This window comes from Halomonas sabkhae (assembly GCF_030409265.1).
Taxonomy (GTDB): Bacteria; Pseudomonadota; Gammaproteobacteria; order Pseudomonadales; family Halomonadaceae; genus Halomonas; species Halomonas halmophila.
The window spans coordinates 284457-341085 of sequence record NZ_JAUFPM010000017.1; the positions used below are offsets into that span (position 1 = coordinate 284457).

Here is a 56629-nt window from a genome sequence, read left to right on the forward strand (position 1 = left end):
CGGGCCGCCACCACGCCATGAGGCGCACATTGTCTATTTCGATGAGCCGCCGACGGCCCCGACGCCCGGTGCGACCTAGGCCTAATGGTCGCGAGGCCGTCGTGACCCTAAGCTCGGGGCACCACCTATCCGCCAAGGAGTCTGCATGACGCCCTATACGCCGCCACTGCGTGACCATCGATTCATGCTGCAAGAGGTGCTGGAGCACCAGGTGTTGTCGCTACCCGGCTTCGAGGAAGTCGACGCCGACCTGGTCGAGTCCGTGCTCGAGGAAGCCGGGCGCCTGGCAAGCGATGTCTGGGCGCCGCTCAATGCCCCGGGCGACCACCAGGGTTGTCGGCGGGATGCGGATGGCAGGGTGAGCGTGCCTGAGGGGTTCGCCGAGGCGTATCGGGCCTATGCCGAGGGTGGCTGGAACGGCATCGGTGTCGACCCGGCCCATGACGGCCAGGGCCTGCCCGAGGTCGTGGCCAGCGCCGTCCAGGAGATGCTGCATGGCGCCAACATGGCCCTGGCGCTGTGCCCGATGCTGACCGCCGGCGCCATCGAGGCGCTGATCCAGCATGGCGATGACGCGCTGTGTGCCCGCTACCTCCCGCCCCTGGTCGAGGGCCGCTGGACCGGCACCATGAACCTGACCGAACCCCAGGCCGGCTCGGACCTGTCACAGGTGCGTACCCGTGCCGTACCGGGGGATGTGGCAGGCGAGTATCGGCTCACCGGCCAGAAGATCTATATCACCTGGGGCGAGCACGAGCTGGCCGAGAATATCCTCCATCTGGTGCTGGCGCGTCTGCCCGACGCGCCCCGGGGCAACAAGGGCATTTCGCTGTTTCTGGTCCCTCGACGGCTGGTCGACGAGCAGGGCAACCCCGGCGAGCTCAATGATGTCACCTGTACCGGGCTGGAGCACAAGATGGGCATCCATGGTTCACCGACCTGTTCGCTCAGCTTCGGCGACCACGGCGGTGCCATCGGCTATCTGGTGGGCGAGCCGGGACGTGGCCTGAACCAGATGTTCACCATGATGAATGCGGCACGCCACAAGGTCGGCATCCAGGGCATCGGCGTGGCCGAGCGGGCCTGCCAGCAAGCGTTGGCGCATGCCGCGGAGCGTCGTCAGGGGCGCCGCGGCAGCCAGGAGTGCGCGATTGCCGAGCATTTCGAGGTCAGACGCATGCTGCTATCGATGCGTGCGCGCACCGAGGCCCTGCGCGCGCTGGCGCTGAGCTGTGCCAGCGACATGGATCAGGCGCGGCACGCCGCAGATGCCGAGCAGCGTCGCGCGGCCCAGGCGCGGGTCGATGTGTTGATTCCGGTGGTCAAGGCCTTCTCCACCGACCAGGCCGTGGATATTGCCTCGCTGGGCATTCAGGTGCATGGCGGCATGGGCTACATCGAGGAGACCGGGGCGGCGCAGCTGTGGCGTGATGTGCGCATCGCGGCCATCTATGAGGGCACCAATGGCATCCAGGCGCTGGATCTGGCCGGGCGCAAGCTGTCGCGTGATGATGGCGCGGCCCTGGCGTCGTTGATCGATGAGGTGGACGCCACGGCCGCGGCGCTGGTGGCCCATGACCGGCTCTCGGCCCTCGGCGAGAGTCTGGCGGCCGGTGCCCAGGACCTGCGGGCGGCGATGCGGGTCGCCCTCGATGCCGGGCGTGATACCGCCCACGGTGAGGATGCGATCCAGGCCCTGGCGACTCCCTTCCTGACGCTGGCGGGGCATGTGCTGTGTGGCTGGCAGATGGGGCAGGCCGCCCTGGTGGCCGATGCCGCCCTGCAGGGCGGCAGCCGGGATGCCTTCTATTCCGCCAAGCTGGCGGCGGCGGATTTTGCCCTGCGACACTGGCTGCCCCTGGGGCGGGCACAGCGTGCGGTGATCGATGCCGGTATGGAGGCTCTGAGGCCGGATCCCGTCGCCCGCTGAGTGCCTGCCGGCAGTAGATACGCAGCGATTGCCGTCCGATCGAGCGTTCGCTAGGGTAGGCATTACGGCTTTCCATCAGGCCCCTCACGGCGGCCTCTCACAACCCGAGGAAGCAGCATGAGCGACACTCTGATCGACGTCCGGGACCATGACGGTATCGTGCGTCTGACCCTCACTCGCCCCCAGGCTCTCAATGCCTTGAACAGTGACTTGATCGACGAACTGGAACGGGTTCTGGTGGATCTCGAGTCCCGATCTCACCTGCGGGCGGTGCTGATCACCGGGGCGGGTGACAAGGCCTTCGTGGCCGGGGCGGACATCACCGAGATGCGCGACAAGACGCCCCAGCAGGCGCGCGATTTCGCCGCCAGGGCACAGGCCACCATCAAGCGGCTGGAGTCGCTGCCGGTGCCGGTGGTCGCACTGGTCAACGGTTTCTGCCTGGGCGGTGGCTGTGAACTGGCGCTGGCCTGTGACTGGGCGGTGGCCAGTGACAATGCCGTGTTCGGCCAGCCGGAGGTGCAGCTGGGTGTGATTCCCGGCTTCGGCGGTACCCAACGGCTGCCGCGGCGGGTCGGTCCGGCCATGGCGATCGACCTGGTGACCACCGGCCGCAAGATCGATGCCGCGGAAGCCCTGCGCATCGGCCTGGTCAATCGCGTCATGACCCAGAGCGAGCTCGAGGATTATGTCGAGGAACTGACGCGCCAGTTGGGCGGCAATGGTCCCCAGGCGGTACGCAGTGCCAAGCAGGCCGTTCACGAGGGCATGGACCAGGATCAGGACACGGCCCTGGCGCTCGAAAACAGCCTGTTCGCGCTGTGCTTTGCCGGTGACGAGCAGAGCGAGGGCATGACGGCCTTCGTCGAAAAGCGCAAGCCGTCGTTCTGATATCCGCCAGCCTCTTACCAGGGGCCATCATGGGCAGTCATCATGCAGACCATTGGCGTGCTGGGTGGCATGAGCTGGGAGTCCACCGAGAGCTATTATCGGGCCCTCAATCAGGGCGTTAAGGCCTCGTTGGGCGGCTTTCACTCGGCGAAGATCGTCATGGTCAGCGTCGACTTCGCCGAGATCGAAGCGCTCCAGCGCCAGGGTGACTGGCCCGCCATGGGACAGCTGCTGGCCGAACAGGCACAGCGCGTGCAGGCGGCCGGCGCCGATCTGCTGCTGCTCGCCACCAATACCATGCACAAGGTCGCCCCGCAGATCGAAGAGGCCATCGATATCCCGCTGCTGCATATCGCCGATACCACCGGCGAACGGCTGGTGGCCGATGGCCGGCGACGGGTCGGCCTGCTGGGCACACGCTTCACCATGGAAGAAGCCTTCTACACGGAGCGCCTCACCGAGCGCTTCGGCATCGAGACAGTGGTGCCGGATGAGGGGCAACGCCAGCGTGTGCACGACATCATCTTCGACGAATTGTGTCAGGGGCGCATCGACGCCGGGTCCAGAACCGAATACCTGAATATCATCGGCGCGCTGCGCCGTCAGGGCGTCGAGGCCGTGATCCTGGGCTGCACCGAGATCGCTCTGCTGGTCAGCCAGGTGGACACCGTGATGCCGCTCTACGATACGACGGCCCTGCATGCCGGCAGTGCCGTGGCCCGAGCCCTGGAGGCCTGAGCGCCGCTGGCAGGCCGCTTTCGAGATTCCCCGGAACGCGTCACCGCAAGGAGGCAAGGTGCAGATCACTCAACTCAATATTTACCCGGTCAAGTCCCTGCGGGGCATTGCCCTGGATCAGGCCGTCCTGACCGAGCGAGGCCTGGCCTTCGATCGGCAGTGGATGGTCGTCGACGACGACAACCGCTTCGTGACCCAGCGCGAAATCGCCGCCATGGCCCAGGTACGTGTGCGCCTCACACCGGATGCCCTGATACTGGAGCATGATGCCGTCGAGGAGCCGCTGTCGGTGGCCCTCGAGCCCGAGGCGTCGGCGCCGCGACTCGAGGTGCGTATCTTCAAGGATCAGTGTGAGGCCATCGATGAAGGCCCCGAGGCGGCGCGCTGGCTGACCCGGGTGCTGGGTCCGCTCGGCAGCAGTGGACTGCGCCTGGTGCGCTTCCCGGATGAGGCCAGACGCGCCATCGAGCCCGACTATCTGCGCGGAGAAAAGGCCCATACCGGCTTCGCCGATGGCTATGCCGTACTGGTCACGTCCGACGCCTCGCTGAGTGCTCTGAATGCCCGGCTGGCCGAGAAGGGCGAAGGGCCCGTGCCCATGAGTCGCTTTCGTCCCAACATCGTGGTCGCCGGCGGCACGGCCTTCGACGAACGCGAGTGGGATGATATCCAGCTGCAGGCAAGCGGTGTTCGACTGGGCCTGCGCAAGCCCTGCAAGCGCTGCAAGATCATCACCCAGGATCAGCAGAGCGGTGAGGCGCCGTCACCCAAGGAGCCCCTGAAGACGCTCGCCGAGATGGATACGCAGCCCGGCTGGAAGGGGGCCTTTTTTGGTCAGAATGCTATCCCGCTGGCCGGTGTGGATGCTGCCCTGCGGGTCGGCGATGTGCTGTCCGTGACGCGCCGCGACCCCTGACCCCGAATCAGCGTGCCGGGTCCACCAGGCCACCCAGGGAAGCGTTGCGACGGAACCAGCCGGCGATGCTGGCGCGTGGCCGGTGCGTGGGCAGGACTTCGTGGGGAATCGTCTCGGCCATGAAGCATACCAGGGTGCCGGCTTCCGGCAGGACGCGGGCCACTTCGCGGTCATCATCGGGCGAGTAGATCACCATCTCGCCGCCGCCATCCGCCGGCCAGTCGGGCGTCAGGTAGCCGACGGTGGAGACGATGCGGTTGGCGCGCCCCTGAAAGCTGTCCAGGTGACGCCGATAGAAGCTGCCCGGTGGATAGCGGGCCAAATGCGCCTCGTACTCGAATAGGCCCAGAAACAGCGCCTGATTCAGGGCTTGCTGCAGCTCTGCCATGGTCTCCAGATAGCGCCGTTGTGCCTGACTCTCGCGGTCCAGCCAGTAGATGGCGTCGCCGCGGATATCGCGGCGCAGATGATGCTGGTCGCCGCGTCCGATCCCGGCGGCCACCAGCGCATCACGCCGGGTCTTGTCGTCGAGTTCGGCGAGCAGCGATTGGCACAGGGCATCCGGTAGAAAATCGCGGCCGACATACCAGCCCCGTTCGACCAGGCTGTCGATCAAATCGTCCACGCGCTCCTGGGCGATCGGCGGCTGACTGGGGGAGCGTGGCTGTGTCATGCAATGGGTTCTCGGCGCAGCGGATGGTGGCGCAGCGGTCCCGCCGGTCGCTGGAAGAGGTTGATCGGCATGGCGAAACCATTGGCCAGCAGGTCGACCAGCATCATCGAGGACAGCCCCCAGATGGTGTGCTCGCCCTGGCGGTAGCTGGGCACATAATGATCACGCCCGTCGACATGGATGACATCGGTATGGGTCCGGCGATCATCGAGGAAGTGTTGCAGCGGCACCTCGAAGATGGCATCCAGCTCGGCGGGGTCCGCGGCCAGCGGCAGGTCGGGCGGAATGGCTCCCACATAGGGGGTGACCAGGATGCCATGCAGCGAAATGACGTCCGATAGTCGGCCCAGAATCTCGACCCGGTCACTGGCCAGGCCGATCTCCTCACGGGACTCGCGCAGCGCGGTGGCCAGCAGGTCGGTATCCTGGGGTTCACGCTTGCCGCCGGGAAAGGCGACCTGGCCGCTGTGGGTGGCGAGATGGGCGGCGCGGCGCGTGAACAGCAGTGTCGGTTGTGCGCGAGTCACCAGCGGAATCAGCACGGCGGCCTGCGGCAGGTCGAGTCCCAGCCGTCGGGGAGCCTGTGCTTGCAGGCGCTCGCGAAGTTTCTCTAACATGGGTTATCCGTCGAGTTTGACCCCTTTTACCCAGCCGTCGAGGGCGGCGTCAAGTTCGGGCCGACGCCTCGCGAACGGCTCGTCAGGGAGGACCATGAATTTTTGTAGCCATTGTGGCCAGCCGGTCCGCTTCGCGGTACCTGAAGGCGATGACCGACCGCGCTATCTGTGCGATGCCTGTGGCAGTATTCATTATCAGAATCCACGCATCATTGCCGGCACTCTGCCGGTGCGTGGTTCGCAGATCCTCCTGTGTCGACGTGCCATCGCGCCCCGCAAGGGCTACTGGACCCTGCCGGCCGGCTTCATGGAGAACGCCGAGACCACCCAGCAGGCGGCCGCCCGGGAAACGCAGGAGGAGGCCTGTGCGGACGTGTCCCTGCAGGGACTCTATACCCTCATCAACCTGCCGCACATCAACCAGGTCTACATGATCTTCCTGGCCGATCTCGCGGGCGGCTTCGCTGCCGGGGCGGAAAGCCTCGAGGTGGCGCTGTTCGAGGAGCACGAGGTCCCCTGGGATGAACTGGCCTTTCCGACGATCGAGCGGACGCTCCGCCACTTCTATACGGATCGCCACGCGGACCAGGGGTTTCCGCTGCACCTGAGCGATATCACCCCCGAGGATCGCGAGCGTTACTTCGGCTCGGCATGACCGCCGGGGCGCGGGCGCCTAGATCGCTTCCAGGCGCCACACATCGAAGGCGGGCTCCTCGTAGGGGTGAGCCTGACGCAGCGCCGCCACGGCATCATGAATCAGGGCATCGTCACACACCAGCTCGACCTTGAGTTCGCTGACGGTCTCCAGGTCGCCGACCCGTCCGATGTGCGGGTCGGCACCGGACAGTGGCCGGAACTGTCCACTACCGGGTGTCTCGAAGCAGCAGGCCTCGTAGTCGCCGATGCGCCCGGCGCCGGTGGCGAATACCGCTTCCTTGACCCCTTCGGCATCCTCCCGGGGGACAAAAAACGCCAGCTTGTACATGGCAGCTTCACCTCTCGTGTGTCGTGGATTCGATGGCTGGCTCTGATTGTCGGATGTCGCAGTGGCGGCTGTCATCCCGTTTTCCAACCAGACGCCAAGGAGTGAGATCATGGAAACCCCGATACGCGAGATGCTGGCATCCCTGGCGCTGGTGCCGCGAGGCGAGCCGCGCCCGCTGGGCGGTGGCGACAGCGCCTCGGTGGCCTGGCTGGATACCCAGCAGGGACCGGTGATCATCAAGCGCGATGATGCCGAACGTCTGACCGGCGAGGCCGATGGGCTGCGGGCGCTGCGCGAGTCGGCGACCCGGCTGGTGGTGCCCGAGGTGCTCGGTGAAGGCGAGGGCTGGCTGATCATGGAGGCGCTGGAGCAGGCAGGTGCCGGGCAGCGTGACGAGGCCGCCCTGGGGGAGGGGCTGCGCGACCTGCATGCGTCGAGCGGTGCCGCCCATGGCTGGCATCGCGACAATGCCTGCGGCTTGACGCCCCAGCCCAACCAACCGCTGACGGACGGGCGTGCCTTTCAGCGTGAGCGACGCCTGCTGCCGCTGGCGCAGGCCTGTCATGACAGGGGACTGCTGGATGGCAAGCTGAGGGCACGACTGGAAGGCGTGGCTCGCGATCTGGACACCTGGTTGCCGCCGTCGCCGCCCAGCCTGGTGCATGGCGACCTGTGGTCGGGCAATGTGCTCTTTACCGCGCGCGGCCCGGCGATCATCGACCCGGCGGTCTATCGGCATTACCCCGAGGTCGATCTGGCCATGCTGACCCTGTTCGGCGCCCCCGGCGCGGCCTTCTTCAGCGCCTACTGGGATGGCCGCGAGCCGGACGACTGGCCGCGCCGCGAAGCGCTTTTCCAGCTCTACCCGCTGCTCAACCATCTGCTGCTGTTCGGTGGCGCCTATCGCCGCGGTGTGGAACGGGCGCTGGTTCGCGTGGAGCAGCCAGCATCCTAGTTCTCGGTACCGGACATTTCCCGCAGGGCGTCTGCCGCCTGTCAACGCGATGATCGGCCGAAGCGCAGCCAGCGTTTCCACCAGGGCAGACGCTTGCGGAAGCGGTAGGGCGGTGCGTCGATTTCCTCGGCGGGGCGCGTCAGGAATGCCCGGATCGGGTCGACCTGACTCGGCCGGTCGAGCATGGGCGCATGGCCGGCTTCCGGGACTTCGAGACTGACCAGGTCGGGGCGAAGCCGGCGCATCTTGTCTATACTCTCGGCGCCGAGCAGTGTCGATGACGCACCGCGCACCACAATCACCGGGCAGCGCAGCGATTCCCAGACCTGCCACATGTCGCGGGGGGTATCGTGGATGAATTGCTCACCGATGCGCGGATCATAGTGGTGGGTCCAGCTGCCGTCGGGGAGCCGGCGTGCGCTGTTGAGCGCCAGTCGCCGCCAGGCGCTGTCATCCTCGATACCGAAGGCGGCGTAATGCTCGCGCAGTTCGGCCTCCAGTTCACTGAAGCGGGTGAAACGATGTGGCACGGCAAAGTAGGCACCCAGCGCCGCCAGCCCCGAGGCGTCGAGCTCGGGGCCGACGTCATTGAGCACCAGGCGTTCGATGCGCCCCGCCGTGGTGGCATTGGCTGCCAGCAGCATGCCCAGCAGCCCGCCCATGGAGGTTCCCACCCAGTCGACCCGTTCGAGTTCGAAATGATCGAGCAGCGCCTCGGCAATGGTCATGTAATGCGCGTAAAGATAATCGTGGGCCGGGTACAGCGACCAGCTGGAGAGCCCGCGTCCCGGGGTGTCGGGCGCGAGAATCCGCCACTCGGGGCCGAGTTGTCGGGCCAGATCCTCAAAGTCGCCACCGTGGCGGGCCAGGCCGTGCCAGGCGACGATGGTCCGGGAAGCCTGCGGATTCCATATGCGCACGGCGATTTCGAGTTCGCGTACCTTGAACAGTGTCAGTGCATCCATGAGGTGGTGTCCTGGTCGGAGTGGGCTATGCTGCATGGCAGCATAGACGATTCGACGCATGCCGACGTCGAAACGCAAAAATTTCACTGGGCCAGTCCGCTCAACGATGGACTCAGGCCGGAAACATGCGACAATGTATGTATATCACGTCCACGAATCGACAAAGGATCTTGCCGATGATGCCTTCTCGTCCCGTGAAGCTGGCGAGCCGCGCTGCTCGTCCGGCGCGTAGGACTCTTCTGTCAATGGTAGTTGCCTCCTTGATGGCCAGCCCGGCTTATGCCACCGACCTGCTGACCATCACGCGGGATGCACTGGAAAACAATGCCGATCTCGCCGCCGCGCGCGCCGACACCCGTAGTGTGGAGGCGGGCCGCGATGTCCAGCAGGGCGACCTGCTGCCCCAGGTGAATGCCTCCGGCGAGGTGGCGCACAACGAGCAGTTCGCGAGCCAGTCGGCCACTCGAGGTGGCGAGGCCGGCGGTGGCGGGGATGACCGCTACAACAGCGCCAGCCTGTCACTCAATGCGACCCAGGCGCTCTTCGATGCCGTCAACAGCGCCGAGGTTGAACAGGCCGAGCGTCAGATCGATCAGCAGACCTACCAGCTGGCGGCCACCGAGCAGCAGGTGCTGATCGATGTGGCAACCGCCTATTTCGACATCCTGCGGGCGCACGAGATTCTCGAGGCGCGTCGTGCTCAGGAACGCGCCATCGGGCGCCAGCTCGAACAGGCCCGCGAGCAGTTCGACGTCGGCCTGATCGCGGTGACCGAAGTCGAGGAGGCGCAGGCCAGCTATGACCAGTCGCGAGCCGAGCGCATTGCCGCGGAGAGTGACCTTCAGGTCGCCTTCGAGGCACTGGAGCGGTTGACCGGTCAGCGTTATGACAGCATCGAGTCGCTGGGTGACAGCATGTCGGTGACACCGCCGCAGCCGGCCGAACGTGATGCCTGGGTCGAGCGGGCCCTGGACAACAATCCTCAGGTGCTGGCTCAGCAGGCCGGCGTCGAGGTCGCGCGCAGCGGCGTGGATGTCGCCCAGGCCCAGCGGCTGCCGGTGGTCGAGGCATTTGCCAATTATCAGTATGCCGACAGTGACAACGACACGCTCGAGGGCGAGGATTCCTCCGCCCAGGTCGGGGTCAATGTCAGCATGCCGTTGTATACCGGTGGGCGCACCAGTGCCTCGATCCGCCAGGGCACCTTTGATCTCGAATCCAGTCAGTACGACTTCGAGGCACAGCGCCGCAACACCGTGCAGCAGGTGCGTTCGCTGTTCACCCAGGTCAGCAACAATGTGGCGACCGTGGAGGCCCGCTCGCAGGCCATCGTCTCCAACCGTAGCGCCCTGGAAGCCACACGCGCGGGTTACGAGGTCGGCACGCGCAACATCGTCGATGTGCTCAATGCCGAACAGAGCCTCTATGACGCCATCGCCAATCACGCCGAAGCCCGCTATGACTATGTCATCAACCTGCTCACCCTCAGGCAGCAGTCGGGCACGCTCGATGTCGACGCCATCGAGGAGGTCGATGGCTGGCTGGATGCCAACCAGAGTGTCACCTTCACGCTGCCGGAAGAAGGGCAATATGAGCAGGCACTGGACATCGGGGAACCTCCGCAGCCGGAGACGTGATACTGAACCTGAAACGTGACATACAGACGTGGATGTATGTTTTACATCCACGCTTGTATGTGTATAGTCTTGTCGACTTTCGAAGTGCTCAACGGGATAGCTAGGCATGAAAACGATGATTCACAGGGCCCGAGGTGGACTCTTGGCGCTTGCCTCGGGCCTGTTGCTGGCGGCCTGCGGTCAGGACGAAGGTGGTGGTCAGCAACAGCAGGCCGCCTCCGGTGAGGCGCCGCCACGCCCCATGCCGGTCATGGAAATGGCCAGGCAGGACATTCCTCTGGACAAGTCCTACCCTTCCAAGCTGCGCAGTGACGAAGAGGTCACGCTGGTGGCCCGTGTCACCGGCTTCCTCGAGGAACGCAAGTTCGAGCCCGGCGAGATGGTCGAGAAGGGCGACAGCCTGTATGCCATCGAACCGGATCTGTATCAGGCGACCGTGGAACAGCGCAAGGCCGATCTGGAAAGCGCCAAGGCGGAACTGGCGCGTGCGCAGAGCGATGCCCGGCGCTATGAACAACTGCTCAGCCAGAACTCGGTGAGTCGCCAACAGTATGATCAGGCACTTGCCGACCGCAATGTAGCGCGAGCCAGCGTGGCCCAGGCCGAGGCGGCGCTGAGCAGCGCCCAGCTCGACCTGAGCTATGCCGACGTGACCGCGCCGGTGAGTGGCCAGATCGGTCTCAGTGAAGTCAATGTGGGCAATCTGGTCAACTCCGGCACCGAGCTGGCCACCATCACCCCGCTGGACCCGCTGGAAGTGCGCTTCCAGATGCCCCAGGCCGATGCCAGTGCCCTGCGTCGGCAGCTGGCGGATCAACCGGCCGAGGAAATCGGCGCCAGCCTTCAGTTACCCGGTAGTGGCGGCACTCTGGAGGGGCAGCTGGAATTCCTCGGTTCGCGCGTCAATGAAGGCACCGGCACGGTGCAGGCCGAGGCCAGCTTCGCCAACCCCGATGGCCAGGTGCTGCCGGGTCAGTTCGCCCGGGTGAGCCTGGAAGGGCTCAAGCGCTTCGACGTGCTGGCGGTACCTGAAATCGCCGCCACCCAGGGCCTGATGGGGCCCCAGGTGTTTGTGCTCGATGACCAGGATGTGGCGCGCTCGCGCACCGTCCAGCTGGGCGAGCTCGCCGGCCCCTGGCAGATCATCCAGGATGGGATCCAGCCCGGTGATCGCGTGGTGGTCGGCGATCCGGCCGGCCTGCAACCGGGAACGGCCATCGACCCCCAGCCCTTCGACGGTGACGCCGAAGCCCTGATGGCGAAGCAGGGGCAATCACAAGCTGGCGCTCAGGGGCAGTCGGCTGAAGGTGGTGCAGCCTCTGGTGGGGACCAGGCGGCATCCGGAGAGCAAGGTTCTGCGCCGGCTGAAGAGGGTGCTGAATGAGTTTCTCCAACTTCTTCATCAAGCGACCGATCTTCTCGACGGTACTCGCGATCATCCTGACGATCGTCGGGCTGATGAGCATGCGAGTGCTGCCCATCGAGCAGTATCCGAGCGTGGTGCCGCCGACGGTGTCGGTCCAGGCCAGCTACCCGGGTGCCGATGCCGAGACCGTGTCCCAGACGGTGGCGGCTCCGTTGGCGGAAGCCATCAACGGGGTCGAAGACATGCTGTACATGACGTCGACCAGCTCCAGCCAGGGGTCGATGTCGCTCAATGTGTCCTTTGCCATCGGTTCCGATGGTGATATCAACACCATCAACGTCAACAACCGGGTGCAGGGCGCACTGTCCCAGTTACCCGAGGCGGTGCAGAGCCAGGGCGTACAGGTGGAGCTGAGCTCCAGCTCGATCCTCATGCTGGTGTCGTTGATCTCGCCGGACGGGGACTACGGCAAGGTCTACATGCAGAACTATGCCACCCTCAACATCCTGGATGAGCTGCGCCAGGTGAAGGGTGTGGGGTCCGCCGAGGTACTGGGCGGGGGCGAGTTCGCCATGCGGGTCTGGATGGACCCGGACAAACTGGCCGAATATGACCTGACACCGGCCGAGGTGTCGAGCGCGATCCGCTCCCAGAACACCGAGGTGCCGGCGGGCAGCCTGGCCGCCACGCCCCAGGAGGATCCGCGCGCCTATACCTATACGGTGACCGCCGGCGGGCGACTGACCAGTCCGGAGGACTTCCGTGACATCTTCCTGCGCACCAACCCGGACGGCTCGTCATTGCGTCTCGGGGATGTGGCACGGGTCGAACTCGGGGCATCCTTCTATGGGGTCGACGCCAAGCTGAATGGCGGCACCATGACGCCCATCATGATCAATCAGCAGCCCGGGGCCAATGCGCTGGAGACGGCGAGCGCGGTCGAGGCGGTCATGGATGACATGTCCGAGCGGTTCCCGCCGGGACTCGAGTATGTCACCCCCTATGACACCACTCAGTTCATCAGCGCCTCGGTCGAGACGGTCTTTCATACCTTCATCGAAGCCTTCCTGATCGTCGCCGTCATTCTGTTCATCTTCCTGCAGAACTGGCGTTTCACGGTCATCGCCATGTCGGTGGTACCGGTCTCGGTGCTGGCGACCTTTGCCGGCTTCTACATGTTCGGCTTTTCCATCAACCTCCTGACCCTGTTCGCCATGGTGTTGTCGATAGGTATCGTGGTCGATGATGCCATTCTGGTGGTGGAGAACGTCGAGCGGGTGCTCAGCGAGGATGAGGACATCACCGTCATGCAGGCCACGGTGAGGGCCATGAAGGAGGTCGGTGGCCCCGTTATCGCCACTTCCCTGATCATGGCGGCGGTCTTCGTGCCGGTGGCCTTCCTGGGTGGTTTCAGTGGCCAGATCTATCAGCAGTTCGCCCTGACGGTGGCGGTCTCGGTCGCCTTCTCGGCACTCATGGCACTGACCTTCACGCCGGCGTTATCGGCGATCTTCATCAAGCATGATCTGCACCGCCGGGAATCGGCGTTCCTGCGGGCAGTGCGCACCCCCTTGCGCCTGTTCGATCGTCTGTTTGCCGGGATCACCGCCGTCTACATGTGGGGCGTCAAGGCATTGGTGCGCTTCTGGGGCCTGGCGATCGTGCTGACGGTCCTGGTCGGCGCCGGCTCCTGGTGGATGTACCAGAGCACACCCTCGACGCTGGTGCCGGCCACGGACCAGGGGATCGTGCTGGCCTCGGTGCAGCTGCCCGATGCGGCTTCGCTGGAGCGTACCCAGGACTACATGGCCAAGCTCAGTGATGCCATCGAGGGCGTCGAGTCGGTCAAGTACTCCACCGCGGTGGCGGGCTACGACATGCTGACCAGCTCGGTGAACACGGCGCGCGGCATCATCTTCGTCAACATGGAGCCCTGGAGCGAGCGTGACATGGGCGTCGATGAACTGATCGGCAAGATCATGCAGTTCGGTGCCCAGATTCCCGGTGGCTCGGCTCGGGCCTTCAACATGCCGCCCATCGTCGGGCTCTCGACCACGGGCGGCTTTACCGGCTATCTGCAGTCCTATGAAGGGGCCTCCCCCGAGGAAATGTCCCAGGCGTCCATGAAACTCATGGGGGCCGCTGCCAAGCACCCGGCTTTGAATCAGGTCTTCACCACCTACAGCGCCAATGTGCCGTCCTATGAGGTCGAGCTCGATCGCCAGAAGGCGCTGAGCTATGGCGTGTCCATGGACGCCCTGAATTCGACCCTGGGCACGACGCTGGGCAATGGCTTCGTCAATTACTTCAGCTATCAGGGACGCAACTTCCAGGTCTACCTGCAGAACGAGGATGAGTTCCGCAAGACGCCGGATGCCATCAACAACATCTATGTGCGTGGCGGCGACGGAGAACGTATCCCGATTTCCGAGTTCGCTTCCATCGAGCGTCAGACAGCGCCTTCGGTGGTCACGCGCTTCGGTGTCTATACCGGGGCCCAGTTCCAGGGTGGGCCTGCGCCGGGCTACAGTTCCGGACAGGCCATCGAGGCCATGGAACAGCTGGTTCAGGAAGAGCTCGGCGATGGCTGGGGCATGGGCTGGACCGGTACGGCCTACCAGGAGAGTCAGGCGGGCAGTGCCGCCACACTGGCCATCGTCTTCGGCATGCTGATGGTCTTTCTGATACTGGCGGCCCAGTACGAGAGCTGGTCATTGCCGCTGGCGGTTCTGACGGCCACGCCCTTTGCCTTCCTGGGCGGTATTGGCGGCATCATGCTGCGCGGGCTCGACACCAGTGTCTATGTGCAGATCGGCATGCTGGTGGTCGTCGGCCTGGCGGCCAAGAATGCCATCCTGATCGTCGAGTTTGCCGAGTTGCAGCGTCGCGAACAGGGCAAGTCGATTCGCGAGGCGGCGATCACGGCGGCCGAGCTTCGCTTCCGCCCGATCGTCATGACCTCACTGGCGTTCATCTTCGGTACCCTGCCGCTGGCCCTGGCGACCGGCGCCAGTGCCACCAGCAGCCATCACATCGGTACCACGGTGGCGGTGGGCATGGCGTCGGTGGCCATTCTCGGCAGCCTGTTCGTGCCCAGCTTCTACGCCATGATCGCGGCCATTACCGACTGGCTGAAGCGCAAGACCGGCAAGGCGGATACCGGGAATAGTGAGGCAGCCGTGCAGCAGGACGCACGCTGATCTGACATTTCCCCGATCCGTGGCATACGGGCATCGCACCTTCGGGGCGGTGCCCGTTTTTTATTGAGGGAGCGGCGATAGTGCAGCGCCTGGTCTCTACAACGAAAGAGGGGGGATGGTCACGGCCATGCATGGTCTATCCTGAAAGAAAATAAAGTTTTGCCGGCTAATTAACCGGGCAGTGCCTTCGGGCCGATGTCGGGACGACGCGCGGCGTTGCCCTGCACTCGACCGATAACCCAGGTCACTCGACCACAGGAGGACGCGCCATGAACACCGTGATGGAGCTGGCTCTAAGCTTTCCGCTGATTGTCTTCACGTTACTGCTGGGCTTGCTTGCGCTGTACTGGCTGTTGGTGATGCTGCGCCTGGCGCCCACCGAGCTCTTCGAACGCGATAGCCTCAAGGAGGATCATCTGGCCAGCACCATGGTCACGCTGGGCTTCGCCGGTGTTCCGGTCTCCATGGCCCTGAGCGTACTGACCATCCTCGCCGGGCTGGTCACGCTGGCCATCGAATGGCTGCTGTTGAGCAGGCTCTCGCTGGGACTCTTCCGCGTGCCGGCCGGGGTCGCCGTGCTATGGGCGGCGTTTGCCCTGGCATCGCCGCTGTCGGCAGCGCTGTGTCGGCGCCTGCATGGCAGATTGCACCGCCATCCGACGCTTTCGCGCCGCTGCCTGCTGGGCGAGACGGTACGCGTGGTCGACGTCACCGAGGACCAGGGCGCTACCGCGGTGCTGGAGGATGACGAGCATCGTCAGGTGGTGCTGCAGGGCAAGTCGGGCAATCAGCCTCGTCCGGGCGAGCGGCGAGTGCTGGTCAAGTATCTCGGCGATGCCGGTGCCTACCGGTCGGTGCTGGAGCAGGATTACATGGATGCCCGTACGCGGCTGGTGAAGCTGCGCCTCGTGGGCAATGAGGGAAGCTCCAGCAGCGAACCCCGGAGCCGCAACGGCTCGTCGACCTCAGCTTGAGGGGGTGTCGCGGCTGAACAGGCGGAGCTGAGTTTCCACCAGCTCCGTGCCGCGCTGCTGAAGGGAAAAGGCTTCGGTGTTGCGCAGCCAGTCGTGGTAGAGGCCGCTTAGGGTCGCCTGCAGCAGGCGGGTGGCCACGGCCGAGTCCAGGTCCTCGCGCAGCAGGCCCTGTGCCTGGGCCTCGTCCAGATAGATCTGCAGTGCGCCCAGGCACTCGTTGGCCATTTCGGCCTGGATCGCCTGGGGGTCAATGTCGGTGGAAAATTCGCAGCGGTGCAGCAGGGTGGCATGAACGCGACGATGCTGCGGTTGCTCGAGCCGATGAAAACCCTGCTGGCATCCCAGGCGAATGGCTTCCAGTGGCGAGGCTTCGTCGGGCACATTTTCGGCCACGAGCTCCTCGAAAGGCATCCGCACCCGGTCGAGCACTGCGCGAAACAGGTCGGCCTTGTTGCGAAAATGCCAATACACTGCACCACGCGTCATGCCGGCATGGCGGGCAATCTGCTCGAGCGAGGTACAGGCAACGCCTTTTTCGAAGAAGACGGCTTCGGCGGCATCCAGCAGCGCCACGCGTGTGGCTTCGGCTTCGGCCTTGGTACGTCGGGCCATGGGCAAGTTCGACTCTTGATGGTGCTTGACTCCATTCTACCCGAGGCGGAGGGTTTTTACATTCGTTGGTGTATGGTTATTTCCGGTCCTCGTCTTGTCGTGCTGCGCAGTGTATAAGAAGGGCTTGTCTTGTGGCTGCAACAGGGAAGGATAATGGCTCGAGCGCCTTTTGAGCTGGCCGATGTGCGTGTCGCACCCGGAACCCGACAACAGATCGATGTTCCCGTGGCCAAGCTGTATACCCATGCTCCCTTGTACATCCCGGTGGAGGTCGTGCATGGACGACAGCCCGGACCGGTGATGCTGGTGTGCGGCGGCATCCATGGCGATGAGATCAATGGCGTCGAGATCGTGCGACGCCTGCTGCGTTCCCGGCAGTTGTCGCGCTTGAAGGGAACCCTGATTGCCGTGCCCATCGTCAATGTATTCGGCTTCGTGCAGCATACCCGCTATCTGCCCGATCGGCGGGACCTCAATCGCTGCTTTCCGGGCAGTGAATCGGGGTCGCTGGGTGGGCGAGTGGCGGCGCTGTTCCGCGAGCAGATCGTCGATCAGGCCACCCATATCATCGACCTGCATACCGGCGCCATTCATCGCACCAACCTGCCGCAGATTCGTGCCCAGTTGGCGACCAGCGAGGAGACGGAGCGCATGGCCAATGCCTTCGGTGCCCCCGTCATCCTCAACGCCGAACTGCGCGAGGGTAGCCTGCGCCATTATGCGCAGAATCGTGGTACGCCGGTGCTGACCTATGAAGCCGGGGAGGCGTTGCGTTTCGATGAGTGGGCCATCACGCCCGGAGTGCGGGGTGTGCTGAGGGTCATGCGGCGTCTGGGTATGCTGAGCTCAGGCAGTCGGCGTCGCGAACCGCCGGCGGCGGAGGTGGCCAACGGCTCGAGCTGGGCGAGGGCGCCCATCGACGGCATTCTGCGGCCCCAGGTCCGGCTGGGGGCGCGAGTGGCCAGGGGGCAACAGCTGGGGCGCGTCGCCGACCCCTTCGGCAATGCCGAAGGCGAGGTGCTGTCGATGGCAGACGGCATCGTGATCGGCATGGGTCGGTTGCCGCTGGTCAATGAGGGCGAGGCACTGTTCCATATCGCCCGTTTCGACGAGATCGATGAAGCCGAAAGTGCCATCGAGACCTTCCAGTCCAGCCTGGAGCCGCCGCCGGATTCGCTGTATTGACGTTCCGGCTCAGCCCGCCATGGCGGGCTGGGTCTCGGGTACCAGGCCGAGGGCATCGTCGACCACCGCCAGGCCGGCACCATCGCGGTGTGCATTCTCGGAGAGGTGACGGCGGAAGCGCCGCCCGCCGGGGCAGCCCTGGAACAGCCCCAGCAGGTGGCGGGTCAGGTGATTGAGCCTGGCACCTTCCTCGAGTCGCCTGGCGATGTAGGGGCGCAGGGCGCGTGCTGCCTCGTGGCGGCTCGAGGCCGGGTCGCTCTGCCCATACAGGCGTGAATCCACCGAGGACAGCAGCCAGGGGTTCTGGTAGGCCTCGCGGCCGACCATGACGCTATCCACATCGTCCAGTTGCGTGCGGCATTCCGCCAGGTCTTTGATGCCGCCATTGATGCCGATGTGCAGCGACGGGTACTGGGCTTTCAGGCGATGCACCCGCGGGTAATTGAGCGGGGGCACATCCCGGTTTTCCTTGGGTGACAGGCCCTCCAGCCAGGCCTTGCGGGCATGCACGATGAAGGTCTGGCAGCCGGCCTCCGCCACCTGTTCGACGAAGCGCGCCAGGTCGGCATCCTCGTCCTGGTCATCGATACCGATACGACACTTGACGGTGACCGGAATCGAGACCTGAGCCTGCATGGCCTTGACCGCCGCGGCCACCTTGTCCGGATGCGCCATCAGGCAGGCGCCGATCAGGTTGTTCTGCACCCGGTCGCTGGGACAGCCGACATTGAGGTTGACCTCGTCATACCCCCAGCTTTCGGCGATGGCCGCACACTCGGCCAGCGCCCCCGCATCACTGCCACCGAGCTGCAGCGCCAGCGGATGCTCGACCGGGTCATGGCCCAGGAAGCGTTCGCGGGGCGAGCCATACAGGATGGCGCCCGTGGTCACCATCTCGGTGTAGAGCAGCGCACACCGTGTCAGGGTACGGGCGAAGGCACGGTAATCGCGTGTCGTCCAATCCATCATGGGTGCTACTGAGAACGTCCTATCCAGCGCAGGGCGCGCAGTGTCAGTATTCATGCCGGTTGTGGCTGTTGCCATATCAATCATGACTGTTCATGTTTACAGTGGTTTTGCCTCGTTTTTCGCCATGTGTTGGTACAATTTTGGCACACGGCGTGTTGGCAATTTTGTACATCAAAGAGGTTCGCGTGGCGACGATCAGGAAGCGTCGGCGAAAGGCCGGCAGTTTCTCATATCTGGCCCAGATCCGCATCGCCCGCCGTGTGCAACCAGACCATTCGGAAACCAGGACGTTCCCTCGCAAAACAATGGCCAAAGAGTGGGCCAAACATCGCAGGCTAGAGCTGAAAAGCCCAGGCGGCGTACTGTCGGCGAAGTGGAAGGGGGGCCTGTGAAATGCCATCGAGCGTTACCTCATGAATTCGGCCAGGGTCCAGGCCCTGCTGCTCGCGGATGGCATCGAGCACGGCCGTCATCTCCGGGTCGAGCTCCATGGGTTGTTCAGGCATGGGAAACCTCGAATGCACGGTGGATGTGGTGCTGGGTTTAGCCAGCGCTGGCGGCGATAGTGTCGGTTAGCGCGGTGAGGTCGACGCCCAATACCTCCTGGGCCTCCTTCATCATCATCTGGCGCATCACCTCGGCCTTGGGCACGCCCAGGTAGTTGGCCAGCGCGGTGATGACGTCGGCCTCGTACTGATCGAGGTAAACGGTGGACTTGGTGCGAACGCGTTTCGGGTCCTGGTACATGTCGGAGTTCCTTATGCGGCAATACAGGACGGTGGAGAAATCAGGACCGAGCGGCCTGCTCGGTCTCGGCTTCGTACTGCTCAAGGCCCTTGATCAGCAGCATTCGGGCGGTGCTGGAGAGCGAGCGCATGTCCAGCTCGGCGATGGCTCCCATCTTCCTGCGTTCAAGGGGATTGATCTGGACTATTACCTTTGCGGTACAGCCGCGCGGAAAGCGCGATACCACAGGGCGAGGGCTGTTGTCGTCAGTGCTCATCGGGTAGGCTTCTCTAAGGTTGTCTAAAACTACGTTTCAGAAAATGGAGCCCATGCCAAGGGAAGATAATACCGAATGGTGTCTATTGGCGATCGGTTGCGGGAAGAGAGGGAGCGTCTGGGTCTAAGTCAGACACAGTTCGGTGACCTCGCTTCAGTTACCAAAAAAACTCAGATGCTGTATGAGGGTGACCAGCGAAGCCCGAAAGCAGACTACCTATCGTCGATCGTTCGCGCGGAGGTAGATGTACAGTACCTCCTTACGGGGAACCGTTCGGTTTCGGGGGCAAGTGGTTCCCAGACGGCCTACCGTGTTGGAGATGGCACGCCAGTACCTGCGACAGCCACGCCTGGGCCAGGCCTAGCCCCGGTGAATCTCTACGATGTGGAGGGTGCGGCCGGTGCTGGACGTTCGCTGGAAGATAAACGCGTGGAAGGGCAGCTGTACTTTCCGGATGCACAGCTTGCCGCGATGGGGATTGCTCCCGAGCAGGTCGCTGGCATCAAGGTGCGCGGCGACTCCATGGAGACCACCCTGGTCGACGGCGACTGGGTGCTGGTCAACTTGGGCGATACCGATTTCCGGCAGGAAGGCGTGTTCCTGCTGATGATCAGCGGCGAGCGCCGTATCAAGCGGGTGCAGCGCCTGGCCGGTGGCGCGCTGTACCTGATCAGTGATAATGAACACTACCAGCCCGAGATGATCCGCCCCGAGCAGATGCGCGAGGTGGAGATCCTGGGGCGGTGTGAAGTGAGGATTGGCAAGCTTTTTTAAGCGGCTAGGCGTATTTCTGTAGAGCTGTTTGCCTTCATATCCAGCAATACCGTTATACGCTTGGCTTAACCCAGAGGCCCCGAAAGAGGGCTTTTTTTGCGCAAGGAGAAGGGAATGAGTAATACGGATATGGACGCCAACAGCGGCAAGGGAGCGCCCACGAAAGCTGTCTGGATCTTGCTGGTAATCGCCTGGATCTGCTTTCTGGTGCCGTTTCCCGGCATTGGCCTGTTCTTGGGCGCACCTCTCAACTTTGTGGCCTTCATCATCGCGATTGTCGTTATCACTCGCGGCAAGACGGGGGTCGGTATCACCCAGCTGATTTTGACCCTCGTCGTATCCCCCATCGTCTACTTCACTGGACTGGCGATATTCGGTGCTGCACTGGATAGCACGCAGCCCGAGAAGGAAGCGTTTGATTATGGGCAGCTCAGCCCGGCACCCATCGTCTCTCTCGTCTGATGCTCTCTGGGGGGAATATGAAATATCAACTGGTTCTGGCTGTCGGACTTTCCGCTCTTTCTGGAATGGCGTTGGCGTCGGGAATGCCACGCTTTGACGTCGAAGGGCATTGCGAGCAGGTCGCGTCCGTTGGTGGCTCCAGCAACATGCTGTACAACAGCTGTATCGACATGGAGCAACAGGCTTACGACAACCTGAAGCCGGCTTGGTCCAGCCTCCCCGGCAGTATTCAACGTCACTGTAAGGATGTTTCCAGCGTGAGCGGCCCTGGTAGCTATTCCCTGTTGGAAAGCTGCGTGCAGATGGAAGTAGACGCTGGTAGCAATCGCAGCGAGTTCAGCTTTGATTGAGGTTGGCCATGCGATTGACCTATCTCGGCCCGGCCATGCCGGGCCATGACCATCTTGCACACCAGGGCCTGGACGCTCGGCGGCTACCGCCGAGTTGCTATTTGGTGGAGGTGTGCGCAGGCGCCGGTGTTGAGGGCGAGGTTATCGAGGGCGATGTTCTGGTGATCGACGAGGCGCGCCCGGTGTAGCATGGCGACCTGGCGGTGATTGAGACGGATGATGGCCTGGAGCTTTTTCGCAGCCACCGCTTGGGCGGGGCGTTCCGCCTGATACCGGCTGCCGGGGGAGAGGAGATGTTTGCGCGGCATGTGGAGTGCCGGGGGATTGTGGTGGAATCGTATACGGATAACCGCAGCATAAATATAAGTAAATAAATTATGCGATGTGTGATTTTGTAATACCAGGGGTGGTTATGAAGGTTTCTTGTACAGTTTATGATATCGCTCGGCTTGGTTACTATAATAGAGGCGAAGAGGTTGCTGGTTTTCCTTCGATGGAGAAGTGTTTGGATAGCTTTGTCGACTGGGGTAAGAGCGTAACGCAGATAGATAACACAAAGACTTATGCACCTTCGGGTAGCACAACCCGTCATGCTACTTTCTTTGCAGATGGTCACCATGACCGCGCATCCGGAGAAACAGTTGTCGTCCTTTGGAAAGAGGTAAATTCAAACAAAGGTGATGTTTATGGTCTTTCTCGATCTAATAGACCGGGACATGGTCAGGTGACAACTCGAAGTTTCGATTACAAAAAGTACATTCCAGGGTTTCCTGTTTACTTTTGGTTTTTTCCTAGAGAAAAGAAAATGCTTGCTCTTGAGTTTGAGCACTCAGACAAGGGGAAGATGAATCTTGTTCATTACCTTTATGGATTCCTAGGTTGGCGTGCAACCCCATGGTGCGTTTCTTCTTCCAAAGTTAAGGTGACAGAGCACAATTACGATAAGACGCTTCTCGGGTATTCTCCTGATGGCTCATCATCCAATATCCATGGCCATGTAAAACCCCGTGTTGATATAGATATATGTAAAAGCGGTGATGTGCTTAAGCAGCTTCTGGCAGTGCGACCAAAAATCACGAGGCTACAGAGGACAGAAGCTATAGAATTTTCTAGTGATGCCAATGAAAGTCGTACTGTCGCTGAGCGTGTGTACGAAGATGGTGTTTTTAAAGGCCTGGTTTATAAACCAAGGAGATTGGCAAAAGTTAGGTATAAAAGTGAAATAACTTGGAAGCCAACATACGAAGAAGTCGTTGAGCTCTTTGATGAAGTCTCAGGGGTAGGTCCAAGCGATGGCCTTGAGAATTTGGTTGCATTAACTAGTGATCAAAAGCGTGTCTCTTTCTTTGGTAATGCTATTAAAGATGATATTGATATTAGTGTTGCTGGAAAAATTGATGGATTCGTGCCTGCAGGAAAGCTATACTCAGCTCTTGATGGAGCTAGGAAGCTCTTCCCTTAAAGGGGGTTGTTATGATAATTAGACTCGCGTTATGCTTGTTGTTGTCGTCAGCTATTGGCTATTTGACATATGGAGATCTTGAGAAATTTACGCTTGATGCATTTGTCGACGTGATGGGGGTTCTCCTAAATGTTTCGGCTATAGTTTTTGCAATTATCGGGGCTTGGATAGCAATCATTTATCCTCGAGCCTTGCAAGCCCCCATTGTTGGGAAGCGAGTCGAAGATGCCGAGGCAGTTGTCGAATCAACTAGAGATGCCAACTATCTATCAGAGCTTTTTCAGATTGTTTTGCAGTCGGCTTTTGTGATTATCTTTGCTGTTGCTGCTCAAGTAGCCTTGCCTTTGTTTAAAGCATACTCTTATTTTGATGTGGAAATGCCGCTGGTGAAAGCCTTGGCTGTTTCTTTTATGGTGTTTTTGGCTTTTGTTCAGCTCAATGCAATACTTGTTGTGGTCGAAAAGAATTTTGGTCTTCTCTTGCGTGTTAGAAGAAAGAATAGAGATAGCGTGTTGGACAATGATGTGTAAGAGGTTTTTTAGTCATTTGTGCCATGTTGATAGGGAGGGGCTTGGAAGGGTGGTAGATGATCTTGCGCCACATTGACTCCTGCAGGCCTCCTCTTGGCAGCAGAGACAGCCCCTGATGGGTCACCTTCACCTCATCCCGAAGCTGACCCGCAGCGATGACTCGGGCAGCACATTGGCCCGGCCGTGGGTCATGGTTAGCTCGAGCATGGCCAGGCCGACGTGAGTTACGTCCCTACCTTCACCCCGCGTGAATCCGCGTAATGTAGCCGTCCTCGTTGAGGATATCTTAGACATCGGTGATCAGTCAGTTGGTGCCTTCGATCTGTGGGGGGGCGATCAGAGCGATGCGGAGTTCCTTCAGCTTATCGGTGTCGTGGAAAAAAGTTTTAGTGCTAGGCTTAATTACAGAATTTCTTGATTCCCCGGCATCGTATGACATGTGGTTTTTATGGTGTTGATCGACGTTCTTGTGAGGTGTGGTGATCAGCGAGGTGATATGGGGTGTTTATGGCGGATCGCTTAGGAGGAATCTTTTGTGGAGAGAGCGGTGGCTATATGTGAGTTTGAAAGGACGTGCCTTTCACCAGTATTGTGTCTCTCCTAGTCCTCATGCTTGTCTATGCTATGAAATGAAGCTAGCCGAATTTTGGTAAATGTATAATATTTCATTAACCTTCAGCGTAGGTTATGAATTGTGTAGAGGTGTAATATGGATCACTTGGAAGGTGTGTTAGTATCTAATTATAAAGGAATTGGTGATGGTGTTCAGTTGGTCGGGCCTTTTGGAAGACTGAATTTTATTGTAGGAGAGAATAATTCAGGGAAATCTTGCGTGCTAAGTTTTATTCATAGTCAAGTAGAAGGGATGCTGGGTAGCTTGCAAGGGCCGAGAGCAGTAGTGAAAGGAAAGTTAGATATAAGTGATCTTGATGTAAATGCTGGGGCAAGAAAATCTCAAGTTAAAAGAGGGCTGGGAATAAGTTCGGAGAGGCTTCGTAAATCAGTGAAGGATGCGTTGAGAGAGAAGAATGATAGGCTTTGTAAGCCGCCCTATATTGATGCCATTTATCTTATAGTAGATGAGTTATGTCTTTTTGGTATGGTCTGGTTGAGCTATGATTCAAGAAAGCAAAGCATGGTGCTTTACAATGAAGTAGATGTTAAAGAACTTGCTGATCGAGCGGATAATAGGGTCTGGAGCGATTTATGGTCGATTCTGACTTCGAAGCAGGGCGGTGGGCTGATACAACATCATATTCCAGAATTGATAGAGTGGGTGAAGAATAAAATTCAGTTGGATGAAAAGAATACATATTTAATACCTGCAATAAGGGAGGTTACGGCTTCGCAATATGATGAGATGTTATGGAATGGGAATGGATTGATAGATAAGTTGGCGCAGTTGCAGAACCCTGGCGTTAAGAAAAGAGATGAAAAAAATAAGTTTCACAAGATAAATAATTTTATCGCATCAGTGACGTCCTGTGAAGAAGCGAAAATTGAGGTCCCATATGAGAGGGACTGTGTGTTAGTTCATATGAATGAGAAGGTCCTTCCTCTCGAATCCTTGGGGACCGGGATTCATGAAGTAGTCATGCTGGCTTCTTTTTGCACAATGGTAGACGAACAAATTGTTTGCATTGAGGAGCCTGAGATTCATTTGCACCCAGTGCTGCAGAGAAGGTTGATACGTTACATAAAGAGTGAGACAACAAATCAATACTTTATTGCAACTCACTCGCCAAGTCTTATTGATGATAGAGAAGCCTCTGTATTCAGAGTCCAGCTAAATGGTGAAAATTCTACAGAGGTTAACAAAGTCTATTCGGAAGGGGGGAGGTCGAGTGTTATATTTGATATGGGGTATAGGCCGTCGGACCTGCTGCAATCAAATTTTATAGTTTGGGTCGAAGGGCCTTCAGATAGAATATATGTGAATGAGTGGATTAGGGTTTGTGATGATTCACTTGTGGAGGGTGTTCATTATTCAGTTATGTTCTATGGAGGGCGGCTTTTGAGCCATTTGACCCTTAGGGATGAGTTGGAGGGAGGGAGTGAGAAGTCTCTTGTTGAGCTTTTGAGGATTAATAGGAATGTTTGTGTTTTGATGGACAGTGATAAGAAAAAATCCAGTGATGGTATAAATAAAACAAAAGAGAGAGTTATTGAAGAGTTAAGGTGTGTTGGGGGCATGTTTTGGGTTACTAGGGGGAGGGAGATAGAGAATTATATTGATAGAGAGGTTATGGAAAATGCTCTTTCTTCATCGTATAAGAGTTTTGGGAAAAGGCATAGGGTTGGGGAGTATCAACATGTCCTCCCATTTTTTGATAAGGATGGTGTTCTAGTTAAAAATGTAGACAAAGTTAAAGTTGCCAAGGAAGCTGTGGATTATGGTGTTGGCCTTGATGTTCTTGATCTTCGCGATTGTGTCGAGAGTTTGGTTGATTCAATAAAGTTAGCTAATTAGATTGTGGCTTATGAAGGCCTTGATGCTAACCGTAGTGTGGGTGATGTATGAAGTGTTGCTGAGGGCATGGTGGTCTGCAAGTTGCTGCTACTAGTTTTCGATAAAGGCGAATGTGAATAGCTCAACCTTCAGTCTTCACCTCACAGCGGATCCGGGTGATGTAGCTGTTGTCGTCGAGGATGTCTTCGACGTCGGTGATCAGCCAGTCGGTGCCGTCGATCTGGGGCTTCCAGCCGACAAGGGTCAACGGGGGTTCGGCGATAAGGTCGGCGCGGCCGTGGGCCATGGTGAGTTCGAACAGGGCCTCGCGGCGTTGGATGCGCTGCCACTCTGACCGGGCTTCGTCCATGGCGTCGGCCTCGGTGGCGAAGACGGCGCGCAGTTCCTTGAGCTTTTCGGTACCGCCGGCGACAACTTCCTGGCGCTTGGCCTTGCGCGGGTCGTTCCAGAAGGCTTTGACGCCGGTGTAGCTCTCGGCGTCGCGCGAGGTGCGGCTGTAACGGTGGCGGTCGCCGTCCTGGCGGGTGATGGTGAGGCCACCCAAGGAAGCGCCGCTGGCGGCCTTGCCGTCGCCGGCGGGGGTGAACAGCAGGCGGCCGCTCTTGATGGTGGCCATGGCGTTGTAACGCTTGCCCAGGCGGGTGAGAAAGTTGATGTCGCTTTCGTCGGTCTGGTCGATGTGGGGCAGGGTGATCGAAGCCAGCTCGCCGCCGATGACCGGCGATAGGCCATTGCGGCCGGCGATGGCGCCAATGATGTCGCCGAGTTTCTGGGGCAGGTGGTGCCAGCTCTGGGTGCGCTTCTTGGGGAGCTGCTCGCCCATGTCGGCCGCGCGGGCGCGGATGGTCAGCTTGTCGGGGGTGCCGGAGTGCTGGACCTCGTCGATGTGGTAGGTGTCACGGTCGATCAGGCCTTCGTCTTTCCAGCCGATGGCGACGCTGAGCATGGCGTCACTGGGCGGGATGACGAGCTCGCCCAGTGGTCGGTGAGGGTGATGTCGAGCTGGTTGGATTCCTGGTCGCGCTGAGCCTTGATGCGCAGTGAGGTGAGCCGGCCGTTGAGCTTGGGGGGTAATGACCTGCCCGGCCATGGTGACGCGGTAGCTGGGGCGATGATAGGGCGCTGGCATCAGGCGTAGGCTCCCTGCAGCACGGAGAGGGTGATATCGCCCATGGCGGCCGCGCCGGCCTGGGCGTCGACGTGCTCGAGGGTCATCGAGAATTCGATCTTGGCGGGGCGCCGTCACGGAACATAGCGCTGCTGGTTTCCTCGATGCCGGTAACCACGAACAGGCAGTATTGGCGGCCGCTGCCCTCGATATTCATGTGGTTAGGAAAGATTCTGGCAGGACATTACCTTTTTCCGAGCCCCCCCACGGACTCTGAGATGACCCCGCGCGACAGGCGCACACGCACGCGTCGTGCACGTCACTCACGGCTCTTCGCCGCGCAACGGACTCGAGATCGTTCAAGGGCGAGCAGGGATAATCAGAAGGAATTTATTTGGTACTAAACCGCTGTGAGGCCCTGAGTGGCGGGACTGACCACCGATCCATCATGGGCGCCACGGAGAAGGTTCGGTCGAGGGTGCTGGTCATGCGATTCGGCTACAGGAAGCGTGAGATATGGTCGCCATTCTATCACTCCGGGGCGGGCTTGCGAGAGTCGGTGGCGCTCCGTGGAGGTCGGGTCGAGCCTGATCGCGGGATAATGGTCGAAGTGTGTCGGCAGGTGCGTGGCTGAATGATACGCTGAAGGCTCATCCTCGGTGCTGGGGGCACGCATGAAGAGATGGCAGTCAGTCGTGCTGAGCGTCGTGCTGTTGGTGGCGGGCTGTGGCAGTGATGATCAGCCAGACGATGATCGTCTGGGCGGAGTGGCGCAGCCGGATACCGAAACGCAGGAAGCCAGTGCCGAAGAGGCGAACGCTTTGACTCAGCCGGTGGAGTTCGATGCCTCGGTGCGCATCGATGAGACCAGCCGCCTGGTCATCGAGGTAGCGACCAACCTGCCCGAGGGGACTCGGCTGAGGATAATGGCCGAACGCAGTGCCAGCGGCGTCAGCTGGCGTGATAGCCAGGAGGTCGTGGACGGTGCCGTATCGGCCGGGCCCTTCGGTCCAGGCAGTGGCCTGCCCGAAGGAGAGTACCGGGTGCGCCTGGTCATGCCGCCGGCCAGCGTGCAGCCGGCAGCGGTCCGGTCGCGTCTGGGAGACAAGGGGCAGCACCTGACCGGGGAATGGGTCGTCGAGTCCGAACATGGTCTGGGGCAGGTCGTGGAAGCCGCCTGGCAGGTGCGCATCGAGCCCTCAGGGGTGAAGTTCCTGCCCTGACATCCGCCTGCCTGTTGTCGGGGATCATCCGGGACAGGCTGCCGGTAGCGGGTGAGGTGCGTATAATGCCGGTGACTGCCCGGTGAGCGGGCTTCCTTTTTCATCGATCGGACCCAGGATGACATGACCGTACGTACTCGTATTGCGCCGTCTCCCACCGGAGATCCCCATGTGGGCACGGCCTATATTGCCCTGTTCAATCTGTGCTTCGCTCGGCAGCACGGTGGCCAGTTCATTCTTCGCATCGAGGACACGGATCGCCAGCGGTCCACCGCCGAATCCGAGCAGATGATTCTCGATTCGCTGCGCTGGCTGGGTCTGGAGTGGGACGAAGGACCGGATGTCGGGGGCCCTCATGGCCCTTATCGACAGAGTGAGCGCGGTGATATCTATGTCGAGTATGCCCGGCAGCTGGTGCAGTCGGGCCATGCCTTCAAGTGCTACCGCACCAGTGAAGAGCTGGATCAGCTGCGTGAAGAACGCAAGGCGGCGGGGCAGCACCTGGCTCTGAAGCCCGATGACCTGGCGCTGCCTGCCGATGAAGTGGCACGCCGCGAGCAGGAAGGCTGGCCCCATGTGGTACGCATGACGGTACCCACCAAGGGTACCTGTGTGGTCGAGGATATGCTGCGCGGCTCCATCGAGGTCGACTGGGCCCAGGTGGACGCCCAGGTCCTGCTGAAGTCGGATGGCATGCCCACCTATCATCTGGCCAATGTGGTGGATGACCACCTGATGGGTATCACCCATGTATTACGGGGCGAGGAGTGGATCAATTCCGCGCCCAAGCACCAGCTGCTCTACGAGTACTTCGGCTGGCCGATGCCGACCATCTGTCACATGCCCCTGCTGCGCAATCCCGACAAGTCGAAGCTGTCAAAGCGCAAGAATCCGACGTCGATCAACTATTATCGGCGCATGGGTTTCCTCCCGCAGGCCGTGGCCAACTACCTGGGGCGCATGGGCTGGTCGATGCCCGACGAACGCGAGAAGTTCACCCTGGACGAGATGATGGCACACTTCGATATTCAGCGTGTGTCGCTCGGCGGGCCGGTCTTCGATCTGGAAAAGCTGTCCTGGCTGAATGGTCTGTATATCCGTGAGGACCTGGATGACGATGCCTTACTCGAGGCCCTGAAAGAGTGGGCCTTCAACGAAGCCTATGCGCGCCAGATTCTGCCCCAGGTTCGCCCCCGGGTGGAGACACTGTCGGAGGTCATGCCGCTGGCCGGGCACTTCTTCGCCGGAACGGTCAATGTGGACGAAACGAGCTTTGCCGGGGTGAAGCTGGAACGCGAGACGCTCGTCAAGCTGCTGCAGTTCCTGTCCTGGCGATGCGAAACGCTGCCTGCCTGGAACAAGGAAGCCCTGCTGGCCGAGGTCAAGGGGCTCTCCAGCCATTTCGAACTGAAGATGAAGGATTTCCTGGCACCGGTCTTCATCGCCATCACCGGTTCCTCCACGAGCACCTCCGTGATGGACGCCATGGCGATCCTCGGCTCGGATGTCACCCGAGCCCGACTGCGCCACGCCATCAGCGTGCTGGGCGGCGTGTCCAAGAAACAGACCAAGCGCTTCGAGAAGGAATATCGGGAGTTGTAAGACGCGGCTGCGCCGCTTTGAGCTGGAAGTTCCCGGCTGCGCCGGGGGCTTGAAGTCGTAAGCTTGAAGCTGGAAGAAAAACCTTGACCCTATACTGCCGGCGTTCATGCTGCCTTCCAGCTTCCAGCTTCCAGCTCCGGGCGAAGCCCGGGGGGTTGACGAACCCCACAGTTGTCAGTATTATACGCCCCGTCTTCACGAGATACGGGGCCTTAGCTCAGCTGGGAGAGCGCAACACTGGCAGTGTTGAGGTCAGCGGTTCGAGCCCGCTAGGCTCCACCATCATCTCGCTTCCGAAGACCTTGCGTCCCATTCGTCTAGTGGTCCAGGACACCGCCCTTTCACGGCGGTAACAGGGGTTCGAACCCCCTATGGGACGCCATCTCCTCTTCCGCTCGTATTCGGCGCTTCCTTCGCATTCGCGAACGTTTTTCCTTGCTCGCCTGGATGTTCTCGCCGCTGCTCTGGCTTGTGGATAGCTATCGGTAAAACATGAGTCTGTGTCTCATTCAAGCCATAAAAGGCGATTTCAGGGCTTGACTTGTCCACGTCTGCTGTTCCTTCCATGTGACACGGAGCTTGACATCCCGCTAACCCGCATGATGCCGGGGTTCTCAGAAAATCTCTTTAAAATCAATGCCTTGAAACGGGTTAAATTTTGATCAATTTGAGGCTGAGCCGCTGTTCATGGCGATTCAGGGACGTTTTGGAAAGGTTTTAAACAGGTTTATCCACAGATTGTGTGGAAAAGGCTTCAAGGGCCGCAAGAGGGCGTGGGGCGGGGCCGAACGGCGCAGCCCTGTGCACAGGGCTGGCTGATTCAGCAGGGCGTCGCCTTGATGTGCTGTGGCATCTTCATGGCGGTTCATCCGGGCCTTCTGGATGTGGCGTCGGGGGATACCGTCAGGTCGTGGCCAGGCGCCGGATGAACGGTCTGTCGAGTGGTCACACCGCGTCGCCGGCCTGGAGCCGTTTCAGCAGGGCAGAGGTGTCCCAGCGCCCGCCACCCATGGCCTGTACCTCGGCATAGAACTGGTCCACCAGCGCCGTCACCGGCAAGCGCGCCTGGATCTGACGGGCCTGGTGCAGGCAGATATCCAGGTCCTTGCGCATCCAGTCGATGGCGAAGCCGTGCTGGTACTCACCGTTGATCATGGTCTGGTGGCGGTTTTCCATTTGCCAGGAACCAGCAGCGCCCTGGGCAATGACCTCGATGACGCGCGTCTGGTCCAGGCCGGCCTTCTCGGCGAAATGCAGGCCTTCCGACAGCCCCTGGACCAGGCCGGCGATGCAGATCTGGTTGACCATCTTGGTCAGTTGGCCGCTGCCGGCGGGGCCCATCAGGTTGACGGCGCGCCCATAGTGCCCCAGGACAGCCTCGGCCCGTGCGTAGTCATTTTCGGCTCCCCCGCACATGATCGTCAGGCCGCCATTCTCGGCGCCTTGCTGGCCGCCGGAGACCGGTGCATCGATGAAGCCGATGTCTCGCTCGCGGCAGGCGGCATCCAGGGTTTCGGCCAGGCTTGCCGAAGCTGTGGTGTGGTCGACCAGCAGGCTGCCCTGTGACATGCCGGCCAGGGCGCCTTCTTCGCCCAGCGTGACCGCCTCGACGTCCTGGTCATTGCCGACACACATCAGGACCAGGTCGGCATCGAGGGCGGCCTGACGGGGGGTGGGATGGTGTTCCCCGCCGTGAGCGGTGACCCAGGCCTCCGCCCGGGATGTGGTGCGGTTGTAGACATGCACTTCGAAACCGGTCCGGGCGAGGTGGCCGGCCATGGGGTAGCCCATGACGCCGAGTCCGATGAAGGCGATGCGCTGGATGGTCGGGTTCATGCAATCCCTCCTGATCGATGGGGTAGTGTGATGCCGGAACAAAAAAGGCCACCGTGGAAGGTGGCCTTGGGCAGCAAGACGCTTTGACAGTGCCGCGTGACTTACTCGGCGGGGTAGTCGCGCTTGTCATGACCCACGTATAGCTGGCGCGGGCGGCCGATCTTGTAGCTGTCGCTGATCATTTCGTGCCAATGGGAGATCCAGCCGATGGTGCGTGATACGGCGAAGATCACGGTGAACATGTTCTTCGGGATGCCCATGGCCTTGAGGATGATGCCGGAATAGAAGTCGACGTTCGGGTACAGCTTGCGCTCGATGAAGTATTCATCTTCCAGCGCGATCTGCTCGAGGCGCTTGGCGATGCGCAGCTGCGGGTCGTCGGCACGGCCCAGCTGTTCGAGGACTTCGTCGCAGGTCTCTTTCATGACCTTGGCACGCGGGTCGAAGTTGCGATAGACGCGGTGGCCGAAGCCCATCAGCTTGAAGGAGTCTTCCTTGTCCTTGGCGCGATCGATGAAGCGCTGAATGTTCTCCTCGCTCTCGTCGCCGATCTCGTCGAGCATGTTGAGCACGGCCTCGTTGGCGCCGCCATGTGCCGGCCCCCAGAGTGCCGCGATACCGGCGCTGATGCAGGCAAACGGGTTGGCGCCGGTGGAGCCCGCCAGGCGAACGGTCGAGGTGGAAGCGTTCTGCTCGTGGTCGGCATGCAGCATGAAGATGCGGTCCATGGCCTTGGCATAGACCGGATTGATCTCGTAATCCTCACAGGGATTGCTGAACATCATGTAGAGGAAGTTTTCCGCATAGTTCAGGTTGTTGCGAGGATAGTTGAACGGCTGCCCGATGTTGTACTTGTAGGACATGGCCGCAATGGTCGGCATCTTGGCAATCAGGCGAATGGCGCTGATCTCGCGATCTTCCTGCTTGGTGATGTCCAGGTGATCATGGTAGAAGGCCGCCAGGCCGCCGACCACGCCACACAGGATGGACATTGGATGCGCGTCGCGACGAAAGCCCTTGAAGAAGTTGGCGAGCTGCTCGTGGACCATGGTGTGGGCGGTGATGCGCCTGGAGAACTCCTGGTATTCGGCATCGCTCGGCAGTTCGCCGAACATCAGCAGATAGCTGAGCTCGGTGAAGTCCGAGTGCTCGGCCAGCTGGTCGATGGGGTAGCCACGGTGCAGTAGCATGCCCTTGCCGCCGTCGATGTAGGTGATGGCGGACGAGCAGGAGGAGGTGACCATGAAGCCGGGGTCGTAGGTGAAGAGGCCTTCCGCGCCGAGGCTGCGGACGTCGACCACGTCAGGTCCGCGTGTGCCGGAATAGATCGGCAGCTCGATCGGCTCGTCCAGGCCATCTACCGTCAAAGTCGCTTTCCTATCAGCCATGCTGGCCTCCTCTGCGTATTCTGTATCGAGCCGACCAGCCGCTATCTGTCAGGACCTGTCGGCCAAAAGGTTTGCCCACTATAGAAGCGTCTTCGTGATTGTCAATTGGTCCATTGGAGTGGTCGGTTTGACAAAAACGCGGATCATGTAAGGCTCTGGTACAAGAAATTGTGCTTCGCACCATACATGGCGCGGTTCTCCGTCTGCGACGGCCTGATGAGGCCCGCGGCAGAAGGGAAATGAAATTTTTCGCATTGCAGTGTGGCTGGCGGGCGCGATTGGGCCCTGATTTGTCAGGGATTGTGCAGCGCCCTATAATCTAATCCCGCGACTGGCAGGAAACGGCGATCGTGGCCGCGTCGGTCTTGATTGCCCCTTCCCGAAACCACCGCCCGCTTCGGGGCACGCCCAGTTGCCCGGCGGCGGGCCAAGAGAGTGTGTATAGAGCCGTGAATAGCAAACGACCCGTAAATCTGGATCTGTCCACGATACAGTTTCCACTCCCCGCCTTGACGTCCATTGTGCATCGCATTACCGGCGTCATTCTCTTCATTGGACTGATTTTTGGCTTCTGGGCGCTGGATGCGTCGCTTTCGTCGCCCGAAGGTTTCGCCAGCGTGAAGGACGCACTGGCGACCAACTTCCTGGCGAAGCTGATTGCCTGGGGCTTGCTGTCGGCACTGGCATTCCACTTCGTGGCCGGCATCAAGCACCTGCTGATGGACATCGACATTGGTGTGACGCTGGAAGGCGGCATCAAGAAAGCGCAGATCACCGTCGTGGTGAGTGCGGTACTGATCATTCTGGCGGGAGTCTGGGTATGGTAACCAATATCACGAACCTCGGGCGCAGCGGCCTTTCCGACTGGCTCCTCCAGCGGGCCTCGGCCATTGTGCTGGCGCTGTACTCCCTGTTTCTCGTCGGCTACCTGCTGTTTTCCCCCGGGCTGGATTACGCCGCCTGGAGCGGCCTGTTCGCCCAGACCTGGATGCGCATCTTCTCGCTGTTGGCCTTCGTGTCACTCGCCGCGCATGCCTGGGTCGGCCTGTGGACCGTGACCACCGACTATTTGAAGCCGACCGGCATTCGTGTCGCCGCCCAGTCCATCATCATCCTGGCCATCTTCGTGTTCCTGGTCTGGGGCATCCAAGTTCTGTGGGGAGCCTGATTCATGTCCAACATGCGTAGTTTGACATTCGACGCCATCATCATCGGTGGTGGTGGTTCCGGCATGCGTGCCGCACTGGAACTCGCCAAGTCCGGCAAGAAGACCGCCGTGCTGACCAAGGTGTTCCCGACCCGCTCGCACACCGTGTCGGCCCAGGGCGGCATTACCTGTGCCATCGCGTCCTCCGACCCGGATGACGACTGGCGCTGGCACATGTACGACACCGTCAAGGGCGGTGACTACATCACCGACCAGGAAGCCGCGGAGTACATGTGCTCCGAAGGGCCCAAGGCGGTCTTCGAGCTCGAGCACATGGGGCTGCCGTTCTCGCGCTTCGACAATGGGCGCATCTACCAGCGTCCCTTCGGCGGTCAGTCCAAGGACTTCGGCAAGGGTGGCCAGGCAGCGCGCACCTGTGCGGCGGCCGACCGTACCGGCCACGCCCTGCTGCATACGCTTTATCAGAACAACCTGAAAAACAACACCACCTTCCTCAATGAGTGGTACGCCGTCGACCTGGTCAAGAATGCCAATGGCGACGTGGTGGGCTGCATCGCCATGGATATCGAGACCGGCGAGCTGGTCCACGTCAAGTCCAAGGCGACCGTGCTGGCAACCGGTGGTGCGGGGCGTATCTATTCGTCCACGACCAACGCCCTGATCAATACCGGCGACGGTATCGGCATGGCGCTGCGTGCCGGCATTCCCATGCAGGACATGGAAATGTGGCAGTTCCACCCGACCGGCATCTACGGCGCCGGCGTACTGGTCACCGAGGGTTGCCGTGGTGAAGGTGGCTATCTGGTCAACAAGGATGGCGAGCGCTTCATGGAGCGCTATGCGCCCAACGCCAAGGACCTGGCCGGCCGCGACGTGGTCGCGCGCTCCATGGTCCTGGAGATCCTCGAGGGTCGCGGTTGTGGCGAGAACGGCGACCACGTCTATCTCAAGCTCGACCACCTGGGCGAGGAAGTGCTCGGCAAGCGTCTGCCGGGTATCGTCGAGCTGGCCAAGACCTTTGCCCACGTGGATCCGGCCAAGGAGCCGATCCCGGTGGTGCCGACCTGCCACTACATGATGGGTGGCGTGGCCACCAATGTGCATGGCCAGGCCATTGCCCAGGATGGCGACGGCAACGACCAGATCGTCAACGGCCTGTATGCCGTCGGTGAAGCGGCCTGTGTCTCCGTCCATGGCGCCAACCGCCTGGGTGGCAACTCGCTGCTCGACCTGGTGGTGTTCGGCCGGGCGGCCGGCATGTTCATCGAGCAGGCGCTCAACGAAGGGGTCGATTACCTCGAGGCGAGTGAGGACGACATCGATACCGCCATGCGCCGCGTCAATCGCTGGAACGAGTCCGAAGACGGCGAGAGCGTGCCCGAGCTCAAGCGGGCGCTGCAGGAAATCATGCAGAGCGACTTCGGTGTCTTCCGTGAAGAAGACAACATGCAGAAAGGCGTGCAGCAGCTGGCAGAACTCCGCGAGCGCATTGCCAATGCCTATCTGCCGGACAAGTCCAATGCCTTCAACACGGCACGCGTCGAAGCCCTGGAGCTGGACAATCTGATGGAAGTGGCCGAGGCCACGGCGATTGCGGCACTCGAACGCAAGGAGAGCCGCGGTGCCCACTCGCGCTATGACTATCCGGATCGCGACGACGCCAACTGGCTGAAACACTCGATGTACTTCCCGTTGGAGAAGCGTCTGGGGCAGCGCGATGTCAACTTCGCGCCCAAGACCGTCGACATGTTCGAGCCGAAAGTTCGTACCTACTAAGGGGAGTCACGATGTCCATGCTTCAGGTATCTCTTTACCGCTACAATCCGGAAACCGACTCCGCCCCTTACATGGAGGAGTTCCAGATCGACACCCAGGGCCGTGACATCATGGTGCTGGACGTTCTGCACATGGCCAAGGAGCAGGATAGCGGGCTGGCCTTCCGGCGCAGCTGCCGGGAGGGCGTCTGCGGCTCCGATGGCATGAACATGAACGGCAAGAATGGTCTGGCCTGCATCACGCCACTGTCCGAAGTGGTCAAGAAGGGCAAGCTGACGCTGCGCCCGCTGCCGGGGCTGCCGGTCATTCGTGACCTCGTGGTCGACATGAGCCTGTTCTACAAGCAGTACGAGCGCATCCAGCCGTACCTGCAGAACGACAACCCCGAGCCGGCCATCGAACGGCTGCAGTCGCCGGAAGACCGCGACAAGCTGGACGGGCTCTATGAGTGCATTCTTTGTGCTTGCTGTTCAACGTCCTGCCCGTCATTCTGGTGGAACCCGGATAAGTTCGTCGGGCCGGCAGGGCTGTTGCAAGCCTATCGCTTCCTGGCCGATTCTCGTGATGAAGCCACTCAGGAGCGCCTGGCCGAGCTCGAGGATCCATTCAGCGTGTTCCGCTGCCGCGGCATCATGAACTGTGTGGCAGTCTGCCCCAAGGGGCTGAATCCGACGCGCGCGATTGGCAAGATCCGTGAAATGTTGCTGGCCAATGCCACTTAAATCGTGGCGACTGGCTTGTTATCATGCTCACCGGCCTTGAGCTGCGACGCATGGTCGCAGCCCTGACCCGGTGATTCGTCCGAAAGCCGGTGCCCAGTGCACCGGCTTTCGGCCATCGAAATCACGGGTGAGACCACCTTGGGTGGCCGCTAAAGATGTCGTATGGGATGAGCCGTGCGACGCTGATACCACCCCATCAGTGCAGGGTGACCGAGAGATGCAACAAGGCATAATGGAGTTGATGTGGCGCTCCTCTCACGTAACGGGCAGCAACGTGCATTACGTGGAAGCGCTCTACGAGCAGTATCTGGATGATCCCACTACCGTCCCCGATGAATGGCGAGAATACTTCGATACACTGCCAAGTCCCGATGGCAGCGCCACCCAGGACGTTCCGCTCGCCCCCACACGTGAACAGTTCTATCAACTGGGCCAGCAACGCCGCACCGCCCAGGCAGCCTCGTCCGACGCGGGCGAGAACAAGAAGCAGGTCAAGGTCCTGCAGCTGATCAACGCCTTCCGCGTGCGCGGGCATCAAAAAGCCGATATCGACCCGTTGGGCCTGCGTAGCCCGACCCCGGTTCCCGACCTCGACCTTTCCTTCCATCAGTTGTCCAAGTCGGATCTCGATACCGAGTTCCAGACCGGTTCCTTCTTCATGGGGGCCGACAAGGCACCGTTGAAGGATATCGTGGAGGCACTGCAGCAGACCTATTGCCGCAGTATCGGCTGTGAAATCATGCATATCGTCGATACCGAAGAGAAACGCTGGCTACAGCAGCGCTTCGAGTCGGTTCGCAGTGCACCGAAGTTCAAAGAGGATGTGCGCAAGCATGTTCTGGAACGCCTGACCGCTGCCGAGGGCCTGGAGAGCTACCTGGCTTCCAAGTATCCCGGCACCAAGCGCTTCGGCCTGGAAGGCGGCGAATCCTTCATTCCCATGATGGACGAGCTGATCCAGCGCAGCGGTGGTTATGGCACCAAGGAAGTGGTGATCGGCATGGCCCACCGCGGCCGTCTCAATGTGCTGGTCAACATCCTCGGCAAGAATCCTTCGGAGCTGATCGACGAGTTCGATGGCAAGCGTGTCGTCGAGCGTGGCTCGGGTGACGTCAAGTACCACCAGGGCTTCAGTTCCAACGTCATGACGCCGGGCGGTGAGGTTCACCTGGCGCTGTCCTTCAACCCGTCGCACCTGGAAATCGTCGCGCCCGTGGTCGAAGGCTCGGTTCGCGCCCGCCAGGATCGCCGGGATGATGACGAGGGTGGCAAGGTGCTGCCGATCAACGTCCATGGCGATGCGGCCTTTGCCGGTCAGGGCGTGGTCATGGAGACCTTCCAGATGTCGCAGACCCGTGCCTACAAGACCGGCGGCACGGTCCACATCGTCATCAACAACCAGGTGGGCTTCACGACATCCCATCCGCTGGATTCGCGCTCCACCGAGTACTGCACCGATATCGCCAAGATGGTTCAGTCGCCGATCTTCCACGTCAATGGTGATGATCCGGACGCCGTCCACCATGCCACGCAGGTGGCACTCGACTATCGCCAGCAGTTCAAGAAGGACGTGGTCATCGATCTGGTCTGCTATCGGCGCCGCGGCCACAACGAGGCCGATGAGCCGTCCGGCACCCAGCCGATGATGTATCGCAAGATCAAGGAGCATGCCTCGTCGCGCGCCGTCTATGCCAAGCGCCTGGTCAGTGAAGGACTGCTGACCGAGGACGAGGCCAAGGCCATGGTCGACACCTATCGCGATGACCTGGTGGCCGGCAACCATGTGGCCAATGCACTGGTGCAGGAGCCGAATACCGAGCTGTTCGTCGACTGGAAGCCCTATCTCGGCCACGAGTGGTCGGGCTATACCGACACCAGTGTCGACATGAAGCGCCTGCAGCACCTGGCCTCGCGGATGTGCACCATTCCCGATGGCGTCTCCGTTCAGCGCCAGGTCAGCAAGATCTATGATGACCGTCGCAAGATGCAGGCGGGGGGCATGGCGGCCAACTGGGGCTTTGCCGAGACGCTGGCCTACGCCACCCTGCTCGATGAAGGACATCCGGTGCGCCTGACCGGTCAGGACAGTGGCCGTGGTACCTTCTCGCACCGTCATGCGGTGGTCCACAACCAGAATGACGGCAGCACCTATGTGCCCTTGCAGCACCTGACCAAGGATCAGCCGGACTTCACGATCCACGACTCCTTCCTGTCGGAGGAAGCCGTGCTGGCCTTCGAGTATGGGTACTCGACGACGGCGCCCAATGACCTGGTGGTCTGGGAAGCCCAGTTCGGTGACTTCTTCAACGGCGCCCAGGTCGTGGTCGACCAGTTCATCTCCTCCGGCGAGACCAAGTGGGAGCGGCTGTGTGGACTCACCATGCTGCTGCCGCATGGGTATGAAGGCCAGGGCCCCGAGCACTCCTCGGCACGCCTGGAACGCTTCCTGCAACTCTGTGCCGAGCACAACATGCAGGTATGCGTGCCCACCACGCCGGCCCAGATCTTCCATCTGCTGCGCCGCCAGGTGATCCGCAAGCTGCGCAAGCCGCTGATCGTGATGTCACCCAAGAGCCTGCTGCGTCACAAGGACGCTACCTCCGACCTCGAGCAGCTGGCTCACGGGCACTTCCAGATGGTCGTGCCCGATCAGGGCAAGCGCGATGCCGAGAAAGTCGAGCGGATCGTCCTGTGTGCCGGCAAGGTCTATTATGACCTGGCCAACTGGCGCGAAGAAAACGCACGCGATGACGTGGCCATTCTGCGTCTCGAGCAGCTCTATCCGTTCCCGGAAGAGGAGCTCTACCAGGCCATCAAGGATTACGCCAATGTCACCGATGTGGTGTGGTGTCAGGAAGAGCCGCTCAATCAGGGCGCCTGGTATCCCAGTCAGCATCACATGCGGATCGCCATCGAGCGTCTCAAGTCGGGCCTGGGTGGCCGACTGAAGTTTGCCGGCCGCCCGGCCTCTGCTGCACCGGCAGCGGGCTACATGTCCGTGCATACAGAACAGCAACGCCAGTTGGTGGATGACGCCTTCAATCTGTAAGGCCGACCACCGGGACGAGAGAGAACATAAGGGAAATACCATGGCTACCGACATCAAGGCACCAACCTTTCCGGAATCCGTTGCTGAAGGCAGCGTGGCCGCGTGGCACAAGAAGCCCGGCGACAGTGTCGAGCGCGATGAACTACTGGTCGAGATCGAGACCGACAAGGTCGTGCTCGAGGTCGTGGCGCCGGAAGCCGGCACCCTGGCCGAAGTGACAGCCGAAGAAGGTGACACCGTCGAGTCCGAGCAGGTGCTGGGACGCCTGGGTGAAGCCGAGGCGGCCGGTGACGGTGAAGGCGAGTCGAAGGACGGCGACGACTCGGCCAAGGCCGAGAGCAAAGCTGACGACGCAGGCGACGACGGCGGTGACGCCAAGCCGGCCGCCGGCGGTGCTCAGCATGACGTCAAGGCACCGACCTTCCCGGAATCCATCCAGGAAGGCACCGTGGCCAGCTGGAACAAGAAGGTCGGCGAGGCGGTCAAGCGCGACGAGGTGCTGGCCGAGATCGAGACCGACAAGGTGGTCCTCGAAGTGGTCGCGCCGGCGGATGGTGCGCTCAGCGAGATCAAGGCCGAAGAGGGCAGCCAGGTCGAGTCGGAGGCCGTGCTGGCCGTCTTCGCCGAAGGCGCCGGCGGTGAGGATGCGCCGAGCGAGGACAGCGGCAAGGCGGCGTCAGCCGACCAGGCCGGCGGTGACGACAAGGACGAAAAGGTCGGCGACAAGATCCTCGCCCCGGCGGCGCGCAAGCTGGTCGCCGAACATGATCTGGACGTCAACAAGATCGAGGGCACCGGCAAGGGTGGTCGAGTACTCAAGGAAGACGTCCAGAAGGCGGTCAAGGATGGCTCGGCCCAGAAATCCGCCAAATCCGACAAGCCCGCCGGCGATGGCGCCAAGGCGGCCGCCGTTGCGGCACCGGCCGTGGAGGGTGAGCGCCCCGAGAAGCGTGTCCCCATGACGCGGCTGCGCCGGACCATCGCCAAGCGCCTGGTCGAGGCCCAGCAGACGGCCGCCATGCTGACCACCTACAACGAGGTGGACATGGGGGCGGTCATGGACCTGCGTGCCCAGTACAAGGACACCTTCCTCAAGGCGCACGACACCAAGCTCGGTTTCATGGGCTTCTTCGTCAAGGCGGCTTCCGAGGCGCTGAAGCGCTTCCCGGATGTCAATGCGTCCATCGACGGTTCCGACATCGTCTATCACGGCTATCAGGACATCGGCGTTGCGGTTTCCACCGACCGCGGGCTGGTGGTACCGGTCCTGCGCGACACCGACAGCATGAAGATTGCCGATGTCGAGAAGGGCATCGTCGACTTCGGCAAGCGGGCGCGTGACGGCAAGCTGGGCATCGACGAGATGCAGGGTGGCACCTTCACCATCACCAATGGCGGCATCTTCGGTTCGCTGCTGTCGACACCGATCCTCAACCCGCCGCAGACCGCGATCCTGGGCATGCACAAGATCCAGGAGCGTCCCATGGCGGTGAACGGCAAGGTCGAGGTGCGCCCCATGATGTACCTGGCCGTGTCATACGATCACCGCATGATCGATGGCAAGGACGCGGTACAATTCCTGGTGACCATCAAGGAACTGCTCGAGGATCCGGCGCGTCTGCTGTTGGATGTCTGAGCCGCGGGATAACGAGCCTCTCAGCGAAGAGCAACGATAGGAGCCGACATGGCTGACAAGTTTGATGTGATCGTCATTGGTGCGGGCCCCGGCGGCTACGTCGCCGCCATTCGCGCCGCGCAGCTGGGTCTGAAGACCGCCTGTGTCGAGAAGTGGGTCAACAAGGAAGGCAAGACCGTGCATGGCGGCACCTGCCTGAACGTGGGGTGCATTCCGTCGAAGGCACTGCTCGAGTCCTCGCACAAGTTCGCCGAGGCGCGCGACCACTTCGCCGAGATCGGCATCGACATGGAAGCGCCGACCCCCAATGTGCCCAAGATGCTTGAGTTCAAGCAGCAGGTCATCGACAAGAACGTGGGCGGTATCAGCGCGCTGTTCAAGGCCAATGGCGTCACGGCGATCGATGGCACCGGCAAGGTCACCGGCGGCACCCAGGTCGAGGTTACCGATCAGGATGGCAAGGCCACGACCTACGAGGCCGACAACATCGTGGTGGCCGCCGGTTCCGTGCCGGTGGAAATTCCGCCCACACCGCTGACCGAGGGCCTCATCGTCGACTCGGCGGGTGCCCTGGAATTCGAGGAAGTGCCGCAGCGTCTCGGTGTCATCGGTGCCGGTGTCATCGGTCTCGAGCTGGGCAGCGTCTGGAGTCGCCTGGGTAGTGAGGTCACGGTCCTCGAGGCCATGGATGACTTCCTGCCGATGGTCGACAAGGCCATCGCCAAGGATGCCCAGAAGCTGTTCAAGAAACAGGGCCTGGATATCCAGCTCGGTGCCCGCGTCACCGGGTCCGAGATCAAGGACAATGAGGTGGTCGTCAAGTACACGGACGCCAAGGGCGAGCAGGAAGTCACCTTCGACAAGCTGATCGTCTGCGTCGGTCGTCGTCCCTATACCAAGGGCGTCATCGGTGACGGCGTGGGGGTCGAGCTGGACGAGCGCGGCTTCATCAGTGTCGACGACCAGTGCCGCACCAATGTGCCGAGCGTGTTCGCCATCGGCGACTGCGTGCGTGGCCAGATGCTGGCGCACAAGGCCTCCGAGGAAGGCGTCATGGTTGCCGACGTCATCGCCGGCCACAAGGCCGAGATGAACTATGATGCGATTCCCAGCGTGATCTACACGGCGCCCGAAGTGGCCTGGGTCGGCATGAGCGAAGAGGATGCCAAGGCCGCAGGCATCAAGGTCGAGACCGGTTCCTTCCCGTTCTCGGCCAACGGTCGGGCGCTGGCCAACAATGCGCCGGACGGCCAGGTCAAGGTCATCGCGGATGCCGAGACCGACCGCGTGCTGGGCGTGCACATTCTGGGCCAGCATGCCGGTGAACTGATTGCCCAGGGCGTGATCGCCATGGAATTCGGCTCCAGCGCCGAGGATCTGGCACTGACCTGCTATGCACACCCCAGCACGTCCGAAGCCGTGCATGAGGCGGCGCTGGCGGTCGATGGCCATGCGATCCACATGGCCAACCGCAAGAAGCGCAAGTAAGACAATAAGCGCCACCTTCGGGTGGCGTGTCGCTTCCGGCCATGTATCGGAAGCGAACGGTGATGGTCCGGGCTCGATGCGAGCATCGAGTTTGCCGGGCCATCGTTCGAGTCACATGCAACCAATGGCATGAATCGATGAACCTTCACGAGTATCAGAGCAAACAGCTGTTTGCCGATTACGGCCTGCCGGTGTCCAAGGGCTTTGCCGTTGACACCCCTGAGGAAGCAGCGGAAGCCTGCAAGAAAATCGGCGGTGACAAGTGGGTCGTCAAGGCCCAGGTCCATGCAGGCGGCCGCGGCAAGGCCGGTGGCGTCAAGCTGGTCAAGAGCCCGGAAGAGGCCAAGGATTTCGCCGAGCAGTGGCTGGGCAAGAGCCTGGTGACCTTCCAGACCGACGAGAACGGTCAGCCGGTAGCCAAGATCCTGGTCGAGAACTGCACCGATATCGCCGATGAGCTGTATCTGGGCGCAGTCGTCGACCGTGGCACCCAGCGGGTGGTCTTCATGGCCTCCACCGAAGGTGGTGTCGAGATCGAGAAGGTCGCCGAGGAGACGCCCGAGAAGATCCTCAAGGCCGAAATCGACCCGCTGGTCGGCGCTCAGCCGTATCAGGCGCGCGAACTCGGCTTCAAGCTCGGCCTTTCCGGTGATCAGATCAAGCAGTTCACCAAGATCTTCCTGGGGCTGTCCAAGCTGTTCCACGACAAGGATCTGGCGCTGCTCGAGATCAACCCGCTGGTCATCACCGAGGAAGGCAATCTGCACTGCCTGGATGCCAAGGTGAACCTGGACGGCAATGCGCTCTATCGTCATCCGGACCTGCAAGCCATGCGCGACCCGTCTCAGGAAGACGAGCGCGAAGCCGACGCGGCCAAGTGGGACCTGAACTACGTGGCCCTGGACGGCAACATCGGCTGCATGGTCAATGGCGCAGGCCTGGCCATGGGTACCATGGACATCATCAAGCTGAATGGCGGTCAGCCGGCCAACTTCCTCGATGTGGGGGGTGGTGCCACCAAGGAGCGCGTCGCCGAAGCCTTCAAGATCATCCTCTCGGATACCTCGGTGAAGGCCGTACTGGTCAATATCTTCGGCGGTATCGTGCGTTGCGACATGATCGCCGAAGGCATCATCGGGGCCGTCGAGCAAGTGGGCGTCAATGTCCCGGTCGTGGTTCGCCTGGAAGGTAACAATGCCGAGCTGGGTGCCGAGAAACTGGCCGCCAGTGGTTTGAACATCATCGCTGCTACCAGCCTGACCAATGCGGCTCAGCAGGTCGTCAAGGCAGCGGAGGGCAAGTAATGAGCATCCTCATCGACAAGAACACCAAGGTCATCTGTCAGGGTTTCACCGGTGGCCAGGGTACCTTCCATTCCGAACAGGCCATCGCCTACGGCACCAAGATGGTGGGTGGCGTGACGCCGGGCAAGGGCGGCCAGGAACACCTGGGGCTGCCGGTCTTCAATACCGTGGCCGAAGCCGTCGAAGCGACCGGTGCCGAAGCCAGCGTGATCTATGTGCCGGCGCCGTTCTGCAAGGACTCGGTTCTGGAAGCCGCCAATGCCGGCATCAAGCTGATCGTCTGCATCACCGAGGGCATCCCGACACTGGACATGCTCGACGTCAAGATGAAGTGCGACGAGCTGGGCGTGCGCCTGATCGGCCCTAACTGCCCGGGTGTCATCACGCCGGATGAGTGCAAGATCGGCATCATGCCGGGACATATCCACCAGGCCGGCAAGGTCGGTATCGTTTCGCGTTCCGGCACCCTGACCTATGAAGCCGTCAAGCAGACCACCGACCATGGCTTCGGTCAGTCTTCCTGCGTGGGTATCGGTGGCGACCCGATTCCGGGCTCCAACTTCATCGACATTCTCGCGGAATACGAGAAGGACCCGGCCACCGAGGCGATCGTCATGATCGGCGAAATCGGCGGCACGGCCGAGGAAGAAGCGGCGGCCTACATCAAGGAGAACGTCTCCAAGCCGGTGGTTGCCTATATCGCCGGTGTCACCGCGCCTCCCGGCAAGCGCATGGGGCACGCTGGTGCCATCATCGCCGGCGGCAAGGGTACCGCCGACGAGAAGTTCGGCGCTCTGGAAGCGGCTGGCGTCAAGACAGTCCGCTCCCTGGCCGAGATCGGTGATGCTCTCAAGGAGGCAACTGGCTGGTAAAACGGCCGGATGTCGCTTGATGCGCATGAAAGGGCACCTCCGGGTGCCCTTTTGCATTTATGGTGATGCGATTGGCATCTCGCGTGGGCCGAGGCTCGGCCCTGGTCGCGGGCGTCGGTGACTCAGGCGGGGGCGGCACTCCAGCGGTCACGGCCCTGGCGCTTGGCTTCCATCAGGGCCTTGTCGGCGCGCTTGACGGTGGCGTCGATAGCCTCCCCGAGGCGGTGCTCGGCCACGCCGACACTGGCGGTCAGCGCGATATGCCGGTCATCGTCGACAGGAATCTGCAGCTGGCGCAGGTGCTGACACAGTCGCTCCATCAGCGGCGTCGCCTGGTCCAGCGAGGTCTCGGGCAGCAGCAACAGGAACTCTTCGCCGCCCCAACGGCCGCAGATATCCGATGCGCGGAGCGACTCCTGGAGTCCGCCGGCCAGCAGCTCGAGCGCCTTGTCTCCGGTGCCATGGCCAAAGCTGTCGTTGACGCTCTTGAAGCGGTCGATGTCGAGCATGGCCAGGGTCAGGGCGCGTTGATGGCGTTCGGCGGTGGCATGCCACTGTTCCAGTTGCTCATTGAGCCGCCGCCGATTGGCGAGGCCGGTCAAGGGGTCGACGCTGGAAGCGGCCCTGAGCGCCAGGTTGCGCTCGCGCAGCAGCGCCTGGTAGCGATCGGCGATTCGCGACAGCTTCTGTTGGCGGCGTATCTGTTGCTCGAGCTGCTCGCGTGTCAGGTGCAAGTCTTCATGGGCACTCTGCTGATAGCCATCGGCGATGGTGATCAGGCGCTCGAGCTTTTCCTGCTGTTCCAGGTGATGCTGGTACAGCTGTGCCAGCGGCTCGCGCAGGGGGCTGTCCTGGTGCGCCGCATCCTGGAGCAGTTCCTCGATATGCTGCAAAAGCTTGGGCTGGGGTTTAGTCACGCCTTGGCCTGCTGTGGAGTGATATCGAAGGGGAAGGTACAGTCCTCGCGAAACTCTTCGGCGAGTTCGGCAATACGTTCGTTACGCGTGTCGTAGCGCCAGGTGACACTGACCGTTTTGCCGCCCTGGTGAGCGTCCTCGAGCAGGTCGAAGATATCCATCATCGCCTTGACCGAGCTGGTGTTGAGATAGACGAGTTCCAGCTCGAGATGCAGCCCGTGGCTGGCATTGCCGAGAAACGTCTCGGTCCAGTTGATGACCTGGCCGAAGAGTTCGTAGGAGTTCTCCGGGTAGGAGTCCCCGCACATGTAAAGGCGCCCGCCTTGCCAGTCGCTTTGAATCGTCGGGGTGGACTGGCTGCCGATAATATTCAGATCTTCAAGCATGAGCATTTTGACCGTTATATGGTGGCTGTGAGGCTAAAGAAGCCGCGACCGGAAGGCAATGGCTCGATGGACGCCTGCAGCGGCCGTGTCGACTTGCGCGCCATGTCCAGCAAGCCCAGCCCGGCACCACTGTGTTCCTCTTCACGCGGGCGGCGAAGTTGTTGCTTGTAGGCTTTCTTCAGCTCGACGGCATCGAGGCCTGCCAGGTTTTCCACGGTCTCGACCAGAGCCTTGCCATCCTCGAGTTCTACCAGGTTGCCGGCGGACACCAGATAATGCCCCTCGTCATCCCTGGCCACCGCCACGGTCGCCGTGGCCTGCTCGTCATCATAGCCCTGCCTGCCGGCATAGTGGCGGATGTTCTGGGTCATCTCGATATACACCGAGAACACATCCATCGCCGAGGAGGGGGCAGTTTCCTGAGTGTTGAGATAGTTGCGCAGGGCATTGCCGATCTCTTCGATCAGGCTGCGCGAGATCGGGCCATTGAAGCACAGCATGATGCGCTGTTTGAGATAGTTCTCGCGCAGGGTCAAAAGGTTCATGTTGCGTCCTTCTCGTTGCTTCGTGATGTGTCGGACGCGTCCTGACGATAGGCCGTCGAGGAAGCGTCAAACCGAAAACATAGCATGGTGATGTCGTCGCGTTGCGGCAAGTTGCCGCGATAGCCTTCGAGTTCCGCCTCATAGGCGGCGATCTGCTCGTCCAGGGGGGCGCTGGCGTGACGCTGCAGCATGTCGTGCAGGCGTGAGTGGCCGAAGCCGAAGCCATGCTCTCCGCCGGCCTGATCCAGGAACCCGTCAGTACACAGGGTATAGGTCCAGTCGTGGTGTAATGGCAGGGCCTGGTTGCGATAGGTCATGATGCGCTTCTGACCCAGCGCCCGCTTGCCCCCGTCATGATACTCCAGCTGATGGCCGTCGGTGGTGTAGAGCGTCATCTTGGCCCCGGCAAAGGTCAGGCGTGATGCCTGTGGCTCGATCCATACCAGCCCGGCATCCATGTGCGTGGCGATGACATTGAGCTGGGACCCGGTATGCAGGGTGGCGCGAATCTGACGATCCGTCTCGTTGAGCAGGGCCGCCGGGTCGCTCGGGCCGTGGCGCAGAATGGCGTTATCGATGATGGCTCGCGCCAGCATGGTCATCAGCGCGCCGGGGACACCATGCCCCGCGCAGTCCACCAGGCCGATCAGATAGCCCTGGTCGTCGGCATGGAAGACATAGACATCGCCGCCGACGGTGTCCCGCGGGCGCCAGAGCACCGCATGCTGATCCGGCAGGCGCGCCGCCAGCCGCCGGTTGGGCAGGATGGCGCGCTGAATGATGCTGGCATATTCGATGGAGGCATCGATCTCGCGCCGGGCCTGCTGCATTTCCTGATTGGCCTGCATCAGCTCCTGGGTACGCTTCTGCACCCTTTCCTCGAGATCCTGGGTATGACGCGCAATGCGTTCCGCCATGTACGAGAAGGTGCGTGACAGCTGGCCGATTTCATCCTGTCGGCTGGTCGGCAGGGGTGTGTGCTCGCCGCCATCCGCCAGCGCCCGGGCCGAACGCTGGAGTCGTTGCACCGGGCGCAGGATCAGCCGGTTGCTGGCATACATGAAGACCAGGGCCAGGACGCCGAGTACGGCCAGCAGCCCGAGGATCATGGGCCACAGCCAGCGCTCGTTGATCACCGGAGTGGCACGCAGGTCGACGGCCGTGACCAGCATCCAGTCGAGTTCCTGGAGGTAGCCGACGGCGAGCAGATGCGGCCTGCCCTGTATGCTGGCTTCGAGGGTCCGGACATTACCGGGCTGACGCAGGGCCTTTTGCAATATGCCGTCGAGCGCGTCGCGCTGCTGCGGGTCGTCCAGCAGGTTGTGCAGTCGACTCGTTTGATCCTGCCCCGCGAGGCTGTCGTCCGTGCCCACGGTGACCCGTTCGCGATCCGGATGTGCCTGGATGAGCCCCTGCTTGTCGATGATCATGGGGGTCAGTCCGGTCGGACTGTCGCGCATGTAGCGATCGAGGAAGCTTCCCAGGTCGATGCCGCCACCGGTCAGTCCGAGGAGTTCACCGTCCTGGCGTATCTTGACGTTGAACCAGACCTTGGTGACGCCCAGCTTGTGGTCCTGGCTGACGTCGATGGTGTAGGTCGCCGGATCCTGGATGGTGTGGTAGTACCAGTCGTCATCCGGGTCATCCGGGGACAGCTGATAGCGCGGTGCACTGCTGAAATCCTGCTGGTCGGCGTTGTAATGGTAATCGCCGCTGGCGTGTTCGACGATGAAGTAGGCGTCGTCGCTGAACTGTTCACGGTAGCCGCCGGCTTCTTCGAAGAAACGCCGGCGCAATCGGGGATCATCCGGGTCGGCCAGCCATTCACGGGTGACCACCGAGTCGGCGAGACGGCGTGACAACGCCAGATCCCGAGAGATCGGGGTCAGGATGCGCTGCATGTGCAGCAGGGTGTACTGTTCGGCATAGCCGGAGGCAAAGTGGCGTCGTACATCATCCAGCGCCTGCCAGGCAATCAGCAGGGCCGGAATGAGTGCCGCCACGCAGGCTGTCAGCAGTGCCAGCGTCGACTTGGTACGCAGTCCCCAGAACGTCTTCATAAGCGGCGCTGCATCCTTGCTCGGCAGAAATGGTGGATTCCCTGAACCTTCAGTCTAGCCAACGGGATGGTGAATTATCACCCTTGGGCTCATGCCGGTGATCAAAAAGCCTGAGCCGGATGTCGTGAATGCTTGATGGCATGACGTTGAGGGAATAATACCGGCAACGCTGAGCTTCATCATATAGAGCATACAATAAACCGCCTAATGGTATGCTCATGATCTACACTCTCGCGATTCTCTTCAGCCTTGTCGGCTACTTTGTCATCGGCCATCTGGCCGGGCGACGGGTCAAGCATCTCGATGATTATCTGGTCGCCGGACGCAATGCGCCGACCTTTCTGATCCTCGGCACGCTGGTGGCCAGCTATCTGAGTACCAGCGCCTTCCTCGGTGAAACCGGTTACGCCTACCAGGGCTATCCGTTCGTGATGTTGATCTTCGCGGCGGTCAGTACCTCGGGGTGTCTGCTGGGTGCGCTGGTCTTCGGGCGTTACCTGCGTCGCAGCGGGGCGCTGACGGTGCCGGAGTTCTTCGGCAAGCGTTTTGCCTCGCGTCGCGTTCAGATGATTGCCGGCCTGACCACGGTCATTGGCCTGGGTGCCTACCTGCTGGGCGTCATGCAGGGCGCCGGCATCATGTTTGCCGAACTGACCGGCATGCCCTACTGGGTCGGCCTGGTGCTGGTGTGGGCAACCTACACTGGCTTCGTGCTGTATTCCGGCTCCCCGGGCGTGGTGCTCACCGACACGGTCATGTTCGTCATCTTCTCGGTGGCCGCTTTCGGTGGCTCGATCTATATCATCAGCGACCTCGGCGGCTGGCAGGGCATCATCGAGGGCCTTGTCAGTCAGTCCGACAAGCCGGGCATCGCCCTGTGGCATGGTGTCATCGAAGGCAATGGCGCCGACTTCTCGACCCCCGGCGAAGCCCTGACCTGGGGACTGACGCTGGGCCTGGTATGGGCGGCCGTTCTGGCTGCCAGTCCCTGGCAGGCGAGCCGTTACCTGATGGCGCGCAACGAGCATGTGGTCATGCGCTCCGCCATGCTGACCGCCGTGGCCCTGGCCGTCTTCTATGCGGTGATGATGGTCACCGGGGCGGCGATCAACCTCTATGACACCGGACTCGAGTCCGAGCGCGCCATGGTCTGGGCCGCGCTCAACGTGCTGCCGGCATGGCTGGGCATCGTCATCCTGACCGGCGTCTTCGCCGCGGGGCTGTCGTCCTGCTCGACCTTCCTGTCGATCATCGGCTTCAGTCTCTCCAACGACATTCTGCCGCCCTCGCGCAACGAAGCCTCGGCCATGCGCGCCAGTCGCATCGCCATCCTGGTGACCGGCCTCACCGCGCTCCTGCTGGCCCTGTTCCAGCCACCCGCGGTGATGGCCGTGGTGTGGTTCGCGGCCACGCTGTTCGCGTCCTCCTGGGGACCCGTTGCCCTGATGAGTATCTGGAGTCGCCGGATCACGGCCGCCGGAGCCGGCTGGGGGCTGATCGTCGGCTTCCTGGGCAACCTGATGCTGTCCCTGGCGGAGCAGGCCGGCTGGGTTCAGCTCCCGGTCTATCTGCACCCGGTCGTCATCAGTACCGTGGTGGCCCTGATCGCCATTGTGCTGGCTTCGCGCTTTACTCGTGTCAGCGAAGCGGAACGCGAATATCGCCTTTTCCTGCATCAGCATGACCCGAGTGTCGAAGCCAAGTGGGGCAAGGGCACGCGCTGGATCGCCATTGCCACCATGGTGTCGGGTGTCGCGGTTGGCTTGTTCCTCTGGCAGCAATATGCCACCACCCTGGCCGAGGTGGCATCGCGCCTGCCGGTGTCCGACGGCGCCGTATCCGGGGCCTATCTGCTGGCAGCCGGCTGCGGCCTGATGCTGATCATCGCCGGCGGGGTCGGCTACTGGGTGGCGCGTTCGCGCCGGCGTGCCGGGCAGGCGACCAGCGCCGCCGCAGCGGCGCAATGAAGGGGGCGCCGCCGGATGAGCGGCGCCACCAGCGTCCCATCAAGACCATGAAGACAGGGGCGCCGGCGATCAGATAGAGGTGGTAGGTCGTCAAGCGCCATACCACGATGGCCGCCGCCGCCTGGGTCGCCGGCATCATCGGCATCAGCAGGGCGCCGACACCCAGCTCGGCGGCCCCGGCGCCGCCCGGCAGCACGCTCATCTGGCTGGCCGCCATGGCCAGCATCTGGGTCAGGAAGGTCCAGGCCCAGTCCACATGCTGGCCAATACCCAGGACCGCCAGGTAGAGCAGGCTGTAGCGCAACAGCCAATGAGCGGCGCACAAGCCCATGATGCCGACCAGCTGCAGCGGTGGCAGGGTCAGTGTCGCCACCAGGGTGCGTCGACAACCGAGCAGACGACGTGACAGCCAGCGTCGCCGCCTCGCAGACAGCCGGCGCCACACCCAGCCGGGACGTCGACGCAACAGCCGGGGAAGCCGCAGCATGGTCAGCATGCTGAGCGCCATCAGGCCGACCAGCCCCAGCATGGCCGTGGCCAGCAGTCCCTGGTGCGGCCAGTCGACATCGCCGCCCAGCGACATTCCCGCCAGTACCCCGAGCATCGCCACAAAGAACAGCATGTCGCAGCCCTGATCGACGAGGAAGATCGCCGAGCCGCGAGACGGGGGCAAGCCGCGTCTGGCCAGTAACGCCAGCAGGGTAACGGCGCCACCACTGCCTCCCGGTGTGGCGCACAGGGCGAACTTGGCGGCCATCTCGATGCCCAGGGCACCGCCCTGGCCGAGCCGGCCGGCGCGACCGTCCAGCAATAGACGCAGGCGCAGCGCATTGAGGTTCCAGCAGGTCACCACCAGCACCAGCATCAGGCCCAGTACGTCCAGCGGAAAGCGCTCCAGGGCGGCGAGCAGCTGTCGGCCGCCCAGCAGCCCGGGCACGATCAGCGTCATGGACACGGCCAGGGCGAGCCATCCCCAGCGGGCCGATGGAAGCCGCCTGGGTGCCGAGGCTTCAGCCATGCCGCGACCACGCCGTGTCGACGGCCTGGTGCGACAGGCCGGTGTAATGCACGAGGAGGTCATCGATGACCGCCTGCCAGCCGAAGCGTCGCTCGACATAGCGGCGGGCATGTCGGCCGCTGGCGGCCACGTCATTGAGGAAGAGTTCTTCCACGGCCCGCGCCATGTCGGCGGGGTCGAGGGGATTGCACAGCATGCCGCCGCCCAGCGGCACATTCTCGATCAGGGCGCCGGCCCGGGCGCCGACCACCGGGATGCCGCTGGCCATGGCTTCCAGCGCGACCAGGCCGAAGGTTTCCCGGGTGCCGGCATGCAGCATGGCATCGGCGCTGGCCAGGGCCCGGGCCACTTCGTGACGATCGCAGCAGCGCGGCACGCTGGTCACATTGGCCGGCACGCGAGTGGGCATGCCGGGCCCCATCAGCAGCAGTCGGTAGTCGCTGCCGAGGCGTTGCATGACCTCGAGCAGGAGGTCGACATGCTTCTCGCGGGAATTGCGTCCGGCAAAGACCAGCAAGCGGGTCGAGTCGGGCAGTTCGAGCGAGGCTCGCAGCCCCTCATCGGCGCGCTCGGGATGAAAGGTGTCCAGGTCGACGCCCAGCGACTGGACGCGCACGTCCGGCACGCCCCAGGCCTCGAGGCGCTCGGCCATGGCCCGGCAGGGGGCCATCACGCTGTCGAAGCGCCCGTAAAGGTCGGCTACATAGGCCTGGAGGCGCCGCTCGACGGTGTGGCCGAAGCGATCGCCCATCAGGCGCGGCAGATCGGAATGATAGAAGCCGACGACCGGCACGCCCAGGCGCTGGCCGGCGTCGAGGGCCGACCAGGCGGTGACATAGGGGTCGCCGGCTTCGATCAGGTTGGGGGCCAGGCGCTCGATGGCCTCCCGCCAGGGACGGCGTCGCAACGGAAACCGATAGCCCTGACCCAGCGGCAGGCGCAGGGCGGGCAGGGTATGGCAATCCCCCAGGGCGTCGCGCTCGGCGCCGGGGACCAGCAGGCTGGTGCGAACGTCAGCGACGTCGGCGAGGCAGCGGTGCTTGGCGCCCAGATAGGTACGTACGCCACCACTGGCAGGGGCATGGAACATGGTCACGTCGACGAGGTGCAAGAGGCGCTCCCGGTGTCAGGATGATCGCCCTCCAGCTTAGGTCGGGATTACGACAGTTCGACGACAGTTTCGAGACCCGGATACGACAACGGCGGCCCGTGGGCCGCCGTCGTCGATCGGGTCAGGATGGTGTACGGCTCAGTGCACCGGACGACCCACCAGCGAACGGGACTCTTCGCGCGCTTCGGTGAGGGCCACGCGAATGGCATCACCGAGCTTGAAGCGTTCCTCGCCATCGATCTGGATGCGGCCTTCCTTGTCGTCGATGACCACCTTGTCGCGATCCGTGTGCATCAACGGCGCCGGAATGAAGGCCGTGGCCCCATTGGCGGTCAGGCGGACACGCATGCCGCCGCGGTTGACGGCGATGACCTCGGCGTCGAAGGCCTCGTCGGAGGCCGCATAGGGGCCGAGGAAGCGCACATACAGCCAGTCCTTGACGTCGCGTTCCGCCATGCGGTTGAGGCGACGACGTTCGGTCAACTGGTCGGTCAGTTCCAGGCTGGCCTCCGCCGGTGCCTGCTCGCCCTTGAGCACACGCTTGATCAGGCGATGATTGACCATGTCGCCGTACTTGCGAATCGGCGATGTCCAGGTGGCGTAGGCATCCAGGCCGAGGCCGAAGTGCGGCCCAGGGCGTGCCGACATGTTGGTGAAGCCCTGAAAACGACGCAGGCGGGCATCCAGCCAGGCATCGTCGCGGGCTTCGAGCTCGCGCTTGAGCTCCTTGTAACGCGGCAGCTCGGTGAGGGCTTCCATGGCCACTTCGATGTTCTGGTCGGCCAGGAAGTCCCGGGCCGATTCGGCCTTCTCGGGCTCGAAGGCGCGATGCACATTGAAGATGCCGTGGCCGACATGTCGGGCGAGCAGGTCCGCGCAGCAGGCGTTGGACGCAATCATCGACTCCTCGATCATGCGGTTGGCGATGCGCCGCTGCTCGGTGCGAATGTTCAGCACATTGCCGGCGTCATCCAGATCGAAGACATAGTCGGGACGATCCTTGAACACCAGCGCATGCTCGGCACGCCAGGCGCTGCGGGCCTCGGTCAGCTGCTGCAGGGCCTGGAGCTGTTCGCCGATGCCGGCCTCGGGCGACCATTCACCCTGGCCTTCCAGCCAGTCGGAAACGTTGTCGTAGGCCAGGCGGGCATGGGAGCGGACGGTGGCGGCAAAGAAACGATAGTCGCCCAGGGCACCATCCGCCTCGACATCCAGGCAGCAGGCCAGGGCCGGTCGGTCCTGGTCTTCCCACAGCGAGCACAGATCATCGGCCAGGCGTTCCGGGAGCATGGTGACGTTCTGGCCGGGAAGGTAGACCGTGAAGGCGCGCGTCCGGGCCTCCAGGTCAACGCCATCGCCTTCCTGTACATAGGCGGTGGGGTCGGCGATGGCCACGGTCATGCGCCAGCCGCCGGCGTCGCGCGGCTCGATGTGCAGCGCATCATCCATGTCGCGGGTCTTGGCGTCATCGATGGTGAAGAAGGGCACCGCGGTCAGGTCCTCGCGCTGCAGGCCTTCGTCCTGCATGGGCCACTCATCGCCCGCTTGCGGGCTGGCCTGTTCCAGCGCATGACGGGCCAGGGTGACCCGCCAGGGCACCGCGGGATTGTCGTGCTTGGCCACCAGTTCGTCGATCTGGGTGAAGAAGGCACGGTCATCCGGGTTGAGCGGGTGGCGCAGCAGGCGTGCCACGATCCAGTCACCCTCCTCGAACGAGGCTTCGTCGAGGGTGTTCTTGAGGCGTGCCTTGAGCGGCGTGTTCATCGACGGATGGTCGGGAATCACCGCCAGGCGCCCATCGCGCTTGCGGACCCGAGCGACAAACCGCTCCAGGCCACGCTCCAGCAGCGTGTCCGGTTCCACCGAGGTCTTGTCACCGTCCTGATGCACGACAGCCGCGACCCGGTCACCATGCAGCACCTGCTTCATGGCGGGCGGCGGCACGAAATAGGAGGTGCCGTCGTCGGTTTCGAGAAATCCGAAGCCACGTTCGGTGGCCTTGATCACGCCCTCGACTCGAGGGGTGTTGTCGCGGATCTGTTGCTTGAGCTGAGCAAGCGCCGAGTTGTTCTGCAGCATGATTACGATCGAATGGCGGGATAGGGGGGTCACTATACGGATTCCAGCGACCCACGCCAATCGTACCGGCATGTCCAAACGCGTCGGGATCGCAAGGCGCGTCGGGTAGTGCGAGGACGGTCTGCGGCCGGGTTGGCGACTCGGTCGTCGGCCAGAGATCGACCAAGGTATAAGGGTAATGGTATTTAATTGGTATTGCTGTTGTTCTATATTGGTTCCATTACAGTCAACGCCATTCAGCAGGCCGCGAGCAAAACCCATGGATCCTCGATTCGAACAGCTGCACCTTGACCCCGGCTTGTCCACGCCGCTGTATCACCAGCTGGCCAGCCGGCTCGAAGACGTGATCGAGCAGGGCGCCTGGCAGGCCGGTGAGGCCCTGCCTTCCGAGCGCACCCTGGCCGAATCGCTGAATGTCTCGCGGATCACCGCGCGCAAGGCACTGGAACGTCTGGCCGAGCGTGGCCTGATTCGCCGGACCCGCGGCTCGGGCACTTTCATCACGCCGCGTCTGAACCAGCCCCTGACACGGCTGGCGAGTTTTACCGAGATGCTCACCCAGCGGGGCTTCAGCCCGCGCTCACACTGGCTGTCACGCCAACTGACCGCGCCCACGGCAGACGAGACCCTGCGGCTTGGGCTGGGAGGCGAGGCGCGCGTGGCCCGGCTCAAGCGTTTGCGACTGGCGGATGAGGTGGTGATGGCAGTGGAGGAGAGCTGCCTGCCCCAGTCGGTGTTGAGTGATCCCGAGGGTGTCGCGGACTCGCTGTATGCCTTTCTGGAAGCCTCGGGACGGCCGGTGGCACGCGCCCTGCAGCACGTCACGGCGATCAATGCGGATGCCGAACTGGCCCGGCTGGCCGAGGTGCCGGAGGGTCAGGCGCTGCTCAAGGTCACCCGCCAGGGCTATCTGGCGGATGGCACCCCGGCGGAGCTGACGACCACCTACTGCCGCACCGACTACTACGACTTCATCGTCGAGCTGACGCGTTGAGGCGGCGGGACACTTCAGGAGACAGCATGCGTTACGGCAATATTCTGACCCCCGAGGGCTGGCGACTCGGCGAACTGCACTGGCAGGACGGCCGCATCAGCCGAATCGACGGCGAAGCGGTCGATCCGCAGCACAACGATCTGCCGCGCCTGCTGCCCGGATTCATCGACCTGCACGTGCATGGTGGAGGCGGTGCGGATGTCATGCAGGGGGGCACGGCGCTGGCAACGGTGGCCGCCACCCATGTGCGTTTCGGCACCACCAGCCTGCTGGCGACCACCATGACCGCGGGCGATGACGAGACGCGTCGCGTGCTGGGAGATATTGCCCGTTACCTGGCGTCGCCGGATGAGCGCGCCAGTCGCGTCCTGGGCGTGCACCTCGAGGGGCCCTATATCAACCCGGGCAAGCTGGGGGCGCAACCGCCACATGCGCGCCCCGGTGTCATCCAGGAAATCGAGGCGTTGCGCGAGCTGGCGCCGATCGAGCTGCTGACACTGGCCCCGGAATTGGCCGGCCATCTGACCCTGATCGAGCAGCTCAGCGAGCGCGGTGTGCGCGTCCAGCTCGGCCATACCCTGGGCAGTTACGAGGAAGGCGTGGCGGCGCTGGAGCACGGCGCCTGCGGCTTCACGCATCTGTTCAATGCCATGTCCGGGCTGCATCACCGTGCCCCCGGCATGGTCGGCGCGGCCATGGCGCATGCCGAGTACGCC

Annotated in this window: 52 protein-coding genes and 2 tRNA genes (2 of these 54 only partly in view); 35 read left to right on the forward strand and 19 right to left on the reverse strand. The window is 62.0% G+C overall.

Features of this window, described 5'->3' with window-relative positions; all coding sequences use genetic code 11:
• The 5 genes from QWY79_RS12100 to QWY79_RS12120 all read left to right on the forward strand — a co-directional run.
• A protein-coding gene (locus QWY79_RS12100) for an MFS transporter (protein ID WP_290273056.1) crosses the window boundary here: on the forward strand, window positions 1-79 show its final stretch. The gene continues 1301 nt to the left of window position 1, outside the view; the window shows 79 of its 1380 coding nt (coding positions 1302-1380); its start codon lies beyond the left edge, outside the window; the stop codon is at window positions 77-79.
• A gap of 66 nt (window positions 80-145) precedes the next feature.
• Window positions 146-1930 carry an acyl-CoA dehydrogenase gene (locus tag QWY79_RS12105; RefSeq protein ID WP_290273058.1) on the forward strand — a complete coding sequence of 595 codons (1785 nt, stop codon included), beginning with the start codon at window positions 146-148 and terminating at the stop codon, window positions 1928-1930.
• Between the two features lie 117 nt (window positions 1931-2047).
• Window positions 2048-2821: an enoyl-CoA hydratase-related protein gene (locus QWY79_RS12110; RefSeq protein WP_290273060.1), complete on the forward strand. Its 774-nt coding sequence runs from the start codon at window positions 2048-2050 to the stop codon at window positions 2819-2821.
• 42 nt (window positions 2822-2863) lie between these two features.
• On the forward strand, window positions 2864-3559 hold the full coding sequence (locus tag QWY79_RS12115; protein WP_290273062.1) for an aspartate/glutamate racemase family protein: 696 nt from the start codon (window positions 2864-2866) through the stop codon (window positions 3557-3559).
• 58 nt (window positions 3560-3617) lie between these two features.
• Window positions 3618-4475 carry an MOSC domain-containing protein gene (locus QWY79_RS12120; protein ID WP_290273064.1) on the forward strand — a complete coding sequence of 286 codons (858 nt, stop codon included), beginning with the start codon at window positions 3618-3620 and terminating at the stop codon, window positions 4473-4475.
• Between the two features lie 7 nt (window positions 4476-4482).
• On the opposite strand, the gene QWY79_RS12125 is transcribed toward QWY79_RS12120, so the two are convergent.
• Window positions 4483-5148, reverse strand: a complete 666-nt coding sequence (locus tag QWY79_RS12125) for a 2OG-Fe(II) oxygenase (RefSeq protein WP_290273066.1) — start codon at window positions 5146-5148, stop codon at window positions 4483-4485.
• On the reverse strand, window positions 5145-5765 hold the full coding sequence (locus QWY79_RS12130) for a CoA pyrophosphatase (RefSeq protein WP_290273068.1): 621 nt from the start codon (window positions 5763-5765) through the stop codon (window positions 5145-5147). The genes QWY79_RS12125 and QWY79_RS12130 overlap by 4 nt, the downstream gene beginning before the upstream one ends.
• A 94-nt stretch (window positions 5766-5859) precedes the next feature.
• On the opposite strand from QWY79_RS12130, the gene QWY79_RS12135 reads away from it, so the two are divergent.
• Complete coding sequence (locus tag QWY79_RS12135; RefSeq protein WP_290273070.1) at window positions 5860-6420, forward strand: NUDIX hydrolase; 561 nt, start codon at window positions 5860-5862, stop codon at window positions 6418-6420.
• 18 nt (window positions 6421-6438) lie between these two features.
• On the opposite strand, the gene QWY79_RS12140 is transcribed toward QWY79_RS12135, so the two are convergent.
• Window positions 6439-6750 (reverse strand): YqfO family protein, encoded by a 312-nt coding sequence (locus QWY79_RS12140; protein WP_141317673.1) that lies wholly within the window; start codon window positions 6748-6750, stop codon window positions 6439-6441.
• Window positions 6751-6859: 109 nt separating this feature from the next.
• On the opposite strand from QWY79_RS12140, the gene QWY79_RS12145 reads away from it, so the two are divergent.
• A complete protein-coding gene (locus QWY79_RS12145; protein ID WP_290273073.1) occupies window positions 6860-7705 on the forward strand; it encodes a fructosamine kinase family protein in 846 nt (281 codons plus the stop codon).
• 41 nt (window positions 7706-7746) lie between these two features.
• Here the strand turns inward: QWY79_RS12145 and QWY79_RS12150 are convergent, their stop codons facing one another.
• Window positions 7747-8670, reverse strand: a complete 924-nt coding sequence (locus tag QWY79_RS12150; protein WP_290273075.1) for an alpha/beta fold hydrolase — start codon at window positions 8668-8670, stop codon at window positions 7747-7749.
• A gap of 176 nt (window positions 8671-8846) precedes the next feature.
• Here QWY79_RS12150 and QWY79_RS12155 point away from each other — a divergent pair, with 176 nt between their 5' ends.
• The 4 genes from QWY79_RS12155 (at window position 8847) to QWY79_RS12170 (ending at window position 15847) form a co-directional block, all read left to right on the forward strand.
• Window positions 8847-10307 (forward strand): TolC family outer membrane protein, encoded by a 1461-nt coding sequence (locus QWY79_RS12155; protein ID WP_435389789.1) that lies wholly within the window; start codon window positions 8847-8849, stop codon window positions 10305-10307.
• A 106-nt stretch (window positions 10308-10413) separates the two neighbouring features.
• Window positions 10414-11691 carry an efflux RND transporter periplasmic adaptor subunit gene (locus tag QWY79_RS12160; protein ID WP_290273079.1) on the forward strand — a complete coding sequence of 426 codons (1278 nt, stop codon included), beginning with the start codon at window positions 10414-10416 and terminating at the stop codon, window positions 11689-11691.
• Window positions 11688-14873 (forward strand): efflux RND transporter permease subunit, encoded by a 3186-nt coding sequence (locus QWY79_RS12165; protein WP_290273081.1) that lies wholly within the window; start codon window positions 11688-11690, stop codon window positions 14871-14873. The genes QWY79_RS12160 and QWY79_RS12165 overlap by 4 nt, the downstream gene beginning before the upstream one ends.
• 269 nt (window positions 14874-15142) lie before the next feature.
• Complete coding sequence (locus QWY79_RS12170) at window positions 15143-15847, forward strand: hypothetical protein (protein ID WP_290273083.1); 705 nt, start codon at window positions 15143-15145, stop codon at window positions 15845-15847.
• Here QWY79_RS12170 and QWY79_RS12175 read toward each other — a convergent pair.
• Complete coding sequence (locus QWY79_RS12175; RefSeq protein ID WP_290273085.1) at window positions 15839-16459, reverse strand: TetR family transcriptional regulator; 621 nt, start codon at window positions 16457-16459, stop codon at window positions 15839-15841. The genes QWY79_RS12170 and QWY79_RS12175 overlap by 9 nt on opposite strands.
• Window positions 16460-16612: 153 nt before the next feature.
• Between QWY79_RS12175 and QWY79_RS12180 the strand changes: the two genes are divergently transcribed.
• Window positions 16613-17644: a succinylglutamate desuccinylase/aspartoacylase family protein gene (locus QWY79_RS12180; protein ID WP_141317681.1), complete on the forward strand. Its 1032-nt coding sequence runs from the start codon at window positions 16613-16615 to the stop codon at window positions 17642-17644.
• Between the two features lie 9 nt (window positions 17645-17653).
• On the opposite strand, the gene dusA is transcribed toward QWY79_RS12180, so the two are convergent.
• From dusA to QWY79_RS12200, 4 genes are all read right to left on the reverse strand, one after another.
• Entirely contained in the window at window positions 17654-18667 is a 1014-nt protein-coding gene (gene dusA, locus QWY79_RS12185) for a tRNA dihydrouridine(20/20a) synthase DusA (protein WP_290273087.1), read from the reverse strand.
• A gap of 281 nt (window positions 18668-18948) precedes the next feature.
• Window positions 18949-19119 (reverse strand): hypothetical protein, encoded by a 171-nt coding sequence (locus QWY79_RS12190; protein WP_290273090.1) that lies wholly within the window; start codon window positions 19117-19119, stop codon window positions 18949-18951.
• Between the two features lie 37 nt (window positions 19120-19156).
• Window positions 19157-19360, reverse strand: coding sequence for a hypothetical protein (locus QWY79_RS12195; protein WP_290273091.1), 204 nt, complete (start codon window positions 19358-19360; stop codon window positions 19157-19159).
• Between the two features lie 40 nt (window positions 19361-19400).
• Window positions 19401-19616 carry a hypothetical protein gene (locus QWY79_RS12200; RefSeq protein WP_290273093.1) on the reverse strand — a complete coding sequence of 72 codons (216 nt, stop codon included), beginning with the start codon at window positions 19614-19616 and terminating at the stop codon, window positions 19401-19403.
• 369 nt (window positions 19617-19985) lie between these two features.
• On the opposite strand from QWY79_RS12200, the gene QWY79_RS12205 reads away from it, so the two are divergent.
• The 7 genes from QWY79_RS12205 to QWY79_RS12235 all read left to right on the forward strand — a co-directional run bounded on the left by QWY79_RS12205 (window position 19986) and on the right by QWY79_RS12235 (window position 25664).
• On the forward strand, window positions 19986-20390 hold the full coding sequence (locus QWY79_RS12205; RefSeq protein ID WP_290273095.1) for a S24 family peptidase: 405 nt from the start codon (window positions 19986-19988) through the stop codon (window positions 20388-20390).
• Between the two features lie 114 nt (window positions 20391-20504).
• Window positions 20505-20852: a hypothetical protein gene (locus QWY79_RS12210; RefSeq protein ID WP_290273097.1), complete on the forward strand. Its 348-nt coding sequence runs from the start codon at window positions 20505-20507 to the stop codon at window positions 20850-20852.
• Between the two features lie 17 nt (window positions 20853-20869).
• Window positions 20870-21202, forward strand: a complete 333-nt coding sequence (locus tag QWY79_RS12215; protein ID WP_290273099.1) for a hypothetical protein — start codon at window positions 20870-20872, stop codon at window positions 21200-21202.
• Between the two features lie 8 nt (window positions 21203-21210).
• Entirely contained in the window at window positions 21211-21390 is a 180-nt protein-coding gene (locus QWY79_RS12220; RefSeq protein WP_290273100.1) for a hypothetical protein, read from the forward strand.
• A 224-nt stretch (window positions 21391-21614) separates the two neighbouring features.
• Window positions 21615-22664, forward strand: coding sequence for a hypothetical protein (locus tag QWY79_RS12225; RefSeq protein ID WP_290273102.1), 1050 nt, complete (start codon window positions 21615-21617; stop codon window positions 22662-22664).
• An 11-nt stretch (window positions 22665-22675) separates the two neighbouring features.
• Window positions 22676-23194, forward strand: coding sequence for a hypothetical protein (locus QWY79_RS12230; RefSeq protein ID WP_290273104.1), 519 nt, complete (start codon window positions 22676-22678; stop codon window positions 23192-23194).
• A 709-nt stretch (window positions 23195-23903) separates the two neighbouring features.
• Window positions 23904-25664, forward strand: coding sequence for an AAA family ATPase (locus tag QWY79_RS12235; protein ID WP_290273106.1), 1761 nt, complete (start codon window positions 23904-23906; stop codon window positions 25662-25664).
• Window positions 25665-25785: 121 nt separating this feature from the next.
• On the opposite strand, the gene QWY79_RS12240 is transcribed toward QWY79_RS12235, so the two are convergent.
• Window positions 25786-26610 carry a contractile injection system protein, VgrG/Pvc8 family gene (locus tag QWY79_RS12240; protein WP_290273107.1) on the reverse strand — a complete coding sequence of 275 codons (825 nt, stop codon included), beginning with the start codon at window positions 26608-26610 and terminating at the stop codon, window positions 25786-25788.
• A gap of 836 nt (window positions 26611-27446) precedes the next feature.
• Here QWY79_RS12240 and QWY79_RS12245 point away from each other — a divergent pair.
• The 4 genes from QWY79_RS12245 (at window position 27447) to QWY79_RS12260 (ending at window position 29979) form a co-directional block, all read left to right on the forward strand.
• The gene (locus QWY79_RS12245) at window positions 27447-27995 is read left to right on the forward strand and encodes a hypothetical protein (RefSeq protein ID WP_290273109.1); all 549 of its coding nucleotides are present in this window, start codon (window positions 27447-27449) and stop codon (window positions 27993-27995) included.
• A 123-nt stretch (window positions 27996-28118) separates the two neighbouring features.
• On the forward strand, window positions 28119-29597 hold the full coding sequence (gene gltX / locus QWY79_RS12250) for a glutamate--tRNA ligase (RefSeq protein ID WP_290273111.1): 1479 nt from the start codon (window positions 28119-28121) through the stop codon (window positions 29595-29597).
• A 206-nt stretch (window positions 29598-29803) separates the two neighbouring features.
• Window positions 29804-29879, forward strand: a tRNA-Ala gene (locus QWY79_RS12255).
• 24 nt (window positions 29880-29903) lie between these two features.
• Window positions 29904-29979, forward strand: a tRNA-Glu gene (locus tag QWY79_RS12260).
• A 563-nt stretch (window positions 29980-30542) separates the two neighbouring features.
• On the opposite strand, the gene QWY79_RS12265 is transcribed toward QWY79_RS12260, so the two are convergent.
• Together QWY79_RS12265 and gltA are read right to left on the reverse strand one after the other, a co-directional pair.
• Window positions 30543-31433 carry an NAD(P)-dependent oxidoreductase gene (locus QWY79_RS12265; RefSeq protein WP_290273113.1) on the reverse strand — a complete coding sequence of 297 codons (891 nt, stop codon included), beginning with the start codon at window positions 31431-31433 and terminating at the stop codon, window positions 30543-30545.
• Between the two features lie 101 nt (window positions 31434-31534).
• Complete coding sequence (gene gltA / locus QWY79_RS12270) at window positions 31535-32821, reverse strand: citrate synthase (protein ID WP_290273115.1); 1287 nt, start codon at window positions 32819-32821, stop codon at window positions 31535-31537.
• Window positions 32822-33270: 449 nt separating this feature from the next.
• On the opposite strand from gltA, the gene sdhC reads away from it, so the two are divergent.
• The 9 genes from sdhC to sucD all read left to right on the forward strand — a co-directional run bounded on the left by sdhC (window position 33271) and on the right by sucD (window position 44836).
• Window positions 33271-33648: a succinate dehydrogenase, cytochrome b556 subunit gene (gene sdhC / locus QWY79_RS12275; RefSeq protein ID WP_290273116.1), complete on the forward strand. Its 378-nt coding sequence runs from the start codon at window positions 33271-33273 to the stop codon at window positions 33646-33648.
• Window positions 33642-33989, forward strand: coding sequence for a succinate dehydrogenase, hydrophobic membrane anchor protein (sdhD, locus tag QWY79_RS12280; RefSeq protein WP_290273119.1), 348 nt, complete (start codon window positions 33642-33644; stop codon window positions 33987-33989). Before sdhC ends, sdhD begins: the two co-directional genes overlap by 7 nt.
• Window positions 33990-33992: 3 nt before the next feature.
• The gene (gene sdhA, locus QWY79_RS12285; RefSeq protein WP_290273121.1) at window positions 33993-35765 is read left to right on the forward strand and encodes a succinate dehydrogenase flavoprotein subunit; all 1773 of its coding nucleotides are present in this window, start codon (window positions 33993-33995) and stop codon (window positions 35763-35765) included.
• Between the two features lie 11 nt (window positions 35766-35776).
• A complete protein-coding gene (locus QWY79_RS12290; RefSeq protein ID WP_290273123.1) occupies window positions 35777-36487 on the forward strand; it encodes a succinate dehydrogenase iron-sulfur subunit in 711 nt (236 codons plus the stop codon).
• A 217-nt stretch (window positions 36488-36704) separates the two neighbouring features.
• Window positions 36705-39536, forward strand: a complete 2832-nt coding sequence (locus tag QWY79_RS12295) for a 2-oxoglutarate dehydrogenase E1 component (RefSeq protein WP_290273125.1) — start codon at window positions 36705-36707, stop codon at window positions 39534-39536.
• 40 nt (window positions 39537-39576) lie between these two features.
• Window positions 39577-41172, forward strand: a complete 1596-nt coding sequence (gene odhB, locus QWY79_RS12300) for a 2-oxoglutarate dehydrogenase complex dihydrolipoyllysine-residue succinyltransferase (protein WP_290273127.1) — start codon at window positions 39577-39579, stop codon at window positions 41170-41172.
• 48 nt (window positions 41173-41220) lie between these two features.
• On the forward strand, window positions 41221-42660 hold the full coding sequence (gene lpdA / locus QWY79_RS12305) for a dihydrolipoyl dehydrogenase (RefSeq protein ID WP_290273129.1): 1440 nt from the start codon (window positions 41221-41223) through the stop codon (window positions 42658-42660).
• A gap of 137 nt (window positions 42661-42797) precedes the next feature.
• Window positions 42798-43964: an ADP-forming succinate--CoA ligase subunit beta gene (gene sucC, locus QWY79_RS12310; protein ID WP_141317703.1), complete on the forward strand. Its 1167-nt coding sequence runs from the start codon at window positions 42798-42800 to the stop codon at window positions 43962-43964.
• Window positions 43964-44836, forward strand: a complete 873-nt coding sequence (sucD, locus tag QWY79_RS12315) for a succinate--CoA ligase subunit alpha (RefSeq protein WP_141317705.1) — start codon at window positions 43964-43966, stop codon at window positions 44834-44836. The genes sucC and sucD overlap by 1 nt, the downstream gene beginning before the upstream one ends.
• 122 nt (window positions 44837-44958) lie before the next feature.
• Here the strand turns inward: sucD and siaD are convergent, their stop codons facing one another.
• The 4 genes from siaD to siaA are packed head-to-tail and all read right to left on the reverse strand — an operon-like array spanning window position 44959 to window position 48744.
• Entirely contained in the window at window positions 44959-45753 is a 795-nt protein-coding gene (gene siaD, locus QWY79_RS12320) for a biofilm regulation diguanylate cyclase SiaD (RefSeq protein WP_290273132.1), read from the reverse strand.
• Entirely contained in the window at window positions 45750-46139 is a 390-nt protein-coding gene (gene siaC / locus QWY79_RS12325) for a biofilm regulation phosphoprotein SiaC (protein WP_290273134.1), read from the reverse strand. Before siaC ends, siaD begins: the two co-directional genes overlap by 4 nt.
• A 14-nt stretch (window positions 46140-46153) precedes the next feature.
• Entirely contained in the window at window positions 46154-46684 is a 531-nt protein-coding gene (gene siaB / locus QWY79_RS12330; protein ID WP_290273136.1) for a biofilm regulation protein kinase SiaB, read from the reverse strand.
• Window positions 46681-48744, reverse strand: coding sequence for a biofilm regulation protein phosphatase SiaA (siaA, locus tag QWY79_RS12335; protein ID WP_290273138.1), 2064 nt, complete (start codon window positions 48742-48744; stop codon window positions 46681-46683). The genes siaB and siaA overlap by 4 nt, the downstream gene beginning before the upstream one ends.
• A 218-nt stretch (window positions 48745-48962) precedes the next feature.
• Between siaA and QWY79_RS12340 the strand changes: the two genes are divergently transcribed.
• Window positions 48963-50711, forward strand: coding sequence for a sodium:solute symporter family protein (locus QWY79_RS12340; protein WP_290273140.1), 1749 nt, complete (start codon window positions 48963-48965; stop codon window positions 50709-50711).
• Here the strand turns inward: QWY79_RS12340 and gpgF are convergent.
• The 3 genes from gpgF to QWY79_RS12355 all read right to left on the reverse strand — a co-directional run bounded on the left by gpgF (window position 50626) and on the right by QWY79_RS12355 (window position 54919).
• A complete protein-coding gene (gene gpgF / locus QWY79_RS12345; RefSeq protein WP_290273143.1) occupies window positions 50626-51729 on the reverse strand; it encodes a glucosaminyl phosphatidylglycerol flippase in 1104 nt (367 codons plus the stop codon). The genes QWY79_RS12340 and gpgF overlap by 86 nt on opposite strands.
• Window positions 51722-52840, reverse strand: a complete 1119-nt coding sequence (gpgS, locus tag QWY79_RS12350) for an N-acetylglucosaminyl phosphatidylglycerol synthase (protein ID WP_290273145.1) — start codon at window positions 52838-52840, stop codon at window positions 51722-51724. Before gpgS ends, gpgF begins: the two co-directional genes overlap by 8 nt.
• Before the next feature lie 138 nt (window positions 52841-52978).
• Window positions 52979-54919: an exoribonuclease II gene (locus QWY79_RS12355; RefSeq protein WP_290273147.1), complete on the reverse strand. Its 1941-nt coding sequence runs from the start codon at window positions 54917-54919 to the stop codon at window positions 52979-52981.
• A gap of 259 nt (window positions 54920-55178) precedes the next feature.
• On the opposite strand from QWY79_RS12355, the gene QWY79_RS12360 reads away from it, so the two are divergent.
• Together QWY79_RS12360 and QWY79_RS12365 are read left to right on the forward strand one after the other, a co-directional pair.
• On the forward strand, window positions 55179-55913 hold the full coding sequence (locus tag QWY79_RS12360) for a GntR family transcriptional regulator (RefSeq protein ID WP_290273148.1): 735 nt from the start codon (window positions 55179-55181) through the stop codon (window positions 55911-55913).
• 26 nt (window positions 55914-55939) lie between these two features.
• Window positions 55940-56629, forward strand: partial view of an N-acetylglucosamine-6-phosphate deacetylase gene (locus tag QWY79_RS12365; RefSeq protein ID WP_290273150.1) — the 5' portion only. Its footprint extends 432 nt past the window's final position; the window shows 690 of its 1122 coding nt (coding positions 1-690); the start codon lies at window positions 55940-55942; the stop codon falls past the right edge of the window.

What these genes read in the sequence shown, in the direction of transcription:
- QWY79_RS12105 (WP_290273058.1), top strand. Translation starts at nt 146, where the DNA reads ATGACGCCCTATACGCCGCCACTGCGTGACCATCGATTCATGCTGCAA.
- QWY79_RS12110 (WP_290273060.1), top strand. Translation starts at nt 2,048, where the DNA reads ATGAGCGACACTCTGATCGACGTCCGGGACCATGACGGTATCGTGCGT.
- QWY79_RS12115 (WP_290273062.1), top strand. Translation starts at nt 2,864, where the DNA reads ATGCAGACCATTGGCGTGCTGGGTGGCATGAGCTGGGAGTCCACCGAG.
- QWY79_RS12125 (WP_290273066.1), bottom strand. Translation starts at nt 5,148, where the DNA reads ATGACACAGCCACGCTCCCCCAGTCAGCCGCCGATCGCCCAGGAGCGC.
- QWY79_RS12130 (WP_290273068.1), bottom strand. Translation starts at nt 5,765, where the DNA reads ATGTTAGAGAAACTTCGCGAGCGCCTGCAAGCACAGGCTCCCCGACGG.
- QWY79_RS12135 (WP_290273070.1), top strand. Translation starts at nt 5,860, where the DNA reads ATGAATTTTTGTAGCCATTGTGGCCAGCCGGTCCGCTTCGCGGTACCT.
- QWY79_RS12140 (WP_141317673.1), bottom strand. Translation starts at nt 6,750, where the DNA reads ATGTACAAGCTGGCGTTTTTTGTCCCCCGGGAGGATGCCGAAGGGGTC.
- QWY79_RS12145 (WP_290273073.1), top strand. Translation starts at nt 6,860, where the DNA reads ATGGAAACCCCGATACGCGAGATGCTGGCATCCCTGGCGCTGGTGCCG.
- QWY79_RS12150 (WP_290273075.1), bottom strand. Translation starts at nt 8,670, where the DNA reads ATGGATGCACTGACACTGTTCAAGGTACGCGAACTCGAAATCGCCGTG.
- QWY79_RS12155 (WP_435389789.1), top strand. Translation starts at nt 8,847, where the DNA reads ATGATGCCTTCTCGTCCCGTGAAGCTGGCGAGCCGCGCTGCTCGTCCG.
- QWY79_RS12160 (WP_290273079.1), top strand. Translation starts at nt 10,414, where the DNA reads ATGAAAACGATGATTCACAGGGCCCGAGGTGGACTCTTGGCGCTTGCC.
- QWY79_RS12165 (WP_290273081.1), top strand. Translation starts at nt 11,688, where the DNA reads ATGAGTTTCTCCAACTTCTTCATCAAGCGACCGATCTTCTCGACGGTA.
- QWY79_RS12170 (WP_290273083.1), top strand. Translation starts at nt 15,143, where the DNA reads ATGAACACCGTGATGGAGCTGGCTCTAAGCTTTCCGCTGATTGTCTTC.
- QWY79_RS12175 (WP_290273085.1), bottom strand. Translation starts at nt 16,459, where the DNA reads ATGGCCCGACGTACCAAGGCCGAAGCCGAAGCCACACGCGTGGCGCTG.
- QWY79_RS12180 (WP_141317681.1), top strand. Translation starts at nt 16,613, where the DNA reads ATGGCTCGAGCGCCTTTTGAGCTGGCCGATGTGCGTGTCGCACCCGGA.
- dusA (WP_290273087.1), bottom strand. Translation starts at nt 18,667, where the DNA reads ATGAATACTGACACTGCGCGCCCTGCGCTGGATAGGACGTTCTCAGTA.
- QWY79_RS12190 (WP_290273090.1), bottom strand. Translation starts at nt 19,119, where the DNA reads ATGCCTGAACAACCCATGGAGCTCGACCCGGAGATGACGGCCGTGCTC.
- QWY79_RS12195 (WP_290273091.1), bottom strand. Translation starts at nt 19,360, where the DNA reads ATGTACCAGGACCCGAAACGCGTTCGCACCAAGTCCACCGTTTACCTC.
- QWY79_RS12200 (WP_290273093.1), bottom strand. Translation starts at nt 19,616, where the DNA reads ATGAGCACTGACGACAACAGCCCTCGCCCTGTGGTATCGCGCTTTCCG.
- QWY79_RS12210 (WP_290273097.1), top strand. Translation starts at nt 20,505, where the DNA reads ATGAGTAATACGGATATGGACGCCAACAGCGGCAAGGGAGCGCCCACG.
- QWY79_RS12215 (WP_290273099.1), top strand. Translation starts at nt 20,870, where the DNA reads ATGAAATATCAACTGGTTCTGGCTGTCGGACTTTCCGCTCTTTCTGGA.
- QWY79_RS12220 (WP_290273100.1), top strand. Translation starts at nt 21,211, where the DNA reads ATGCGATTGACCTATCTCGGCCCGGCCATGCCGGGCCATGACCATCTT.
- QWY79_RS12225 (WP_290273102.1), top strand. Translation starts at nt 21,615, where the DNA reads ATGAAGGTTTCTTGTACAGTTTATGATATCGCTCGGCTTGGTTACTAT.
- QWY79_RS12230 (WP_290273104.1), top strand. Translation starts at nt 22,676, where the DNA reads ATGATAATTAGACTCGCGTTATGCTTGTTGTTGTCGTCAGCTATTGGC.
- QWY79_RS12235 (WP_290273106.1), top strand. Translation starts at nt 23,904, where the DNA reads ATGGATCACTTGGAAGGTGTGTTAGTATCTAATTATAAAGGAATTGGT.
- QWY79_RS12240 (WP_290273107.1), bottom strand. Translation starts at nt 26,610, where the DNA reads ATGCTCAGCGTCGCCATCGGCTGGAAAGACGAAGGCCTGATCGACCGT.
- QWY79_RS12245 (WP_290273109.1), top strand. Translation starts at nt 27,447, where the DNA reads ATGAAGAGATGGCAGTCAGTCGTGCTGAGCGTCGTGCTGTTGGTGGCG.
- gltX (WP_290273111.1), top strand. Translation starts at nt 28,119, where the DNA reads ATGACCGTACGTACTCGTATTGCGCCGTCTCCCACCGGAGATCCCCAT.
- QWY79_RS12265 (WP_290273113.1), bottom strand. Translation starts at nt 31,433, where the DNA reads ATGAACCCGACCATCCAGCGCATCGCCTTCATCGGACTCGGCGTCATG.
- gltA (WP_290273115.1), bottom strand. Translation starts at nt 32,821, where the DNA reads ATGGCTGATAGGAAAGCGACTTTGACGGTAGATGGCCTGGACGAGCCG.
- sdhD (WP_290273119.1), top strand. Translation starts at nt 33,642, where the DNA reads ATGGTAACCAATATCACGAACCTCGGGCGCAGCGGCCTTTCCGACTGG.
- sdhA (WP_290273121.1), top strand. Translation starts at nt 33,993, where the DNA reads ATGTCCAACATGCGTAGTTTGACATTCGACGCCATCATCATCGGTGGT.
- QWY79_RS12290 (WP_290273123.1), top strand. Translation starts at nt 35,777, where the DNA reads ATGTCCATGCTTCAGGTATCTCTTTACCGCTACAATCCGGAAACCGAC.
- QWY79_RS12295 (WP_290273125.1), top strand. Translation starts at nt 36,705, where the DNA reads ATGCAACAAGGCATAATGGAGTTGATGTGGCGCTCCTCTCACGTAACG.
- odhB (WP_290273127.1), top strand. Translation starts at nt 39,577, where the DNA reads ATGGCTACCGACATCAAGGCACCAACCTTTCCGGAATCCGTTGCTGAA.
- lpdA (WP_290273129.1), top strand. Translation starts at nt 41,221, where the DNA reads ATGGCTGACAAGTTTGATGTGATCGTCATTGGTGCGGGCCCCGGCGGC.
- sucC (WP_141317703.1), top strand. Translation starts at nt 42,798, where the DNA reads ATGAACCTTCACGAGTATCAGAGCAAACAGCTGTTTGCCGATTACGGC.
- sucD (WP_141317705.1), top strand. Translation starts at nt 43,964, where the DNA reads ATGAGCATCCTCATCGACAAGAACACCAAGGTCATCTGTCAGGGTTTC.
- siaC (WP_290273134.1), bottom strand. Translation starts at nt 46,139, where the DNA reads ATGCTTGAAGATCTGAATATTATCGGCAGCCAGTCCACCCCGACGATT.
- siaB (WP_290273136.1), bottom strand. Translation starts at nt 46,684, where the DNA reads ATGAACCTTTTGACCCTGCGCGAGAACTATCTCAAACAGCGCATCATG.
- siaA (WP_290273138.1), bottom strand. Translation starts at nt 48,744, where the DNA reads ATGAAGACGTTCTGGGGACTGCGTACCAAGTCGACGCTGGCACTGCTG.
- QWY79_RS12340 (WP_290273140.1), top strand. Translation starts at nt 48,963, where the DNA reads ATGATCTACACTCTCGCGATTCTCTTCAGCCTTGTCGGCTACTTTGTC.
- gpgF (WP_290273143.1), bottom strand. Translation starts at nt 51,729, where the DNA reads ATGGCTGAAGCCTCGGCACCCAGGCGGCTTCCATCGGCCCGCTGGGGA.
- QWY79_RS12355 (WP_290273147.1), bottom strand. Translation starts at nt 54,919, where the DNA reads ATGCTGCAGAACAACTCGGCGCTTGCTCAGCTCAAGCAACAGATCCGC.
- QWY79_RS12360 (WP_290273148.1), top strand. Translation starts at nt 55,179, where the DNA reads ATGGATCCTCGATTCGAACAGCTGCACCTTGACCCCGGCTTGTCCACG.